This is a genomic window from Pseudomonas sp. BN102, from assembly GCF_029871245.1.
Classification (GTDB): Bacteria; Pseudomonadota; Gammaproteobacteria; order Pseudomonadales; family Pseudomonadaceae; genus Metapseudomonas.
Window position 1 is genome coordinate 167,342 of record NZ_SSON01000072.1, and the last position, 57,671, is coordinate 225,012.

The window sequence follows — 57,671 nt, forward strand, 5'->3', positions numbered from 1 at the left end:
TGGCCAATGCCTCGACACCCATCGCCGTGCAGGGCATCGCCTTCGACACCATGCTCGAGTCCTATGTGCTGGACGCCACCGCCACCCGTCACGACATGGACAGCTTGGCCCTCAAGTACCTGGGGCACAGCACAATCCGCTTCGAGGACATCGCCGGCAAGGGTGCCAAGCAGTTGACCTTCGACCAGATCGCCCTGGAGCAGGCCGGCCCGTACGCGGCGGAAGACGCCGACGTGACCCTGCGCCTGCACCAGACCCTCTGGCAGAAGCTCGAGGCGATCCCGTCCCTGGCCAAGGTGCTGCGCGCAATCGAGATGCCCCTGGTGCCGGTGCTGGCGCGCATCGAACGCAACGGCGCCTATGTCGACGCCAAACTACTGGGCCAGCAGAGCCTGGAACTGGGCAGCAAGATGGTCGAGCTCGAGCGCCAGGCCTATGACCTCGCCGGGCAGGAATTCAACCTCGGCTCGCCCAAGCAATTGGGCGCCATCCTCTACGAGAAGCTGGGTCTGCCGGTGCTGGCCAAAACCGCCACCGGCCAGCCGTCCACTGCCGAGAATGTCCTCGCCGACCTTGCCGAGCAGGATTTCGAGTTGCCCAAGGTGATCATGCAGTACCGCTCCCTGAGCAAGCTCAAGAGCACCTACACCGATCGCCTGCCGGAGCAGATCAACCCGCGCACCGGGCGCATCCACACCTCCTACCACCAGGCGGTGGCGGCTACCGGGCGACTGTCGTCCACCGACCCGAACCTGCAGAACATCCCGATCCGCACCGCCGAGGGCCGGCGCATCCGCCAGGCCTTCGTCGCGCCCAAGGGCTACAAGCTGCTGGCGGCCGACTACTCGCAGATCGAATTGCGCATCATGGCCCACCTGGCCAAGGACGAAGGCCTGCTGGACGCCTTCCGCCACGACCGCGACGTGCACCGGGCCACCGCGTCCGAGGTGTTCGGCGTGCCGGTGGAGGAAGTCAGCAACAACCAGCGGCGCAGCGCCAAGGCGATCAACTTCGGCCTGATCTATGGCATGAGCGCCTTCGGCCTGGCCAAGCAGATCGGCGTCGAGCGCAAGGAAGCCCAGGCCTATATCGACCGCTACTTCGCCCGCTACCCCGGCGTGCTGGCCTATATGGAATCCACCCGCGCCAAGGCCGCCGAGCAGGGCTTCGTCGAAACCCTGTTCGGCCGCCGCCTGTACCTGCCGGAAATCCACTCGAAGAACCAGGCCATGCGCAAGGGCGCCGAGCGCACGGCGATCAACGCGCCCATGCAGGGCACCGCGGCAGACATCATGAAGCGCGCCATGGTGGCGGTGGACGACTGGCTGCAGGATAGCGGGCTGGACGCCAAGGTCATTCTCCAGGTGCACGACGAACTGGTCCTGGAGGTGCGCGAGGACCTGGTCGAGCAGGTCAGCGAGCAGATCCGCCCGCTGATGAGCGGCGCCGCCGAGCTGGACGTGCCGCTGGTGGTGGAAGTGGGCGTGGGTGACAACTGGGACGAGGCGCACTGAGTGCGCCTTTCCGGCGGCGTCTGTATCAGGGCTGAAACATGCGTTATGCAAAAAAAGAATAAGCAGATTAATTAAGATAACTAACTGATTTTAAAATTAATCTGAACTTTCGCCGTGGCAGGGGAGTCACACAACTGAATGGCTGGTGAAGCCTTTCGATGCTCCTTTTGCTGTGTTTAGTGTTGGCAGATATCTGAACCCCGCCCTAGCGGTTCAGACTTAGACCCCGAACTTCCCCCTCCCCATACGAAGTCCGGGGTTTTTTTTGCCCGGAACTCAGGCTTCTTCCTGTTCTTCCGGCAGGTCCAGCTGCAGCCATTGCGCGAGCACCGCGTGCGCTTCCTCGATGCCCTGGCGCTTGGGCGCCGAGAACAGTTGGATGCTCACGCCTTCGCCCCAACCCTTGCGGATTTCCTGGCGCACCTTGAGGAGCGCGTTCTTCGCCGCCCCGAAGGCCAGCTTGTCTGCCTTGGTCAGGAGGATGTGCAGCGGCATGCCGCCGGCGCTGGACCAGTCCAGCATCAAGCGGTCGAAGTCGGTCAGCGGGTGACGGATATCCATCATCAGCACCAGGCCCACCAGGCTTTCCCGGCTACTGAGGTAGGCCTCCAGGTGATGCTGCCAGTGCTGCTTGAGCGGGATCGGCACCTTGGCGTAGCCGTAGCCCGGCAGGTCGACCAGGCGGCGTTCTTCATCCAGGGAGAAGAAGTTCAGCAGCTGGGTGCGCCCCGGAGTCTTCGAGGTGCGTGCCAGGTTGGCGTGGGTCAGGGTATTCAGCGCACTCGACTTGCCGGCGTTGGAACGCCCGGCGAAAGCCACTTCCAGGCCGGCATCCGGCGGGCACTGGTCGACCTTGGCGGCACTGATGAGGAAGCGGGCCTGTTGGCACAGGCCGAGGATCGGATTCTTGAGTGACATGCGGTGTCCAGGGGTGCGACGCGGTGTCGCAGGGGGCGGTTTCGTTTCCGTTTAAGCATCGCCAGTATATAATGCCGCAGATTTAGTGTGCGCTTTATCCCCCAGGGTCTAGTGTCCACGGCAGTGACCGACGCACTGAAGAACGCGCGGCAGTGCCCTTCCGATGAGGTTGATAATGAAGAAATTGTTGCTCGTCGCTAGCCTTGCGGCGGTGTCCTTCGTTGCGCAAGCAGCCCAGGATCCGGAAGCGGTTTTCAACCGGGCCTGCGGTGCCTGCCACTCGGGCCAGCTGCCAATGGCGCCGAAGAAAGGCGACACGGCTGCCTGGGAACCGCGCCTGGCCAAGGGCATGGACACTCTGGTGCAGAGCGTCACCAACGGTTTGAACGCCATGCCGCCGAAAGGCCTGTGCATGGATTGCAGTGCCGAGGACTATCAAGCGGTCATCCAGTGGATGAGCAAATAAAGTAGCCCGGTACAAAACACCTTTACCCTTTAGCCGTAGTTGGATTAGCTGATGAACAAAGTAATCGTGAGTCTGCTGTTGACCCTGGGCATCACCGGCATGGCCCACGCCGCCGGCGACGCCAAGGCTGGCCAGGCCAAAGCCGCAGTATGCGGTGCCTGCCACGGTCCGGATGGCAATAGTGCCGCCCCGAACTTCCCGAAACTGGCTGGCCAGGGCGAACGCTACCTGCTCAAACAGATGAACGACATCAAGGCCGGTAACCGCACCGTGCTGGAAATGACCGGCCTGCTGAACAACGTCAGCGACCAGGACATGGCCGATATCGCCGCCTACTTCGCCAGCCAGAAGGGCAGCGTCGGCGCCGCCGACCCGAAAGTGGTCGCCCGTGGCGAGGCGCTGTTCCGCGGCGGCAAACTGGAGCAGGGCATGCCCGCCTGCACCGGCTGCCACGCGCCCGATGGTTCCGGCAACGCAGCTGCCGGCTTCCCGCACCTGGGCGGCCAGCATGCCCAGTACGTGGCCAAGCAGCTGACCGATTTCCGCGAAGGCAACCGCACCAACGATGGCGACAGCATGATCATGCGCGGCATTGCGGCCAAGCTGAGCAACAAGGACATCGAAGCGGTTTCCAGCTACATCCAGGGCCTGCACTGAGGTCCGTTGTCCGGAAGCTGAACAAGGGTGGCCCAGGCCACCCTTTTTCGTTCCCAGGCCCGCTACAATGGCCGGAACCCGCCGCACCGCCGCAGGTCGAATCATCGCCCTCGTGGCCCTATTTCCCGTCAAGGAGTGAAGCATGCGTAACCTGATACTTTCCGCCGTTCTCGCCGGTGCCAGCCTGTTGGGCATGGGCGCCGTCCAGGCTGAAGACATCGAGGCCGGCAAGCAGTACGTCGAGCTGAGCAGCCCGGTTCCGGTGTCCGTCCCCGGCAAGATCGAGGTGGTGGAGCTGTTCTGGTACGGCTGCCCGCATTGCTACCAGTTCGAACCGACCCTGAACCCCTGGGCGGAGAAGCTGCCGGCCGACGTCAACTTCGTGCGTATCCCGGCCATGTTCGGCGGCTTGTGGAACGTCCACGGCCAGCTGTTCATCACCCTCGAGAGCATGAAGGTCGAGCAGCAGGTGCACAAAGCCGTGTTCGAAGCCATCCACAAGGACGGCAAGAAGCTCGCCACCCCGGATGAAATGGCCGAGTTCCTCGCCGGCCAGGGCGTGGACAAGGACGCCTTCCTCAAGGCCTACAACTCCTTCGGCGTGAAGGGCCAGATGGAAAAAGCCAAGAAGCTGGCCATGGCCTACCAGATCACCGGCGTGCCGACGCTGGTGGTCAACGGCAAGTATCGCTTCGACATCAGCTCCTCGGGTGGCCCGGAGCAGACCCTCAAGGTCGCCGAGCACCTGATCGACAAGGAGCGCGCCGCGCAGTAAGCGGCGCATTCGCCCGATGCTGCGACGCTGGGTGGGTGAGCGGGCGGCGAGCCTGTGCGATGCACAGGTCAACCCCCATTGCGACAGGGGTAGCCTGCCCGCCGACGGTCGCCTGCGCCTGCTCAGCTTCAACATCCAGGTCGGCATCAGTACCGAGCGTTACCACCACTACCTGACCCGTGGCTGGCAGCACCTGCTGCCGCACACGGGCCGCGCCGGAAACCTCCAGCGCATCGGCGACCTGCTCGGCGACTACGACCTCGTCGCCCTGCAGGAGGTCGACGGCGGCAGCCTCCGCTCCGGCTTCATCAATCAGGTCGAGCACCTCGCCCAACTGGGCGACTTCCCGTACTGGTACCAGCAACTCAACCGCAACCTCGGGCGCCTCGCCCAGCACAGCAACGGCCTGCTCAGCCGCCTGCAGCCCAACCTGCTGGAAGACCATCCCCTTCCCGGCCCGCCCGGCCGCGGGGCTATCCTGATGCGCTTCGGCAAGGGGCGCGAAGCGCTGGCCGTGGTGATGATGCACCTCTCCCTCGGCGCCCGTACGCGCACCCGGCAGCTGGCCTATATCCGCGAGCTGGTGGGCAATTACCGCCACCTGGTGCTGATGGGCGACATGAACACCCACGCCAACGACTTGTTGCAGCACTCGCCGCTGCGCGACCTCGGTCTCCTGGCGCCCCAGGTCGAGGCGACCTTCCCCAGCTGGCGACCGCAGCGCTGCCTGGACCACATCCTGCTCAGCCCGAGCCTGACCCTGGAGCGGGTTGCGGTGCTCAGCCAGCCGATTTCCGATCACCTGCCGGTGGCGGTGGATATCCGCCTGCCCGACGAGTTGCGGGCCGACCTGCCCCTGGCGCTGAGCGAACCCGAGCACGGAACCCCTGCATGAGCGACGACCCCCAGCGTTGGAAGGCCAAGTACCTGGAAAGCCTCGAGCAGCAGGAGAAGCTCGAGAAACGCTGGGACGCCCGCCTCGACCTGCTGCGGCGTGGCCTGGTGCGCAGTTCCCTGGCGGCTGAAGGCTCCGACAAGGCCGTCGACCAGTGCATGCAGGAGCTGCGCGAGATCATCCGCGGCGAGCAGATGGATGCCGGCCTCTCGGCACTGATTCCGCGCCTGGAGAAGGCAGTGTTGGACTCCGAGCAGCGCCGCCAGCAGCGCGTGGAGCAGAGCGTCAGCGCCCTCACCAGCTTCGCCAACCGCCTGCTCGACCTGGAGCTGCCGCGGGACGTGCGCAAGGGCCTCAAGCAGTTCGCCAAGCGCATCGATGAGCGTATCCGCCAGCCCCGTGAGTTGCCGGCCCTGCTGGCCGAGCTCGGCATGCTCCAGGGGCAGGCCCTGCAGGCCCTCGCCAGCGACGCAACGGCTGTCGCCAGGCCCGGGTTGCTGCAGCGGCTGTTCGGCGGTCGGGACGAAAGCCTCGGAGAAGTCGAACCTGTTCCAGCCCCAGCTCCCTCCCACGCCCCTGCTGCGACGATTGCGGCGCAAGCCAAGGCGGTTCCGCTGGCACCGACCGAAGCAGAACTGATCATCGTTGCCGAGCCCGAGCCCGAGCCCGAGCCCGAGCCCGAGCTGGCGCACGCCCCTCGGGCCGAATCGGTCCTGTCGGCCAGCAGCGCCCTCGACAGCCTGCCCCTGGCGGCCTCCCTGATCACTGGCGAAGGTGACCCCGCCTACGCCCTGCCCGCGATGCCCGAGCCCGGCTACAGCGCGGTGGCGCCCCATGTGGCCGACAGCCTCCGCTCATTGCTCGATGAACTGGACCTACCCGAATTCCACCAACTCCAGGCAGAAGCCCTGCGCCAGCGTCTGGTCGGCGGGCTCAACTGGTACGAACTGGTGCCGGTGCTGGACGACCTGGGCGTGCTGGTGCTGGCGGTGACCGACAACGGCCAGCGCGAGTTCGCCGGCTATCTCAAGCAGCTCAACCAGCGACTGGCGCTGTTCCTCGAACACCTCAGCGCCGCCCAGGAGGGTTATGCCGAGTCGGTGCACTGCGCTCGCACCTTGGGCGACCAGCTGCGCGAGCACGTCAGCGGGCTGCAGGCCAGCATGCAGGATGCCACCGACCTCCACCATCTCAAGCAGAACCTGGAACAGCACCTCGACGGCCTGCTCGACACTGTGAACTGCTACCAGCACCAGCGTTCGGCCCGTGAGCAGGAAGTGAGCGAGCGGCTGCAGGCGCTGATGGCGCGGGTGGCAGCCATGGAAGAGGAAGCCAAGGGCTTTCAGGACAACCTCGAAGCCCAGCGCCAGAAGTCCCTGCAGGATCCACTCACCGGGCTGCCCAATCGAGCTGCCTGGAACGAGCGCCTGGCGATCGAAGTGGCCCGGCAGCAACGTTATGGTGGAGAGCTGCTGCTGGCGGTGATCGATATCGACCACTTCAAGCGGGTCAACGACGGCTACGGCCATCTGGCCGGCGACAAGGTACTGAAGATCATCGCCGGCGAACTCGGCCGGCGCCTGCGCCAGACCGATTTCATCGCCCGCTTCGGCGGCGAGGAGTTCGTCCTGTTGCTGCCGTCCACGCCGCCAGAGGGCGGTCAGCAATTGTTGGAAAGCCTGCGCGCCGCCATCGCGGCCTGCCCCTTCCACTTCAAGGGCGAGCGGGTCTCGATCACCCTCTCCGCCGGTCTTGCCGCGCTGAAGGCCGGCGAGCCCACCGATGCTGCCTTCCAGCGTGCCGACCAGGCGCTCTACCGCGCCAAGCACCAGGGCCGCGACCGGATCGAGCTGGCGCCAGCCCAGCTGGCGACGGGGCCGGGCGAATCCGCTCCGCAGGGCATGCCGCAGCCGGGTTGAAGCGGATCAGGCCGCGCTCGGGATGTAGGGCTTCCAGTTGTCCGGGATATGTTCCAGCCGTGGGTAATCCAGGCCGGCGAACTGCGGTTCGCTGAGCATGAAGGGCGTGTGCCGCTGCTCCACCGGCAACCCGCGCAGCTCCGGCAGCCAGAGGCTGACGTAGGCGGCGTCCGGATCGTACTGGCGGGCCTGGCGCAGGGCGTTGAAGGCCCTTGCGCGACGCGGGTCGCTGGCCACCCCGGCAAGGTAGGCCCAGTTGCCCCAGTTGCTCGCCGGGTCGTAGTCCAGCAGGTGCTCCTCGAACCAGGCCGCGCCATAGCGCCAGTCCTGCTGCAGGTCGTTCACCAGGTAGCTCGCCACTACCTGGCGGCCGCGGCTGGACATCCAGCCGGTCATCACCAGCTCGCGCATGTTGGCGTCCACCAGCGGCATCCCGGTACGCCCGTTGCACCAGCGCAGGTAGCGTTCGTCGAGGTTGCGCGGCGCCCTTGCGGTGGCCTTCAGGCCGTCCGCGCGAAACAGCGCACCGCCGTAGCGCAGCAGGGTCCAGCGGAAGAACTCGCGCCACAGCAGCTCCATCCACAGCTGCTGGGTGGATTCGCTGCGGCCATGTTGCGCCTCCAGCCGGTGCAGCTCGGCGGCGACCCGGCGTGGCGACAGGCTGCCATTGGCCAGCCAGGGCGAAAGCTTGGAAGAGTACTCGCTGCCGATCAGGCCGTTGCGGCTGTCCTGGTATTGATGGACGCCCTGGGATTCCCAGAGGTAGTCGCGCATCCGCGCCAGGGCCGCCGGCTCGCCGCCGGAAAAGGGAAAGGCGGTGGCCGGTACCCCCAGGGGCTCGCCGAAGCCCAGGCGGGACAAGGTCGGCAATGGCTCCATCAGGCTGGCCGCGCCGCTCGGCAGAGGGGGCAAGGCATAGGACATGGCGCGGGGCTGGAAGACGATGGGGCGCTCCTCCAGCAGGGCGCGGAACTGGTTGAAGACCGAAGGCAGATCGTTCAGCGGCGTGGGCAGCTCCTCTTCGCGCAGCAGGCTGTTGCCCCGCAGCTCGGACAGCGGCACCCCCAGGGCATGGCGCACCCGGCGGATCTCGGCGCGCTCGTGCGGCGCCACCTCCTCCAGGGTCAGCACCTCGTCTATGCCCAGGCGCTCCACCAGGGTGGGGATCACCAGTTCGGCATGGTCCTGCACCACCAGCAGGCGCGAGCCATGCTGGCGCAGGCCGGCGTCGAGGGCGGCGAGGCTTTCCAGCAGGAAGCGCGCGCGGTGCACGCCCAGCCGGCGCGGGCCGAGGGGCGAAGGCCGGAGCATTGCCGGGTCGAAGACATACAAGGGCAACAGGCGATCCGCCTGCAGTGCCGCCTGCAGCGCCGGGTGGTCATCGAGTCTGAGGTCCTGCTTCAACCAAAGCAGCGCGCGGCGCATGGCGGTTTCCCTCGGCTGGGGTATCCCCTCCCTACAACATTACCTGCAGGCTGAAAACTCCACGTCGCCGTTCATCCCGGCTTGTAGGCCCCATGTCCGATTGCGTGCTGGCCCCGCGCAATCACGCACCGCGTATAATCCGCGCCCTTTTCCCGCCGGGCAGCCCTGGGAAGAATCCGTAACAGGTTCGCCGCCGGGCTTTGAGCCTTCGCGCAGACGCCAGCGCCGCCGGCCATTACACTTTCGCCCATTGGTTGAGGGGAACCCCCATGGAAATCCTAGGCATCGCCGTCCTGATCTTTCTGGTCACCGACCCGTTCGGCAACATCGCCATCTTCATCGCCGCCCTCAAGGGCGTCGCCCCCGAGCGGCGCCTGCGGGTAGCCCTGCGCGAGCTGCTGTTCGCCCTGGCGCTGCTGATGCTGTTTCTCACCTTCGGCGACAAGATCCTCAGCGGCCTCGGCCTGTCCCGCGAGTCCATCGCCATCGCCGGCGGCATCATCCTCTTCATCATCGCCCTGCGGCTGATCTTCCCGCGGCCGGAGGGCGTGCTCGGCGACCTGCCCGGCGGCGAGCCGATGCTGGTGCCCCTGGCCACCCCGGCGGTGGCCGGCCCTTCGGCCCTGGCGGTGCTGATGACCCTGCGCAACACCCACCAGGGTGCGCTCTGGGAACTCTATGTCGCGGTACTGCTGGCTTGGGCCTGCACCGCGCTGATCCTGTTGCAGGCCGCCTTCCTGCAGCGCTTCCTCGGCGACCGTGGCCTGATGGCCGTGGAGCGCCTGACCGGTATGCTGCTAATCATGCTCAGCATCGACATGCTGCTCGATAACCTGCAAAGCATCCTCCACCTGAACCCATGAAGACCCTATTCCTCAGCCTCGCCCTGCTTTTGCTCGGCGGCTGCGCCGGTGGGCTGCGCATCGACGACAGCCACACCTCCGTGAGCCAGAGCAGCCGCGTGCAGTACGTGGTGCTGCACTACACCTCCACTGACTTGGACGGCTCCTTGCGCGTGCTGACCCGCGATGGCGTCAGCAGCCACTACCTGATCGGCGACCACCCGGCGAAGATCTACCGTCTGGTGGATGAGAACCGCCGTGCCTGGCATGCCGGAGAAAGCGAATGGCAGGGCCGTACCTGGCTGAACGCCAGCACCCTCGGCATCGAACTGGTCAACGAGGGCTATCGCGAAACCGCCAACGGCCGGGTCTACCAGCCGTTCAGCGAGGAGCAGATCGACGCCCTGATCCTGCTCCTCAAGGACATCGTCCAGCGCCACAGCCTGCCGCCCGGCAGCATCATCGGCCACAGCGACATCGCCCCCCAGCGGAAGGTCGATCCGGGTCCGCTCTTCCCCTGGAAGCGCCTCGCCGACGCCGGCCTGGTCCCCTGGCCGGATGTCCGCGCGGTAGCCCGCGAGCAGGCACGCTTCGCCTTGGCCCTGCCCACCATCGGCTGGTTCCAGCAGCAGCTGGCGCGCCAGGGCTATACCACCCCGCAGACGGGCGTGCTGGACAAGGCCACGCGCAGCGTCATCGCCGCCTTCCAGATGAAATACCGCCAGCGCCTCTACGATGGACAGCCGGACGCCGAGACTGCAGCCCTGCTGCTGGTGCTCAACGGGATGCCCCACTGAGGGCCGAGAGAAGAACTTCCACGTTGCAGGATCTTCTTTTCTGTAGGGGCGAATTCATTCGCCCCTACAAGGAAAGCTGCAGCCCCTACCTACACCGGCAACGTCATATAGAACTGCGCCCCCTGCCCCGGCCGTGAATAGAGGCCGATGCGCCCGCCGTGCAGCTGCACGATCTCCTTGCACAGGGCCAGCCCGAGGCCGGCGCCGCCCTTGCGGTGGCCAATCTGCACGAAGGGCTCGAAGATCCTCGCCTGCTGGCTGTAGGGCACGCCCTCGCCCTCGTCGGCGACGCTGAGCAGCACCCGCTCGCCATGACGCCTGGCCTGCAGGCGGATATGGCCGCCCTCCGGGCTGTGGCGGATGGCGTTGCCCACCAGGTTGTCCAGCACCCGCTCGATCTGCAGGCGGTCCAGGTTCACCCGTGGCAACGGTGGTTGCAGTTCCAGCTCGATCTCGATGGACCGTTCGCCGGCATGGGCGGAGTAGCGCTGGCGCAGCTGCGCCAGCATTTCCTCGAGGTCGCAGGGTTGGCGCTCCAGCACCTGTACGCCGCTCTGGTAGCGGGAGAAGTCCAGCAGGTCGTTGATCAGTCGCACCAGCCGATGCATCTCCTCGTCCACTGTCTGCAAGAGGTCTGCCTCGCGGGATTCCGGTTCGAAGCGCAGACGCTCGTTGAGCAGGCCGAAGGCCATCTGCATGCCGGTCACCGGGGTGCGCAGTTCGTGGGAGGCGCGCAGTACGAACTCGTTGCGCACCCGCTCGAAGGCGCGCTCCTCGGTCACGTCGCGCAGGACCATGACGCCGCCCAGGCGACGCTCCTCGTCCAGTACCACCGGCGCCAGTCGCCAGCTCAGCACGCGTTGCTCGCCATCGGCGTCTACCACCAGATCCTCCGGCACCTCTTCCAGGGGGTCGCCACGCAATACCCGCTGAGCCAGCTCGTCCAGCTCCGGGTGGCCCAGGGCCCCCGCCAGCGACTGGCCGCTGGGCTGCTCCTCCCAGGACAACTGGCGTTGAGCCACGGGGTTGGCGTGCTCTACTCGTCCATGGCGGTCGAGGATCAGCAGGCCGTCGTCGATGCTGTCGAGCACCGCCTTCAAGCGTTGCTGCTCGGCCAGCAGCTTCTCGATGTTGCTCGCCTTGAGAACGCGCAGTGCCTCGGCCATCAGGCCGAAACGGCGGATCAGCGCGGCGATCTCGTTCACCGGCGACAGCGGCAGGGTGACCTGGAAATCCCCCTGGCCGATCTGGTCGGCCGCCTTGGCCAGGGCGTCTATGGGTTCGCCGAAGCGCCGGGCTATGCCCTGGGCGGTGACGACGCCGCTCAGCAGCACCGCCACGCCGAGCAGGCCGATCAAGCTGGCGATCAGCACGGCGCGGTCGCGGGCGGTACCCTCGGCACCGTCCACCACCGCCAGGGAGTGGCGTTGCAGTGCCACCATGTTGTTGCGCAGCAGGTCCAGGGAATGGCTGAAGTCATTGTCGTCCAACAAGCCCCTACGCAGGTCGGCAGGCTGGTGCACCACCTCGAGGAAGGTCTGGTAAGACGCAGCGATCTTCTGGAATTGCTCGTGAGTCTCGGCATCTCCCGCCGACTTCAGGCCTTCCTCCAGGGCAGCGAGGAACTTGCGCTGGGATTCCTCCAGCGCGGGTACGTCCAGTTCCTTGCCCATCAGGTTGACCAACTGGTCGCCCAGGTGCTGGCGCAGCTCCAGGCTGATGTTGATGGTGGCGAAGGCCCGATTGATCAGGTGTTCGTGGGAGCCGGCCAGCTGCATCACGCTGAACAGACCCAGCAGCAGACCCACCAGGGCCACCGTGATCAGCGCGGAGATGCTCAGGAACAGCTGCGTGCGCAGTCTCATGCCAGCGGGCCGGATCACAGGCCGTAGAGCTTGCGTTTGCGGTACAGGGTCGAGGCGTCGATGCCGAGGGTGCGGGCTGCCTGGTCCAGGGTCTCGCTGCTGGCCAGGACCCCGGCGATATGCGCCCGCTCCAGCGCTTCCAGGCTCAGTGGGCCGCCCACCCGCGGCGAGCTGTCGGTGGAGGTGTCACCCAGACCCAGGTGGCCGACATCGATCAGTTCCTGGTTGCAGATGATGCTGGCGCGCTCGATCACATTGCGCAGCTCGCGCACGTTGCCCGGCCAGCGGTAGCCCTGCAGCGCCGCCAACGCCTCCTCGCTGAAACCGCGGGCGGGACGCGCGTAGTCGTTGATGAAGTGGGCGAGGAAGCGGTCGGCGAGGCCGAGTATGTCCTCGTGCCGTTCACGCAGCGGCGGCAGGCTCAAGGCGATCACATTGACGCGGTAAAGCAGGTCTTCGCGGAAGCGGCCATCGCGGACCATCTCATCGAGGTCGAGGTTGGTGGCGGCGAGGATGCGCACATCCGCGCGCCGGGTCACCGGGTCCCCCACCCGCTCGTATTCCTTGTCCTGGATGAAGCGCAGCAGCTTGGGCTGCAGGCTGATGGGGAAGTCGCCGATCTCGTCGAGGAAGAGGGTACCGCCGTCGGCCTGGCTGACCCGGCCCAGGGTGCTTTCGCTGGCACCGGTGAAGGCGCCGCGACTATGTCCGAACAGTTCGCTCTCCATCAGTTCGGCCGAGAGCGACGGGCAGTTGATGGTGATGAAGGATTTCTTCGCCCGTTTGCTCCATCCATGAATGGCGCGGGCCAGCTCGCCCTTGCCGGTGCCGGACTCGCCGAGGAGGAGGATATTGGCGTCGGTGCCGGCCACCTGGCGGGCGGTTTCCAGCACCGCCATCATCGCCGGGCTCTGAGATTCGAGGACGTCGCCGGCGCGGCGCATCTCGCCCTCCAGCGCCTCCAGGCGCGCGGTGAGCTGGCGCATCTCCAGTTGCTTGGCCGCGGCCATGCGCAGCTGGTCCGGACTGCAGGGCTTGACCAGGTAATCGGCGGCACCGGCCTGCATGGCGTCTACCGCGGTGTCCACCGCCGAGTGCGCGGTAACTATCACCACCCGCATCCAGGGTGCCTGGACGCGCATCTGCGCCAGCACGTCGAGGCCGTTGTCTTCGCCCAGACGCAGGTCGAGGAAGCAGAGATCGAATACCTGCCGTTGCAGCAGCGCCTCGGCCTGGGGGGCGCTGGCGGCGGTGGCCACGCTGTAGCCCTGGTCCTCCAGGCAGTAGCGGAAGGTGCGCAGAATGGCGGCTTCGTCATCCACCAGCAGTATGCGTCCCTGGTTCTCGGTTACCGGTTCCATGCTCTCACTCCATTTCCGAGTCATAGAAAGTTAGTCCAAGAAATATCGTGCAAGTTGCAATCGTATTTCTTACATGCGTTGCAGCATGCACGCGTAGGAACACCCAGCTAAAAAAGCAACTTGCTGACTAATAAGAGAATTCAACTTCAAGAAGGAATGGCACAGGCCTTGCGACGTTTCCCGTACCTGAAGTCGCACCGGTCTTTCTACCTCTTGTGACCCCTGCGCACCCCAGGTGCACTCCGCCTGGAACAGGGAGGTTCCAGGTCTTTTCGAGAAGTGCAATTTGCCCGAACGGAGAACCCGCGATCATGCAAATTGCCGCCAGGCCAGATCGGATGCTTGGTGTAACAGACTGAATTAACGAGGTTTTTATCCGGGTCCTGAGTGGCATGTGCCGTGCACTTGAAGATCCAGAGCCGGCCAGGCCGGCAAATCCGCCCGAGGGAGGATTCGAGGATGAAAGGCTTCCAATCGCGCACGTCCAGATTATTCATGGCCCTGTTCATCGGACTGGTCGTACTGCTTGGGCTACTCGCCGAACAGCAGTTTCGCGAACGCATCCAACCCAAGCCGTTGCAGGTGCCGGCCGCGGAACAGAGCAGTTCCATCGCGCCGGTCCGTGCCGACGGCCCGCTCCATGAAGTCCGCCAGCGCGGCTGGGCCGAAATCAGCGTCCAGCCGCGCTGGACATTCTGAATGGAGCAAGGAGTCGTGCCATGTGGAGCTTCGTCCTGATCACCGCGCTGTGCTGCATCGGCATGCTGCACAGCGTCCTCGAGCAATTCGCAGCATCCGCTGGCTCGGCGTACGTCGCGGTGTCGGTGGTTCGAGTGCAGCCAGGCTGCAAGCCGCTGCGCTGAATAACCAAAGCAGAAGGAGAAAGCCATGTTGAGCTGGGCACTTACATTCCTGGTCATCGCCATAGTCGCCGCCGTGCTGGGTTTCGGTGGCATTGCCGGGACCGCCGCGGGCATCGCGAAGATTCTCTTCATCATCTTCCTGGTGCTGTTCGTGGTGTCCTTCATCATGGGTCGCCGAGCGCCCTGAGGAGGTTCGATGGATAGCTGAAACAAGGAAGATGCCTGGGCACTTTATGGGCAGGTGCTTGACGACAAGTCGCCCAGTCGCCTCGCCAGTTACCGCTGGCGAGGCGAGCCGGATGAGGAGGTCCGACACATTCTCGACGAGCAGTTGAACGCGAATCCGAACGGGTACTGAGGATTCCAGGGATGGCCCGGCAACGGGCCGTTGGACCAAGGGGTCGGGTTGTTCCGCGTCGTCAGGAGCGGCGTGACCCAGGGGTAAAGGGGGAGCCTCCGCGCAGGCGGGCCGGGTCAGGCAAGCTGCTGCCGGGAGCTGGACGGGTGCCAGCTCCCGGTGGGCAGCGGGAATCAATTCTGGAGCAACGTCCTGTAGGGGCGATTTCAATCGCCAAGCAGGCCGAAGGTCTGCCCCTTGAGACCATGGGGATGCTTCGCATCCCTTGGCGAATGAATTCGCCCCTACAGAGCACTTATCCCGCCTCACTGCATCCTGCTGACCAGTTTCGCCACATGCTCCCCCTGGAACTTCGCCAGGGCCAGTTCCTTCTCGCTCGGCTTGCGCGAACCGTCGGCCCCGGCCATCGTGGCCGCGCCATAGGGCGAGCCGCCGCGAAGTTCGCTGATGTCGCTGAGTTCGGGCGCCGAATAGGGCAGCCCGGCGATCAGCATCCCGTGGTGCGCCAGGGTGTGCCAGAAGGAGGTGATGGTGGTCTCGGAGCCACCGCCGGTACCGGTGGACGTGAAGACGCTGGCCACCTTGCCGATCAGTGTCCCTTTCACCCAGAGTCCGCCGGTCTGGTCGAGGAAATTGCGCATCTGCGCGCACATATTGCCGAAGCGGGTCGGCGTGCCGAACAGGATGGCATCGTAGTCCGCCAGTTCCTGCGGGCTGGCCACGGGCGCGGCCTGGTCCAGCTTGGCGCCGGCCTTTCGGGCCACGTCCTCGGGCATGGTTTCCGGCACCCGCTTCAGGGTCACCTCCACCCCCGGCACATTGCGCGCACCCTCGGCGACCGATTCCGCCATGCGTTCGATATGACCGTACATCGAGTAATAGAGCACCAGCACCTTCTTCATTTCCGCTCTCCAGGTTTCCATGGGCAGGCGGCCGGAAACCGCCGGACCCAGTCAGCCTAGATGGCGTCCACACACTTCGCCGCCTTGCCTTTCGGGACGTCGGGCATGCCGGAACTGCTATCCGGCAACCTCTGGAACCATCGTCCTATCTGGTTTTCATTATGCCGATTCGGCATGGGGTAGACGGTTACGGCATTAGACGATCATTAGCACCCTATGAATCATGGCGCCCCTTTGCGGTTCGCCCGGCCATCCCGGACGCTGCCGTACTCCCGACTTCCATAAGAAATCAGAGGGTGACGACTATGACCAAGGCCAGACTGAGCCTCGCGTGGCAGATTCTCATCGGGCTGGTGCTGGGTATCGCCATTGGCGCCCTGCTCAACCACTTCAGTGCCGAGAAAGCCTGGTGGATCGCCAACGTCCTGCAACCGGCCGGTGACATCTTCATCCGCCTCATCAAGATGATCGTCATCCCGATCGTCATCGCCTCGCTGATCGTCGGCATCGCCGGCGTGGGTGACGCCAAGAAGCTCGGCCGCATTGGCTTCAAGACCATCGTCTACTTCGAGATCATCACCACGGTGGCCATCGTGGTCGGCCTGTTGCTGGCGAACTTCTTCCAGCCTGGCACCGGCATCGACATGAGCACCCTGGGCACCGTGGACATCTCCAAGTACCAGCAGACCGCCCAGGAAGTGCAGCACGACCATGCCCTGATCTCGACCCTGCTCAACCTGATCCCCTCCAACATCTTCGCTGCGGTGGCCCGTGGCGAAATGCTGCCGATCATCTTCTTCTCGGTGCTCTTCGGCCTGGGCCTGTCGAGCCTGCCGGGCGAAACCCGCGAGCCCCTGGTGAAGATATTCCAGGGCGTCTCGGAAACCATGTTCAAGGTCACCCACATGATCATGGCCTACGCCCCCGTCGGCGTGTTCGCGCTGATCGCGGTGACAGTCGCCAACTTCGGCTTCGCCTCCCTGCTGCCGCTGGCCAAGCTGGTGCTGCTGGTCTACTTCGCCATCGCTTTCTTCGCCTTCATGGTGCTGGGCCTGGTGGCGCGCCTGTTCGGCTTCTCCATCGTCAAGCTGATGCGCATCTTCAAGGACGAGTTGATCCTCGCCTATTCCACCGCGAGTTCGGAAACCGTGCTGCCACGCATCATCGAGAAGATGGAAGCCTACGGCGCGCCGCGGGCCATCAGCAGCTTCGTGGTGCCCACTGGCTACTCCTTCAACCTCGATGGCTCGACCCTCTACCAGAGCATCGCCGCCATCTTCATCGCCCAGCTCTACGGCATCGACCTGTCCATCAGCCAGCAACTGCTGCTGGTGCTGACACTGATGGTGACCTCCAAGGGCATCGCCGGCGTGCCGGGCGTCTCCTTCGTGGTGCTGCTGGCCACCCTCGGCAGCGTCGGCATCCCCCTGGAGGGCCTGGCCTTCATCGCCGGTGTCGACCGCATCATGGACATGGCCCGCACCGCCCTGAACGTGATCGGCAATGCCCTGGCTGTACTGGTGATCGCCAGGTGGGAAGGCATGTACGACGCCGAGAAGGGCGAGCGCTACTGGAACTCCCTGCCCCACTGGCGCAGCGCCGAGGCGCAGCCCAAGGGCCGCGCGGTGATTGACTGATCCGAGTGATAAAAAAGCCCCGACCGAGTCGGGGCTTTTTTATGGCCGTTTGGCGGACAGGTGCTCCGGCGCCAGACTCGGCTTCCCAGAGATTGCATTCGCCGCCACGGCTGCCGCCCCGCTAGAATCCGCGTCACTGATTTTTGGGGGACTGCACATGCTCAATGGCCTGTGGCTGAGCTTTTTCCTGGTGGCGGCGGTGGCCGCAGTGGGGCGTTGGATAGGTGGGGACCCGGGCGTCTGGGCGGCGATGGTGGAAAGCCTGTTCGCCATGGCCAAGCTCTCGGTCGACGTGATGATCCTGCTGTTCGGCACCCTCACCCTCTGGCTCGGCTTCCTGCGCATTGCCGAGAAGGCCGGGTTGGTGGATATCCTCGCGCGTCTGCTTGGCCCGCTGTTCGCCCGCCTGATGCCGGAGGTGCCGCGCGGTCACCCTGCCCTTGGCCTGGTCACCCTGAGCTTCACCGCCAACGGCCTGGGCCTCGACAACGCCGCCACGCCCATCGGCCTCAAGGCGATGAAGGCCCTGCAGGAACTGAACCCAAGCAGCACCTCGGCGAGTAACGCCCAGGTTTTGTTCATGGTCATGAACGCCTCCTCTTTCGTGCTGCTGCCGGTGTCCATCTTCATGTATCGCGCCCAGGCCGGCGCCAGCGACCCGGCCCTGGTGTTCCTGCCCATCCTCCTGGCCAACGCCATTTCCACCATGACCGCGCTGCTCTCGGTGGCCTTCATGCAGCGGATCAAACTGACCGACCCGGTGCTGCTCGCCTGGTTCGGCGGCGGCGCGCTGTTGCTCGGGGGCTTCATGGCGGTGCTGGCCGGCCTCTCGGCGACCGCGCTGACGGCGCTGTCCTCGCTGCTCGGCAACCTCACCCTGTTCGCCCTGATCCTCGCCTTCCTGGTGATGGGCGCGCTGAAGAAGGTGCCGGTCTACGAGAGCTTCATCGAGGGGGCCAAGGAAGGGTTCGACGTCGCGAAGAACCTGCTGCCCTACCTGGTGGCCATGCTCTGCGCCGTCGGTGCATTGCGCGCCTCGGGTGCCCTGGACCTGGTGCTGGATGGCATCCGCTGGACGGTGGAGGGCCTGGGGCTGGACAGCCGCTTCGTCGAGGCGCTGCCCACCGGCCTGGTCAAACCGTTCTCCGGCAGTGCGGCCCGGGCCATGCTGCTCGAGACCATCCAGAGCCAGGGCGTCGACAGCTTCCCTGCGCTGGTGGCCGCCACCATGCAGGGCAGCACTGAAACCACCTTCTATGTGCTGGCGGTCTACTTCGGCTCGGTGGGCATCCAGCGCGCGCGCCACGCCGTGGGCTGCGCCCTGCTCGCGGACCTGGCCGGGGTGCTGGCCTCCATTGGCGTCTGCTACTGGTTCTTCGGCTGAACTAACAGCCCCCTCTCCCGCTTGCGGGGTGAAGAGGCACATTTTCGGAAGCAGCGCTTCCAGTGCCGATGAACGACTGAGCGCGAAGCGATCAGGCCGGGGCGCAGGGCGGGGTTGGGGTGAGGGGCTTTTGTCTGTTGGGCTTCGCATGGCTCAGCCACAACCTACGACACCAGTCGAGATCAGTGCGGTTTGGGCGGCAGCTCGGACGGGGTAACGCGGAAGCGCAGGGTGCCGATCATCTGCCCGGCCTCGGTGAGTACCTGCACCTGCCAACGGCCCGCCGGGTTGCCGGGGAAGTTCTGCTTGTGGGTCCAGGCGCGGTAGCCCGCCTCGCGGCCGCCGTGGATATCCAGGGCGATGCGGTCCACCTCGCGGCCATTGAAACGCCACACGTGGTAGATGCGCTCGTTCAGCCCGCGCGGCGCGTTGATCGCGGTATAGGCGTAGAGCCCCTTGCTGCGCAGTTCCGCCGCGCTGACCTCTTTCACCCCATTGCCTGGCGTCCGCTTGTGGTTGTCCAGGTCGGGTGTCACGGCCACCTCGGTGAGCCAGAGGGTCGCCGGCGGCACCCATACCCGCGTCACCCAGCCCAGTCCGCCCAACGCCAGAGTCAGCCCCACCAGGCCCACGCCGCGCCACCAGTGCTGCACGCGGAACGTGCCGAACAGACTGACGAAGGACAGCGCCACGGCGGTGCCAAGGGCCCAGCGGTAACTCTGCGCGGTGGTCAGCTGGAGGATCAGCGGCAGCGCCGCCAGCAGCACGGCGAACAGCGTCAGGGTGTGATAGGCGAGGAACAGCCAGCGGCGCGGCGCCAGGTGGCGGTTGTAGACCGGGTCGGTGATCGAGCAGAGCGCCGCCACGCCCAGCAGGCCGGTGAACAGGGCCTGGCCACTGTTCCAGCTGGTGGTGATGGCAAAGAACGGCAGCACGAAGAACAGGCTTTCCTGGTGGATCAGCTGGGTCAGGAAGCGCATCAGCGGTGGCGGCAACTCGATGCCGAAGAGCCGTTCGATGCTGCGCCGGAACAGGTTTTCCAGCATCAACCAGACCCAGCTCACCAGCAGCAGGATGGCGATCACCTTGGCCACCCGCGCGCCACGCTCCACCAGGAAGAAGCTCGCCATGCCCGAGCAGAAGCCATAGAGGGCGATCAGCCGCGGATGCCGCTGCAGCAGCTCGATCAGCTTGAGTACCTGGGGCTTGAAAGTGGACAGCAACATCGGGCGCGACTGGGCTCGGGGCAAAGCGCGCAGGATACTGCCGCCCGGCGACCCTGAGAAGGCGCGATGCCGCCGGGCTGACGGCGTGCGGTTCAGCCCAGCAGCAGGCGCATCGTCTGCGGCTGGTCGGGTCGGCCGTTGGGCAGGGTGCAGGGCGGCAGATCCGCCACCCAGCGGAAGGCGAAATGCTCGTAGAGGCGGATGGCCGGGCCGTTGGATTTCAGCACCACCAGGTCCACCCTGCGCATGCCCAGCTGCCGGCAGCGATCCAGCGCCGCTTCCATCAGCTGTCCGCCCAGGCCCTTGCCGCGATGGGCCTTCAACACCTGCATGCCGAGCAGGCCGAAGTCCTCCCCCGAGCCGTCATACACCCGGCAGAAACTGGCCGGGAAGATCTCGATCGAGCCCACCAGCTCATCCCGGATGTCGGCGACGAACTGCGGCAGGCCCAGGGGCAGCGTCCGCAGCAACTGGGCACGCATCTGCTCGATGGGCGGGGCTTCGGCGCGCAGGAGGAACTCGCCCTCGGCGCTGACTTCGACGAAGAGCCGGTGCAAGGCTTCGATATCGCTGATGCGCAGCTTCCTGATCGACATGGGCATCCCGCTCGTGGGTGACTGCAGGCACTCTGGCCCAGGGCGCGTGGCCTGGCAACCGCGCTGCGTGGCTGTCGACTGGGCGAACCTTGTAGCGGTAAAGGCTCGCTCAGCGGTGCGATTGGACCTCCGGCCCGAAGTAACGCTGGGCCTCCGGCTGGGCGACGTCCTCGTCCACCGCTTCCGGCGCGTCGGGGTTATCCAGTACCGCATAGGCGATGGCGCAGAACAGCGAGTTGAGGCGCTTCATGTCGCTGATCAGGCCCAGGTGAAGGGCGCTGGTCTCAATGCTTTGCACCACCTGCTGGTGCAGCCGCGAAACGTGGGCATGGGCGTAACGCCGTTCGAGGATGCGGAAGCGCTGTTTGGCCCGGCGCAGGCGTTTGGCGTTTTCCTGGTCGCCGTTGAGGAACACCGAGAGGGCGAGGCGCAGGTTTTCCACCAGCTGGTCGTGGAGGCTGACGATCTCCGCCAGCCCTTCATCGGAGAAGGCGCGGCCCTGGGCGTTCTTCTTGCTCTGCACGTCGTCGAGCATGCGCTCGATGATGTCGCCGGCCTGCTCCAGGTTGATGGTCAGTTCGATGATCTCGGCCCAGCGCCGACTGTCGCGTTCGCCCAGGTCCTCGTGCGGCATGCGCGCCAGGTAGAGCTTGATGGCGGTGTAGAGGGCGTCGATATCGTCGTCGAGGCGGTGGATGTCCTTGCCCAGCATCGGGTCGCCGCCGCGCAACAGATGCAGCAGGTTGTTCAGCATCTGCTCGACGATGTCGCCCATGCGCAGGGTCTCGCGCACCGCGTTGGCCAGGGCCAGGCTCGGCGTCTCCAGGGCGGCGGGGTCGAGGTGGCGCGGCTTGACCACATCGTCGGGCTGCGGGCGGTCCGGCAGCAGCCAATCGCAGAAGCGCGCCATGGGCACCGTCAGCGGCAGGCAGAGGGCGCAGCGCACGCTGTTGTAAAGGACGTGGAAGGCAATCACCAGCTCGGCATTGGAGATGGGCCAGCCGTCGATCCAGTTGGCCAGCGGCCCCACCAGCGGCAGCACCAGGGCGCAACCGGCCAGCTTGAACAGCAGGCTGCCCAGGGCCACCCGGCGCCCGGCGGCGTTCTGCAGGCCGCTGCTGAGCAGGGCGAGGACGCCGCTGCCGAGGTTGGCACCAATCACCAGGCAGAGCGCCACCTTGAGGGAGATCACCTTGGACGCGGCGAGGGTCGCGGTGAGCAGCACGGCAGCCAGGCTGGAGTAGGAAACCATTGCGAACAGGGCGCCGGTCAGGGCATCCAGCAGCACGTCGCCGGTGAGCGAAGAGAACAGCACCTTCACCCCCTTTGCGGTGGTGATGGGCTCGGCGGCGGCGATGATCAGCTGCAGGGCGAGGATGATCAGCCCGAGGCCGATGCCCACGCGGCCGAGCTGGCCGAGGCGGGTCTGCTTGCGGGAGAGAAACAAGATCACGCCGAAGAAAATCAGCAGTGGCGACAGCCAGGACAGGTCCAGGGTCAGCACCCGCGCCATCAGCGCCGTGCCGACGTCCGCGCCGAGCATGATGGCGAGTGCCGGGGCCAGCAGCATCAGGCCCTGGGCGACGAAGGAACTGACCAGCAGCGCGGTGGCATTGCTGCTCTGCACCAGGGCGGTCACCCCGATGCCGGCAGCAAAGGCCAGGGGACGGCGGCGCACGCTGCGGCTGAGCAGGCGGCGCAGGTTGGCGCCGTACACACGGAGGATCCCGGTTCGCACGATGTGCGTGCCCCAGATGAGCAAGGCGACGGCCGAGAGCAGATTGAGCAGCGTCAGCATGGTGGCCCTCCTGGCGATCGCGAAGGCCGCTGTGTCCATGCGCGGGGAAACAGCGGCGCAGTCAGGCGAGTGGTAATGAAATTGTCATCTTTAGACCTTCATGGTCTTGCGTGATTTCCGGGATTCGCCTGACTTTCTGGCACCTGCTGACAAGTAAAGCTCGCCGCGCCGGATTCTGCTCGTTATCGATCAAGGGCTTGGGGAAAAAAGTTGAGGTGATTTCCGCGAGGTGCCCATAGCCAGGATTACATCCGTATATGGGGACAGCGGTAGGGTGCGCCATGCGCACCGGGCGGAGGCGACGCTGGCGCGGACCATGGCCCGGCCGCAGGCGTTGGTGCGCACGGCGCACCCTGCGGCCGATGATCCGCAATGGCGCTCAGCCCACCTGCCGCCTCGCCCAGAACGGTTCCTGGGCAAAGCGCCCCTCGGCGCCGTAGTAGCCGCGCTTGAGCGTGAGGTACTCATCGACATGGCGGCGGATATCGTCGCCATAGGTCCGGCGCAGGGCCTGCTCGTCGGCCCGGTCGGTGAAATGCGCGGCCGCCAGGCGGGCGGCTTCGATACCGGTGCTGAGGGCGTAGCCGATGCCCATGGACGACAGCGGATCGAACGCCGCCGCGGCATCGCCCGCCGCTGCCCAGCCCTCGCCGCTGCCGGGCTCCAGCGATTGCGAATGGGCCGGCCAGACGCGCAGTGGCTCCAGTGCTTCGAGCTGGCCGATACGTGCGCGAGTGTGGGGTGCCCGGTCCAGAGCGGCTTGCCAGAAGGCGGTACGGCTGGCGTGGCATTCCTGCAGCAGGTCGGAATCGGTCATCAGCACCGACACCACGCGACCGTCCGGCACCGGCGCGCTGTACCACCAGCCCATGGGCACCGACTCCACCAGGGAGCAGGCTTCCACCGTCGCGCTGGCGGCGTCGTGGTAAGTGGCCATCCCCACCAGGTGGTCGTGACGCTGCTTCTTCGCCCCCAGCGCACGGGCCAGCCAGGCACTGCGCCCGGTGGCGTCGATCAGGTAGCCGCAGCGCAGCGGAACCTCGGCGTCTTCCAGGCTGACGGTGAGGCTCCAGCCGTCCTCCTCGCGTATCACCTGCTGCAGCCGCGCCTTCAGCAGCAGCTGCGCACCGAAGGCGCGGGCGGCGCTGGCCAGGCCCGCGTCGAAGCGGCGCCGGTCCAGGTGCCAGCCGTAGCCACGGCCGGTGAAGAGGAAATCCCGCGCGCGCAACTGGTCGTCACCCCAGGCCGCGGTGAAGGCGTAGGACGGGCTGAAATTGGCCGCGCGGAAGGCCTCGCCCACGCCGAGATAGTCCAGCAGGGGCAGCACGCCGGGGGAGAGGGTTTCGCCCACCTTGTCGCCGTCGTAGCCCGAGCGTTCCACCAGAATCACCGAGAGACCGGTGTAGCGCCGCAGGGTGAGGGCGGCCGCGCATGCGGCCGGCCCTCCCCCGGCGATCACTACGTCGAGGGTCCCCGGCCCCTCAGTGTGCAAGGTGCCCCCGCTTGGGAATGGCGCGACGAGTGTCCACCTTCGGCCGTTGCGGGTCGGGCGCCAGGTACCAGGTGTTGAAGAAATTGGCGTCGGCCCCGGTCACCGCGTTGCCGGCGCCCGCCACCGCGACGCTGGCGGCGACGAAGCGATCGTTGTTGCGTTCAGTCTCCACGAAGTAGGGGAACAGGTTGCGGTACGGCCCGGTGGCCTCGTTGGTGATGAAGCCCAGGTAATGCCAGGCCTGGATCATCTCCGAGAAGCTGTTGATGCCCCGGCTGTAGATCGACTGCAGCGCGGAGGGGATGCCGGACTGGTACTGCGAGGCTTCGCTGACGTCACCGGGCAGCACGTTCCACGGACTTTGCGGCGGCCACCAGTAGGCATAGTAGGTGGGCGCCTTGGGCACGCCGTCCTGCTTGTTCACTTCCGGGTCGGTGAAGTTGACGTACTGCACCGTGCACTGGAAGAAGTCCGCCTGCCAGGGAATGGCCATGCGCTTGGTCAGGTCGCCTGGCTCGCAGCCCTGGAACGCCAGGCCCGGTACGGTTTCGTTCTCTCGCGGGTCCAGGCCGTACTGGTAGTAGTAGGACTCGTCATGCCGGTGGCGGATGCGGAAGGGCGCTTCGTAAAGTTCCGGGCTGTAGAGGCTCCAGGTCACCTCGATGCCGGGGCACAGCGGGCCACCCACACAGTTGCCGACGCTGGCGCGGTCCAGCGCGGTGACGCCTGGCAGCGACGCCGGCGCGTCCAGGCTGAACTTGCCGGCAGCCCACTGGCCGAGCAGGAAGTACTGGGTGCGGGTGAGGGTGAGGAACTTCGCCAGCACCGCGTTGCTCACCGAGTTGGAGCCCGAGTTCAGCGGCATCAGTGGAATGCCCGAATCGCCGTCGAAGAGCTGGCCTTGCTGGCCGTCGGTGAAGCCGTTGTCCCCCGGGTTGCGGAACAGCCGGAAGTAGGCCTGGCGGTACTCGGCGGCGCGTTCGCTGGCATCCGTGGCGTCGAAGGGCGGCGGCGAGAAGCTGTTCAGCGCCGGTACCGAGGCCACCCAGCGGTAGCCTCCGGGACGCTTGAGGATGGGTTCGATATCGCGGCTGTAGTTGGCGATGTAGTCGGGGTTGTAGCGGCCGTTGGAGAACAGCGCCGGGAGCAGGCCGAGGTCGCGCACCGCGACGTCAAAGACCAGGTCGTCGAGGGTGACGATGTTCTCCAGTTCCGGGGCGAACTTCGGCGAGCCGACGATGCACCAGGCATTGAGGGTGAGCACCTGGCCGTTTTTGAAGGTCAGGGTGCAGGTCACCGGGCCATCGGCGATATCGTCATGCCAGCCGTCGGCGCCGGCGAAGCTGGTGATCGGCTGGTTGCCGCCGGCATGGCCGTAGCCGCCGAGCACCAGCAGGCGGCCCTCCTGGTCGGTGCGCATCTCGCCCAGGGTGTTTATCGGCAGGCCCTGGGAAGGCGGTAGCGGGAAGGAGCCGTAGCGGTAGTCCGGCGGGATGCTGTCGCGGGAGAAGTCGGCCACGCCGCCGCGGCCGTCGAGGGTGCGCGGGCCCGGGTCGATGATCAATTGCTGGCGCTGCTGCTCGTTAGTCACGTTGGCGTTGCGCAGCGGCACGCCGACCTTCTCGTAGCTGTTGTCCGGGCCCAGCAGCAGGTTGCCCTGCAGTTCCTGGAAGTTGTACCAGGCGGCCTTCTTGTTCGCGACGTGCACCGTCCATTGCAGGTTGGCCACCTGCGGGTCGTCCAGGGTGATTTCACGGGTGGAGCCGTCGGCCGCCACGGCGTATACGCAGAAGCGCGCGGCCTGGCGCTTGATGCGGCCTTCCGGGTCCTTGTACTGCTCGACGTAGATGGGCTGTCCGCGGTCGAACAGCTGCTGGCCCTGGGCGTCGCAGGCCAGCGGGCGTCCGCCGATGGCGTCCGGCGCCAGGTAGAAGGCGTCAGGGCTGTTGCCGACCCTGGCGATGCCGATGCTCGGGCCTATGACGTATTGGTCCATCTCCTTTCCTCCTCTGTATCGCGGTCTTCCATTTCCACGACGGGCCGCGCCCGCCGCGGGCCTCAACGCTCTAGTCGAAATAGCCGGAGCAGCCGGCGAAGAACTGGCTGGCGGGCATGGGCTCGCGTTGCTCGGGCGCCACCGTCTCGATCAGCAGGCCCTGCGCGCCGGGCGGCCCGCACAGGGCCACCACGCCGTCGGGTGTGCCCAGCAGGCGGCCGGGCGTGCCGCGATAGTCCCGTGGCGCCGGTGCCGCCTTGAGCAGTTCGATGCGCTGGCCGCGGAAATGACTGAAAGCGCCCGGATAGGGCGGCGACTGGGCGCGGATCAGGTTGTGGATATCGCGGGCGGGAAGCGACCAGTCGATGCGCATCTCGCGCTCGCCGCGCTTGTGGAAGAAGGTCGCCTGGCTGCGGTCCTGGGGGGTGAACTGCGCGCTGCCGCGCGCCAGGGCGTCCACCGCGGCCAGGGCCAGGCTGGAGAACAGCGGCAGGGTGCGCTGGAAGAGATCGGTGGCGGTGTCCTGGGGCCGGATGGGCACGACTTCCTGGAGCAGGATGTCGCCCAGGTCCAGCTCGTCCTCCACGCGGTGCACGGTCACGCCTGTCTGGGACTCGCCATTGGCGACCGCCCAGTTGATCGGGGCGAAGCCGCCGTAGCGTGGCAACAGCGCATCGTGCAGGTTGATGCCGCCGTGGCGGGCCAGGGCGCAGACCTTGGGCGAAAGCCAGGTACGCCAGTTGGAGAGCACCAGCAGCTCGGGCTCCAGCGCCGCCAGTTGCTCGGCCAGGGCCGGCGAGTTGGCATAGCGGCACTCGACCAGGGGGATGCCGGCGGCGGCAGCCAGGTCGGCCACCGAGGCGGCCCAGAGATTGTCGGCGGGGTTGCGGCTGGGCGCGTGGGTCACCACCAGCGGCACCTCATGGCCGTTGGCGAGCAGGGCCTCGAGGGTCTCGGTCCCCCAGCGCTGAAAACCGAAGAAAACGATGCGCATCCATTCGCCCGTCCATGGTTCTTCCCTGGTGGATTGGACACTAGTCCCGCGAAGTCAGAAGTCAAATGACGTTCATCGGCAAATCGCCTGGCCCTCCAGCACCCGTTCGGCGTCCCCGCGCTGGCGCAGCAGCCACGCATCGCCTGCCTCCAGCGCCACCTCGGCGGGCGTCGGGTGCAGGCCGAAATGCAGCAGGCTGTGATGCAGGGCATAGGCGCCGCAGTTGGGCAGGGCCAGCAGGTCGCCGGGCTCGGGCCGAGGCAGCATGAGGTCTTCCACCAGCACATCCTGGGGCGTCGGCAGGCAACCGGCGACGCTGACCTGGCGCAGTGGCCGGCCCTTCCCGCCGACCAGTCGCAGCAGCCGGTTGGCCTTGCCGTTGTAGCCCCGCAACAGGTTGTGGATGCCGCCGTCGACTATCACCCAGGTGCGCCCACGGGATTCGCGCACATCCAGCACCCGGGTGAGGTAGCAACCGCTTTCGGCCACCAGGTAGCGGCCGACCTCCAGCAGCAGGCGCAGCGGCGTCGAGGCGCTGGCCTGCAGGTCGCGCAGGCCCTGGGCAAAGTGGTCGAGGTCGAAGGCCGCCTCGCCCGAGGCACAGGGCACACCGAGGCCGCCGCCGATATCCAGGCAGTCCAGGCTGGGCCGGCCTTCGCGGCGCAACGTTTCCAATAAGCCCAGCAGCCACTGGGCCGGACGTAGCAGGCGGTCCGCATCCAGCACATTGCTCGCCACGTAGCAGTGCAAGCCACGCAGGCGCAGGCCGGGCAATGCGTCCAGTGCCGGCAGCGCCTCGGCCAGGTGGCCGGCGTCGACGCCGAATTTGCTGCTCGTCTCGGCCACCTGGATGCCGTCGCGGGCGGCCTCCTCCAGCAACGCGGCCGGTGGATGCAGGCGCAGCAACACGTCCTGGCGATAGCCCAGGCGGCATGCCAGGGCATCCAGCCGGTGGGCCTCGGTCAGGGATTCCAGCACCACCAGGGCCGGGCGCGCGGCGCCAAGGCGTTCCAGCAGGGCCGGGTACTTGGCCGGGCCGGTGAACAGCAGGCGCTCGGGCGGGTAGGCCGCGGCCAGGGCCGTCACCAGCTCGCCTTCGGAGCTGATGTCGGCGCCCAGCCCAGCTTCCCGCAACAGGCGGCAGATGCCCAGAGACGGGTTGGCCTTGAAGGCGTAATGCGCCATCGCGCCCGCCGGCAAGGCAGCCAGCAGCTTGGTGGCCTGCTGGCGGATGCGCGCCAGGTCGTAGGTGAACAGCGGGGTACCGAAGCGCTCGGCGACCCTGGCCAGGGTGGTATCAGCGGGATGATCTAGCATGAGGTTCTTCCATGAGCGTTCAGTGATCCAGGGAGGGAGCACCCATGAAGATAGTCCTGGCCTATTCCGGTGGACTCGACACCTCGGTCGCCTTGCGCTGGCTGAAGGAGCATTACCAGGCGGAGGTCATCGCCTTCTGCGCCGACCTCGGCCAGCCCGAGGATTTACCGGCGATCCGTGCCAAGGCCCTGGCCAGCGGCGCCAGCAAGGTGTTCATCGAGGACCTGCGCGAGGAGTACCTGCGCGACTTCGTCTTCCCCGCCCTGCGCGCCGGCGCCCTCTACGAGCGGCGCTACACCATGGCCGCGCCCCTGGGCCGGCCGCTGATCGCCCGGCACCTGGTGCGCATCGCCCATGCCGAGGGCGCCCAGGCGGTGGCCCATGGCTCCACCGGCAAGGGCAACGACCAGGTGCGCTTCTATGCCGGCGTGGTGGCCCATGACCCGACCCTGCGGGTGCTGGCGCCCTGTGCCGAATGGGAGCTGAAATCCCGCGACGAGGAGTTGGCCTACGCCCAGCGCTTCGGCATACCCGTCAGCGCCACGGCCGACAGCCCCTTCAGCATGGATGGCAGCCTCTGGGGTGCCAGTACGGAATGCGGCATCATCGACGACTTTCGCACCCGATTGCCGGTCAATGCCTTCCAGTTGACTACAGACCCCCAACAGGCGCCGGACGCGCCGGCGCGCCTGGTGATCGGCTTCGAGCGGGGCGTTCCGGTGAGCCTCGATGGCCAGCGCCTGGCCCCAGTGGAGCTGGTGCGACACCTTACCGAGCTGGGCGGCCGGCATGGCGTGGGGCGTGTCGACATGGTGGAAAACAGCCTGATGGGCATCAAGAACCGCGCCCTCTACGAAAGTCCGGCCGGCGCCATCCTGCACTTCGCCCACCGCGAGCTGGAGGACCTGACCATCGACTGTGACACCCTGCACTGCAAGGCCGAGCTGGCGCTCAAATATGCCGAACTGGTGTATCGCGGCCAGTGGTGGTCGCCGTTGCGCCAGGCGCTGGACGCTTTCGTCGAGGCCAGCCAGGCCCACGTCAACGGCAGCATCGGCCTGTGCCTGTACAAGGGCGGGATCTGGGTGGAAGGCCGGGAAACCTTTGACGCGCTGTTCGACTACAGCCTCACCGCCCAGGACAGCGCCGACCGCTTCAACCATCCGGCGGGCATCGGCTTCTCCTATGTCTGGTCGCTGCCCCAGCGCATCCGCGCCAAATTGCGCGGGCCGGCCTCTGAGCTCTGATCCGAAGCGAAAGCCCAGCGGGGGCGACCGCCAGCGGGCCGGCTGGTAACCTGTGCCGACCCCAAGGATGCGATGCCCCCATGCTCAACCTCTACCACGCCAACGACCTGGAAAGCCTCGGCGAGCTGGCCTGCACCCTGCTCGCACAACCCCAGCGGGACCCGCTGGCGCCCGCCCGGGTAGTGGTGCCGAGCCAGGGCATGGGCCGCTGGCTGACCCTGCAGCTGGCGCGCAAGCAGGGCATCGCCATGCACCTGGATATCCAGTTGCCGGCGCGCTTCGTCTGGGATGTCACCCGCCTGGTGCTCGGCGAGCTGCCGCCGCAGTCGGCCTTCAACCCGGTCACCCTCGGCTGGCGCCTCTACGACTGGCTCTGCGAGCCGGCCAACCTCGAGCGCGCGCCGCGCCTGGCCCAATACCTCAGCGGTGGCGACGAGCGCCGCCGATTGACCCTGGCCGCGCGCATCGCCGACGTCTTCGACCAATACCTGCTCTACCGCGACGACTGGCTGGATGCCTGGGAGCGCGGCGAACTGCTGGGACTGGGCGCCGACGAGGAGTGGCAGGCCCTGCTCTGGCGCGAACTCACCGCCGACGGCCACCCCCACCGCGCGCGCCTGCTGGGCGACCTGCTGGCGAAGCTGCATGCCGGCGAGGCCATCGACGGATTGCCCGAGCGCCTGCTGGTGTTCGGCATCAGCAGCCTGCCGCCGCACCATATGCGGGTGCTGGAAGGCCTGGCGCGGCATTGCGAAGTGATCCTCTTCGCCCTCAACCCCTGTCGCGAGGCCTGGGGCGATATCCGCGACATCCGCGAGCTGGCCAGGTTGCCCGAGCCTGGGATCGACGACTGGTACCTGGATGTCGGCCACCCGCTGTTGGCCAGCCTCGGCAAGCAGGGCCGTGACTTCTTCGACGCCCTCTTCACCCTGGGTGGCCAGGAAATCGGCGTCTACGCCGAGGATGAAGACCTCGCCGACAGCAGCCTGCTTCGCGCTGTGCAGAACGATATCCTGCGCCTGCGCACCCGCCGTCCCGCGGAGCGCATGGCCCTGCGCGAGGACGATCGCTCTCTGGAAGTGCACCTCTGCCATTCGCCCCTGCGTGAAGTGGAAGTGCTGCACGACCAGCTGCTGGCCCGCTTCAAGGCTGACCCCACGCTGAGCCCGGACCAGGTCGTGGTACTGACCCCGGACATCGAGCGCTACGCCCCCTATATCGAGGCCGTGTTCGCCCCGCGCGAGGGCGTGCCGCGCATCCCCTTCAGCCTGGCCGACCGCAGCCTACGCGCCGAACTGCCGCTGGTGGAGGCCTTCCTCGCCCTGCTGGAGCTGCCGCAGAGCCGCTTCGCTGCCGAAGAGCTGCTGGCCTGGCTGGAGCAGCCGGCCCTGGCCGCTCGCGCCGGCATCGAGCACGAAGATCTGCCGCTGCTGCGCGACTGGCTGCGGGATGCCGGCGTGCGCTGGGGCCGCGATGCGACCCACCGGGCGCGCCTGGGCCTGCCGGAAGAAGGCGCCTTCAGCTGGCGTCAGGGCCTCGACCGCCTGCTGCTGGGCTTCGCCGCGCCGCCGCAACTGGCCGGCGACGCCCCGCCCTTGTTGGGCGACAGCTGGCCGTTGGACGCCCTGGAAGGCGCCCGCGCCCAGTTGCTCGGGCGCCTCGCCGCCTTCGTCCAGCGCCTCGGCGCCCTGGCCGACGACATGGCCCGGCCGCGCCCGCTGGCAGAGTGGGCGGAAACCCTGCAGGGCCTGATCGACCAGCTTTTCGACGAGCGCGAGGCGGGCGACACCCTGCTGCTGCTGTCCCAGGCCTGTGGCGCCCTGCGCGACCAGGCCGAGGCCGCCGGCATCCAGCGCCCGCTGGAACTGGCGCTGGTGCGCCAGCACCTGGTGGCCGCCCTGGACCAGGGCAGCGGCGCTTCGGGCTTTCTCACCGGCGCCGTTACCTTCTGCACCATGGTGCCCATGCGCAGCCTGCCCTTCCGCCAGGTCTGCCTGCTGGGCCTGGACGACGGCGCCTTCCCGCGCCGCACCCCGGCCGCCGGCTTCGACCTGATCACCCGCAAGCCCCGTCGCGGCGACCGTGCCCGGCGCCTGGATGACCGCTACCTGTTGCTGGAAACCCTGCAGTCCGCGCGCGACGGCCTCTACCTCAGCTTCGTCGGCCGCGACCCGCGGGATAACGCCCACCTGCCGCCCTCGGTGCTGGTCAGCGAACTGCTGGAAACCATCGACCTCACTGCCACGGCTGCCAATGGCAAGGCCAGCGAGCGCGTGCTGGTGGCCCATCCGCTGCAACCCTTCGCCTCGGCCAACTTCGCCGACGGCCAGCAGGCCGGTTTCGCCGCGCCCTGGTTCCGTGCGGCCCAGCGCCTGGCCGAAGTGCCCCAGGCGGCTGCCGCGCCCTTTGCCCTGCCGTTGCCGGAGCCGGATGCCGACTGGCTGACCCTGGAGCCTTCGCAGCTGATCCAGTGCTTCCGCCACCCGGCGCGCTTCCTCCTCGAACAGCGCCTGGGCCTGCGTTTGGCGGAGGCCGAGGAAGCCCTCGCCAGCGACGAACCGTTCAGCCTCGAAGGCCCCGCTTGGCGCGGCCTGCGCCAGTTGGCGCTGGACGCCGTGGAGCGCGGCTGGTCCGAGGTGGACGAGAAACGCATCGCCCGCGCCGCTGGCTGGCTGCCGGTCGGTGAGGTGGGCCACGCCCTCTGGGGCCAACTGCGCGGCCCGGTGCGCGCCTTCGCTCCGCGCTTGTTCGAGGCGCGCCCCGAGGCCGTGCCGCAACCCCTGCTGGTGGATATTGAACTGGCCGGCGTGCGCATCCACGGCTGGCTGGACGGCGTCACCCCGGAAGGGCTGTTCGGCTGGCGCCTGTATCGCCTCGGCGAGTGGGAGCTGGCGCCCTTCTGGCTGCGCCACCTGCTGCTCAACCTGTCCGCCACGCCCGGCATCGCCCGCGACAGCCGCCTGCTCTCCCCGGCCGGAGACTGGCAGGCCGGCCCGCTGGCCAACGCTCGCGACCTGCTGGAACCCTGGCTGCATGCCTACCGCGAAGCCCTGAGCAGCCCCCTGCCCTTGCTCACCAAGGCCAGCCACGGCTTCGCCCATGGCCTGCGCAAACCCGGCCGCAAGGAACCCCTCGACGCCGCCCGGGACAAGGCCCGCCTGGCCTGGGAGGGCCTCGACTTCGGCCCCGTCGGCGAATGCCAGGACCCCTGGTACGCCCTCGCCTTCCGCGACCGCGAACCCCTGGGCGAACGCTTCGAGCAACTGGCCGAAACCCTGCTCGGCCCGGCCCTGGATGCCCTGGCGGGAGTTGGAGATGAGGATTGATGCAATGCTCCTTGTGGGGGCGAATTCATTCGCGAAGCAGGCCGCAGGCCTGCCCTGCCGCCTGCTGACTGAGGGCCGTTCATGAGCCTCGACCTCCTCAACGACCCCTTCACCGGCCGCAGCCTGATCGAGGCCAGCGCCGGCACGGGCAAGACCTGGACCCTCACCGCGCTCTATGCCCGGCTGTTGCTGGAGCGGCAGCTGAACGTCGGGCAGATCCTGGTGGTGACCTACACCACCGCCGCCACCGCCGAACTGCGCGAGCGCATCCGCGCGCGGCTGGCGGCGCTGCTGGCCATGTACGAAGGCGCGCCGGCGCCGGACCCAGTGCTGGCCGGGCTGCATGCCCAGTACCCGGGCGAGGACGCCCACCGGCGCCTGCTGCTGGCGGTGCATGGCTTCGACGAGGCGGCCATCTTCACCATCCACGGCTTCTGCCAGCGCGCCCTGCAGGACGCCGCCTTCGAGGCTGGTGGTGACTTCGACAGCGAACTGGCCACCGACGACCGCGAAGTGCTGGATGCGCTGCTCGCCGATCTCTGGCGCCGCGAGCTGGCCGAGGCCGAGCCGGCCTGGGCGCGCTTCCTCGCACAGAAGCGCATCACGCCGATCTGGCTGCGCCAGCGCCTGCGCTCGCACCTGGGCAAGCCCTACCTGCGCATCGAGCCCAGCGAGCTGGAGCTGGGCGACCTGTCCGGCGCCAGCGATGCCTGGACTCACGCCCAGGGCTTCTGGCAGCGTCTGGGCACCGAGTGCGTGGCCCAGCTGGCGCAACTCGACAGCCTCAACAAGCGCAGCTACGACGCGGCGAAGTTCGCCCTCTGGCAGACCGAGCTGGACGCCTACTTCGCCGATCCGGCCGCCCTCTTCGCCCCACCCACCGGCCTGGAGAAGCTTGGCGCCGAGGCCCTGGCCAAGGCCACCAAGAAAGGCTTCGACGCCCCGGATCATCCCGTCTGCGCCGCCCTGCAACGGCTCTTCGATGCGCTTGAGGAAGCCAGGCCGGCTGGCGATGCGCGCCTGATCGCCATGCAAGTGCACCTGCTGGAAGCGCTCGACCGGGAGCTGCCGGCGCGCAAGGCAGCCCAGCGCCTGCTGGCCTTCGACGACCTGCTCAACCGCCTCGACGACGCCCTGCGTGGCCCGGCCGGGGAGGCCCTCGGCGAGGCCCTGCGCGAGCGCTACCCGGTGGCGCTGATCGACGAGTTCCAGGACACCGACCCGGTGCAGTACGCCATCTTCCACCGGGTCTACGAAAACCAGGGCGACCTCTGCTTCGTCGGCGACCCCAAGCAGGCCATCTATGCCTTCCGTGGCGCCGACCTCGCCACCTACCTCAAGGCTCGCGAGGAGGCCGCGCGGCAATACAGCCTCGACACCAACCACCGCTCCACGCCACAGCTGATCGCCGCGCTCAACCGGGTGTTCGCTCGCCCCCTGCCCTTCGCCGAGCCGGGCCTGGACTATCCGCCGGTAGGCGCCAGCAGCAAGGCCCGCGCGCAGCTGGTGCTGCCCGAGCCTGGCGCGCCGCTGGAGCTGGTCTGGCTGGGTGACGAGTCCCTGGGTAAGGGCGAGGCCGGCAGCGCCGTGGCCGTCGACACGGCCCGACGCATCGCCGGCTTGCTGGCCGCAAGCAGCAGGGGTGAGGCCTATTTTGACGAAGATGGCCGGCGTTCGCCGGTCAAGGGGGGTGATATCGCCGTGTTGGTGGCCAGCCATCGCCAGGCTGGCGACGTTGCCGCAGAGCTGGCCGCCCGTGGCGTGCCCAGCGTGCGCCGGGGCCGTGACAGCGTCTGGCACAGCGAGGAAGCCGAGGAACTGGCGGCGGTGCTCGCCGCCTATGCCGAACCGGGCCGCGAAGGTGTGCTGCGCTATGCCCTGTCCACCCGCCTGCTGGGCCGCGACGCCCAGCAGCTGGCGCGCTGCCAGGACGATGAACATGCCTGGGACGAGGAGCGCGAGAACGCTGAACGCTACCACCAGCTCTGGCAGCAGCAGGGCTTCATGCGCGCCTTCCGTGCCTGGCTCGACGAGCAGGGCGTAGCCGAACGCCTGATCGCCCTGCCCGACGGTGAGCGGCGCCTCACCAACCTCCTCCACCTGGCCGAACTGCTGCAGAGCGAAAGCCTCCAGCGCCCCGGCCTGGAGCCCCTGCTGGCCTGGTTCAACGCCCAGCGCGCGGCCGAAAGCCACGGTGATGACGCCCTGCTGCGCCTGGAGAGCGATGCCGAACGGGTGCAGATAGTCACGGTGCACACCAGCAAGGGCCTGGAATATCCCCTGGTGTTTTGCCCCTACCTCTGGGACGGCGCCTTGCTGCGCCGCGACGAAGACATCACCTGCCATGCCGAGGACGGCACGCCGCTGCTGGACCTGGGCGGCGAGCGCTTCGACGAGCACCGCGCCGCGGCACGCCGCGAACGCTTCGCCGAGCGCCTGCGCCTGGCCTACGTGGCCCTGACCCGTGCCCGCGACCGCCTCTGGCTGCACTGGGGCCCGGTGGCCCTGCCCAAGGCGAAGAAGGACGGCGAGCTGCCGGAAGACGGGCTCCACAGCTGCGCCCTCGCCTGGCTGCTGCATGGCCGCGAACTGGATGACGCGGACGTGCTGGGCGCCCTCGCCCGCCACCTGGCTGCCGGCGACGGCGCGGCCTTGCGCGCCGAGCTGGAGGTCCTGGCCGGCGCCAGCGGCGGCCATATCGCCCTGGTCGCACCGCAAGCCGAAGAAGCCAGCGCCCAGGGCGAGTCCCGTGCCCTGACCCCGGCCGGCTTGTCGACCCTGGACCGTGGCCTGTCCAGCGCCTGGCGGGTGGGCAGCTTCTCCGGCCTCGCCGCCGGCCTGCACATGGAGGCGCCGGACCGCGACACCCTGGCGGTGCCGCCTGCCAGCGAGCCGGGCAGCGGTTTCTTCGCCTTCCCCCGTGGCGCCCGCGCAGGTACCTGCCTGCACGCGATGCTGGAGGACTGGGTGCGCGGCGAGGGCGAACTGCCCGCGCTGGTGCAGAAGCACCTGCAGGGCCATGGCCTGCCGGACACCTGGGCGGAGATCGCCAGCGCCCACCTGCAACTGGTGCTGGATACCGACCTGGACGGCCAGGGCCTGCGCCTGTCGGCCCTGGCGGCGAATCGCCGGCTGCCGGAACTGGGCTTCACCTTCCCCGTGGCCGAGCTGGACGTAACTCGCCTGCGCGCGCTGCTGGCCGACCCCGCCCATGGCCTGCCTGAGCCCATGCGCGCCGCCGCCGAGCGCCTGGAGTTCGACACCCTCAAGGGCTTCATGAAGGGCTTCATCGACCTTACCTTCGAGCATGCCGGGCGCTGGTACATCGCCGACTACAAGTCCAACTGGCTCGGCCCGGATGCCAGCTACTACGGCGGCGAACGCCTGGAGCAGGCGATCGCCGCCGAGCATTACCACCTGCAGTACCTGATCTACCTGGTGGCGCTGCGGCGCTTCCTGCGCCAGCGCCTGGATGGTTTCTCCAGCGAGCAGCTGGGCGGCGCTTACTATCTGTTCCTGCGCGGCATGCCGGACGCCGGGGTGTTCTTCCATCGTCCCGCCGACAGCCTGCTGGATGCGCTGGACCTGTTGTTCGCGGAGGGCCGCTGATGAGCCTCGCCGAATGGCCCCTGGGCCCGCTGGAGCGGCATTTCGCCGAAACCCTGCAACGCCTCGACCCGCAGGCGCCGGAGCCGGTCCTGGCCGCGGCCGCCCTGTGCTGCCAGGCCCTGGGGGCAGGGGACGTCTGCCTGCCCCTGGCGCGGGTGGCCGGGCAGCTGCTGTTCGCCGAAAGCAGTCCCGGTGTCCAGGCACCCGCCCTGCCCGCCTGGATCGATGCCCTCCAGGCCTCGCCCCTGGTGGCTCCGCCCGGCGGTTATGCACCCCTGACCCTGGACGGCGCGCGCCTCTACCTCAGCCGCTACCACGCCTACGAGGCACGCCTGGCCGACAGCCTGCTGCAACGTGCGGCGGCGCGGCCGGAGGTGGACGAAGCGCAGCTCGGCGAATCCCTGGCGCGGCTCTTCGCCCGCAACACCCAGCAGCCGGACTGGCAACGCCTCGCCGCCGCCCAGGCCGTGAGGCGCAACCTGGCGGTGATCTCCGGCGGCCCCGGCACCGGCAAGACCACTACCGTGGTGCGCCTGCTCGCGGCTCTTTTGGAGCAGCCCGACGGCCAGCGCCTGGCCATCGGCCTCGCGGCGCCCACCGGCAAGGCCGCCGCACGCATGGCCGAGGCCATTCGCAACGCCAAGGCCGAGCTGCCGGTGAGCGACGCTATCAAGGCCGCGTTGCCCGAGGAGGCCCGCACCCTGCACCGCCTGCTGGGCAGCCGTGGCGACAGCCCGCAGGTACGTCACCATGCCGATAATCCGCTGCCACTGGATGTGCTGGTGGTGGACGAGGCCTCCATGGTCGACCTGGCGCTGATGGCCAAGCTGCTCGACGCGCTGCCGCCCAATGCGCGGCTGATCCTGCTGGGCGACAAGGACCAGTTGGCGGCGGTGGAAGCCGGCGCGGTGTTCGCCGAACTCTGCGAAGGACGCGGCCTGGATGCCACGGCGGCAGCTGACCTGACGCGCATCACCGGCCAGCGGGTGCCGGTGGAGAGCCCGCGTTCGCGACTGGGCGATGCCGTGGTGCTGCTGACCCACAGCCACCGCTTCGCCGGCGACAGCGGCATCGGCGAGTTGGCGCGCCGGATCAATACCGGCGACGCGCGCGGCACCCTGGATCTGCTGCGCGGCGCCCATCCGGACCTGGCCTGGAACGCCGGGCCCACTCCGGCCGCCTTGCTGGAACGGCTGGAAAAGGGCTATGCGCCCTACTTCGCCGCCGTGCGCCTGGCCGATCCCGCCTCGGCCTTCGCCGCCTTCAATGGCTTCCGTGCCCTCACTGCCCAGCGCGACGGCCCCTGGGGCGTGGGTGGCATCAACGAAGCACTGGAGGCACGGATCAAGCGCCGCCTGGGCATCCCCGCCCGTGAACGCTGGTATCCCGGTCGCGCGGTGATGGTGCGGCAGAACGACTACGCCCTTGGCCTGTTCAATGGCGATATCGGCCTCTGCCTGGCCACGCCCCACGGCCTGCGAGTCTTCTTCGAAGGCGACGAGGGCTACCGCCCCTTCGCCCCGGCACGCCTGCCCAGCCACGACAGCGCCTTCGCCATGACGGTGCACAAGAGCCAGGGCTCGGAGTTCGCCGAGGTGCTGCTGGCGCTGCCGGAGCAACCTAGCCCACTGCTCAGCCGCGCGCTGTTCTATACAGGCATCACGCGGGCCAAGCGGAAGGTGGAAATCTGGGGCCTGCCGGCACGGTTGTCGGAGGCGGTCTCGACCAAGGCCGAACGCGCCGCCGGCCTGGCCGAACGCCTGGGGGTGACGGCCCTGATGCCCAACCCTCCTCCGCCCGCATCGCCGCCTGCACAGGATCAGCTGAGCCTGTTCTGATCCTGGATTCGGATGGTTCCTGTAGGGGCGAATTCATCCGCCAAGGGCTGCGCAGCAGCCCCGACCTGGAGCCAGGGGCAGACTTTCGGCCTGCTGGGCGAATGAATTCGCCCCCACAAGAGGGAGAGCGCCCCTGCACCATTCGTCAGCAATCCCGCCTGGTCACTAAAAGCGGTCAATCCTTGCCTATGTCGCCCGGACCCGGACAGGGAGGTCAACATGGCCAAGCGCCCCGCCCCAGCCAAACCCCGCAGCAAGGCCACCGCCAAGCGGCTGGATGTTCGCCGCGACTCCATGGACTTCCGCGACCTCACCTACTCCGCTTCCCTGGCGCCGTTGCCGGATGAGCTCTACCCGGACTGGCAGTTGCTGCACATCCTCGACCAGGGTGAGGAAGGCGCCTGCACCGGCTTCGGCCTGGCGGCGGCGGTCAACTACCTGCGCAGCCGGCGCGGACTGGCTGGCCAGGTCAGCCCGGCGATGCTTTTCGCCATGGCCCGCCGCTATGACCAGTGGCCCGGCGAGAACTACGACTTCAGCAGCGCCCGTGGCGCCATGAAGGGCTGGCACAAGCATGGGGTCTGCCTGGAGGGTAGCTGGCCGCTGGGACGCAAGGTCGCGCTGACCCCGGAGATCCAGCAGGAGGCCCTGGATATTCCCCTGGGCGCCTATTTCCGGGTCTTCTCGCGGATCAATGACGTGCAGGCGGCGCTGCGCGATGTCGGTGTGCTCTTCGCCTCGGCCCGGACCCACGAGGGCTGGCGCGCGCCGCGGCGCGGGGTGATCGACTGGAAGCCGGATGCCCTGGATGTCGGCGGTGGGCACGCCTTCGCCATCATCGGCTACACCCGTGACGGCTTCCTGGTGCAGAACTCCTGGGGGCCCGACTGGGGCGGCTATGGTCGCGACAAGCGGGCCCATGCCGGAGTGGCGCTGTGGAGCTACGCAGATTTCGAGGCCAACGTCTGGGACGTGTGGGTGGCGCAGCTGGGGGTCAGCGTCAACCACGGGGTTACCGATACCGCGACCCGCTACGTCTCCGACGGCGGCACCGCCCGCCTGGCGCTGGTTGGCCCGCCGCAGGAGGCCATTTACCTGCACTACCTGCACATCGACAACGGCCAGTTCGACGGCCTGGGCCAATATGCCTCCGACCTGGCCCAGGTCGAGGCCATCATCGAGGAACTGCAACACAGCAGGCCCAAACACCTGCTGCTCTACGCCCATGGCGGGCTGAACAGCGTCAATGGCTCGGCTATGCGCACCTTCAAGTGGCGGCCGGCGTTCCGCGACAACGGTGTGCACGAGCTGCATTTCATCTGGGAAACCGGCCTGCTCGCGGAGCTGGGCGACATTCTGCTGAGCAAGCTGCCCCTGGTGGGCGAGCGGGTCGGCTCGGTCAGTTCCTGGTGGGACAACCAGGTGGAAAACCTGGTCCAGCCCCTGGGCTTCGCCCTCTGGCAGGAAATGAAGCTGGACGCCGAACGCGCCTTCCAGAAGAAGGCCGCCGGCATGCTGGTGCTGCAACGCCTGCTCGGCTGGCTGGCAGCCCAGGGGGCGCAGGCGCCCAAGGTCCACCTGGTGGGACACAGCGCCGGCTCCATCTGGCATGCGCGGCTGCTGCAGGCCTGGCAGGGGCTGGGCGGGCCGGTTATCCACAACCTGGTGCTGTTCGCCCCGGCCTGCACCCTGGAGCTGTACCAGGCGACCTTCCTCAAGGCGCTGGGCCACGGCATCCGCCAGCAGACGGTATTCGTGCTCTCGGACCAGGCCGAGCAGGAGGACAACGTTGCCGGTGCCTACCGCAAGTCGTTGCTCTACCTGGTTTCCAACGCCCTGGAAGACAAGCGGAGGCGAGTGCCGCTGCTGGGCATGCAGAAATTCCTGCCGCCCCAGCAGCCGACGGGCAGCGCGCTGGTGGTGGCCGCCACCAGCAGCCCGGCCAGCCGCAGCACTTGCCACGGCGGTTTCGACAACGACCTGCAGACCATGGACAGCCTGCTCCAGCTGGTGCTGGGCAGTGGCAGTTTCCGTGGCTTCAGGGCGGAGGAGTTGAAGGGGTATTGAGGTGAGGACCTTGCAGGGGCGCAATAAAAAACGGGGCCATCTGGCCCCGTTTTCATTGCGTCGGCTTACTCGCCAATGATGTCCCGGCGCAGTTTCACCGGGTCTTCCTTGCGGCCGCGGGCGACGCGCGCGCGGATGTTGAGCGCCTCCACGGCCAGAGAGAAGGCCATGGCGAAGTAGACGTAGCCCTTCGGTACGTGGACTTCGAAGGATTCGGCGATCAGCACGGTACCCACCACGACCAGGAAGGACAGCGCCAGCATCTTCAGGCTCGGGTGGCGGTCGATGAAGCTGCTGATGGTGCCGGCGGCCAGCATCATCACCAGCACGGCGACGACGATCGCGGCGACCATCACCGGCACGTTGGAGACCATGCCGACGGCGGTGATCACCGAGTCCAGGGAGAACACGATGTCGATGATGGCGATCTGGATGATGGTACCGACGAAGCCGCCGGCCATGCTTTTGGGCTCGCCTTCGGTTTCGTCCTCGCCTTCCAGGCCTTGGTACATCTCGGAGCTGCTCTTCCACAGCAGGAACAGGCCGCCGAAGAAGAGGATCAGGTCACGGCCGGAGATGCCCTGGCCGAACAGCTCGAACAGGTCGGTGGTAAGCCGCATGATCCAAGTGATGGACAGCAGCAGCAGGATGCGGGTGACCATCGCCAGCGCCAGGCCGAAGAACCGGGTGCGCGCCTGCAGGTGCGGCGGCATGCGCCCCACGAGGATGGCGATCATGATGATGTTGTCGATGCCGAGGACGATTTCCAGGGCGGTCAGGGTGAAGAAGGCGACCCAGATTTCCGGGCTGGTCAGCCATTCCATGATGCGTTGATCCTCGTGAGTTTCTTGGTCTAGGGATGGGCACTAACAAGCCGGAAGGAGCTTACGCAGTTTCCGGCTTGTTCGGGGGTGTCATTCGGCGGCTGTCAGTGCGATCCGAAGAGCGGGAACACACCCAGCAGCAAGGCGGCGACGAGGATACACAGACAAATCATCACCGCCCACTTCAATGTGAAGCGCTGGTGGTCGCCGAACTCCACCTTGGCCAGGCCCACGAGCAGGTAGGTCGAAGGTACCAGCGGGCTCAGCAGATGCACCGGCTGGCCTACGATAGAGGCCCGCGCCATCTCCACCGGGCTGATGCCGTAATGGCCCGCCGCTTCCGCCAGAACCGGTAACACCCCGTAATAAAATGCGTCGTTGGACATGAAGAAGGTGAACGGCATGCTCACCACCGCGGTGATCACCGCCATGTAGGGGCCCATCGACGGCGGGATGATCGCCAGCAGGCTCTTGGACATGGCTTCCACCATCCCGGTGCCGGAGAGGATGCCGGTGAAGATGCCGGCGGCGAAGATCAGACCCACCACCGCCAGGACGTTGCCGGCATGGGCAGCGACCCGTTCCTTCTGCTGCTGCAGGCAGGGGTAGTTGATGATCATGGCCAGGCTGAAGGCGATCATGAACAGCACCGGCAGCGGCAGCAGGCCGGCAACCAGGGTCACCATCAGGGCGGCGGTCAGCGCGGCGTTCACCCACAGCAGCTTGGGACGGCGGGCTTCCGGGAACTGCGAAACGCTGATCTCGTCATGGTTGATCTGGTCGTCCGGCAGGTGCAGCACGCCGAGGCGCGCGCGCTCGCGCTTGCCATAGGCCCAGGCGAGGCCGAACAGGGCGATGGCGCCGGCGATCATGGCCGGGATCATCGGCACGAAGATATCCGACGGGTCCACGTGCAGCGCGCTGGCGGCGCGGGCGGTGGGGCCGCCCCAGGGGGTCATGTTCATGATGCCGCCGGCGAGGATGATCAGGCCGGCCATGATCAGCGGGCTCATGCCCAGGCGGCTGTACAGCGGCAGCAGGGCGGCGACGCAGATCATGTAGGTGGTGGCGCCGTCGCCATCCATGGAAACGATCAGGGCCAGGGCGGCCGTGCCCATGGAGACCTTCAGCGGGTCGCCCTTGACCAGCTTGAGGATCTTGCGCACGGCCGGGTCGAACAGGCCGGAGTCGATCATCAGGGCGAAGTAGAGGATGGCGAACATCAGCATCACCCCGGTGGGGGCGAGCTTGCCGATGCCTTCGAGCATCATCGGGCCGATGCCCGCGGCGAAGCCGCCGATCAGGGCGAAGGCGATGGGAACGATGATCAGGGCGATCAGGGCGGACAGGCGCTTGGTCATGATCAGGTACATGAAGCAGATGACCATGGCGAAGCCGAGCAGAGTCAGCATGGCGATTCTCCGGACGTGGTTCGGGCGGGACGGGGGCGGGTCAGCGCGTGGCCGAAGGCGTGCGGAGAGCGGGCGGAGGAGTGCCGGGACGGCAGCAGGAATGGAACATGGCGATCACCAATCTTGTTGTTGTCGGAATGCCGGTCTCTTGCCGGCAATGGGGCGGATGCTAAGCCCGCAACCTTTCAGCCAGCTTTCGGCGGTGATCGGAGCCGATTGCGTGGGGATTTATCGACGAACGGCGGCCAGGCCGCCTGGACGCCTCAGGTGGACACGGCGCGCATGACCAGCAGCAGGCTGCCGGCGGCGAGCAGGGTCTGCAGGGTGATGATGCCGGCCATCAGGTGGCTGTCGCCGCCCAGTTGGCGGGTCAGCACGTAGGCCGTGGGGGCGGTGGGCAGGGCGAAGAAGAGCACCAGGATGTTGCTTTCCATCGCCGGCAGGCCCAGCACGCGGGCCACCGCGAAGGCCAGGGCGGGCATGGCCAGGAGGCGCAGCGCGCAGTTCCAGGCCAGGGCCGGCACTTCGCCGGCGAGCTCCTGTGGGCGCAGGGCGGCGCCGACGCAGAGCAGGCCCAGGGGCAGGCTGGCCACGGCCAGCAGGTTGAGCAGGCGGTCGGTGCCGCCGGGCAGGCCGAATCCCGCCAGATTGACCAGTGCGCCGGCCAGGCAGGCGAGGATCAATGGGTTCTTCGCCACCGGCAGCAGCAGGCCGTGCAGGCTGACGCCGCGCTCGGCGGTCAATGCCCAGACCGACATCAGGTTCACCAATGGCACCATCAGCGCCAGCATCAGCGCCGCCATGGCCAGGCCGTCCTTGCCGTAGAGGCTGCCGATGGCGGCCAGGCCCAGGTAGGTGTTGAAGCGCAGGATGCCCTGGGTGATGGCGCCGAAGCGCGCCGCCGGCCAGCCCAGCAGGCGCTGGGCGAGCAGCAGGGCGACCCAGCCGATGCCGAGGCCGAGGAATACCGCCAGCGCCAGCCGCGGCAGCGCCGGGTTGTCCAGCGGCGCGGTGGCCAGGCTGCTGAAGAGCAGGGCGGGGAACAGGATGAAGTAGTTGAGGCGTTCGGCGGCGGGCCAGAAGGCGTCGCCGGGGAAGTCCAAGCGGCGCAGCAGGTAGCCGCCGACTATCAGGGCGAAGAGGGGCCAAAGGGCTTGCAGGAGGGTGATCACGGTGACATCCAGTCAGGCATGAGAGGGCAATCTTCGGCATCCCCGCCCCGATGCGCAACCGCCTGCTAGGGTGAAAGGCAGCCCCGCTCGCGGAGACCACCATGGCCGAACTGCACACCGGCGGCTGCCATTGCGGGCAGCTGCGCTACGCCGTCGAGGCGCCCATGGACGATATCGCCCACTGTCATTGCTCCATTTGCCGGCGGTCCACCGGCGGCATCGTCACCACCTGGGCCACCGTGCCCCTGGCGAGTTTCCGCTGGACCGCCGGCACCCCCGCTGAATACGCCTCGTCGAGCAACGCCGTGCGCTATTTCTGTCCCCATTGCGGCAGCCAACTGGCGTTTTTCACCCAGCTTGCGCCGGACAGCCTGGATATCACCGTGGCGACCCTGGACCAGCCGGAGAAGGCACCTGCGGACCGGCATATCTGGGTGAAGAACCGTCTGCCCTGGCTGAGCCTGGACCCGCAGTTGCCGGAAGAGGATGAGGAGCAGTTGTGAATTGGAGCTGCCTGCGTAGGGTGCGCTGCGCGCACCGGGACTTCTGCACGGCGGGCGCGGTGCGCACGGCGCACCCTACGGGCGTCAGCCCCGCAGGATCGGTGGAGCCCCGCGATACCCATATGCGGCGGGTCAGGGCAGGACGAGCCCGCCGGCATCCTTGTGCAGTTGGCGCAGGTGCGCACCGATTGCCTTGAGGTTGGCTTCCGTAGCGTTGAGTTCGGCCATGCGCTGCGGCTCCAGCAGGCTGCGCACTTCGTGGTCGAGGTCGTCGCTGAGCTTGCGCATGGTCTGCTGGCGGCTACTGCTTTCGGCTTCGAGATTTTTCCATTCGGCGCTTTGCGGCAGGCCATAGCCGCCTTGCAGCATCTCCGCCGGGCGGCTGAGGAAGCCGCTGTTGGCGAGCATCTGCTCCAGGGTGCCGCCGGCCTTGGCGAAGCGGGTCTGTCCGGCCTGTTCACGGGAACTGAGGTAGTTGCGCTTGAGCTCGTCCTGGGCCAGCAGCAGTTGGCGGCGCTGGGCGGCTTGCTCCAGCAGGAGCAGGGCGGCGCTGGCGCGCAGGTCGGCCTGGGCGAACCATGGGCGGCGCTGTTCGGCGGTCAGTTCCAGCCAGTCTTCCACCTCTTCCTGGGGCACCTTCAGGCGCTCGCGGATGACCTTGAACATGGCCTGGTAGCGGTCGCGGAAGGAATCGAAGCGGTAGCCCAGGCGCAAGGCTTCCTTGGGATCTTCCAGGGGGGCGCGGTCCGCCACGCCGCGGCCTTCGAGAAGCTTGAGCAGGCCGTTGGGCATGATGCTGTCGAGGTCGCGCAGGGCCGGGTGGTCGGTGCCGCTGCGCAGCAGCTTGAGGGTTTCCACCGCGCAGTTGTTGGAGAGGAACCAGTAGTCGCCGTCGTAGCTCCAGTGCATCTCGGCGGCGTGCTCGACCAGGGCTTCGGTTTCCTCGCGGTTGAGCTTGAGGGGCACCGAGGCCAGGCTGCGCAGTTCCACTTTGGTGTACTCCTCGATTACCTGGTGCAGTGGCAGTACGAAGAGCCGCGAGGGATAGGCGCCGGTGAGGCCGTCCCAGCTGGATAGCTGCACGTCGCCGACGAAGGCGCGGTAGGAGAGCACCAGGTGCTGGTCGAGGTCGAGACGGCAGTCCGGCCCGCGCGGGCGGCCCGGGGCGCAGATCACCAGGCGCAGCATGCTGTGGCCCCAACGGCTGACCCAGTTCTGGTTGGCCTCGGCGAACAGGTAATCCACTTCATAGACCCGCTCGGGGTCGAGCTTGCCCAGGGGCTGCTTGCCGAAGTCGCGGCCGGCATTCAGGTAGGCGTAGCCGCTTGCGCAGTCGGCGCGATCCGCCGGAGCCCAGCCGAAGTGTTCGCGGTAATAGCGATAGAGCGCCGGGCGGCGGCAGGCATAGGACGGATCGAGGAGGAAGTACTCCATGTTCACCGCGACGAACTCGCGCGAATTCTTCAGTTCGTAGATGTCCGGGCTGCGCGCCACCTGGTGGTTTTCCGCTTCGCGCTGGCCGCGCCTACCGACGTACTGGGGCCAGCCGGCAAGGTCCAGCAGGCGCGGGTCGTCGCTGAAAGAGAAGCGGCGCTCGGTCTGGCCCCGGCAGTCTCCGGGGAGCCCGACCAGGCCATTGCTCCCGGCCTGGGCGCGGCAGCGGAACTGTTGCGTCCTGTCGGCGGAGGACCAGAGCCGGGCGCGGTCGTAGAGGTGGGTCAGCTCGTGGAGCACGGTGGCGATCATCTCGCGGCGCACCGTACCGTGGACGCGATTGGTCGTCTGCCTGTCCGCACTGCCGTCGGTGAGGCCGGGCAGCAGGCGCCGGTTGAGCACCAGGGCGTCGAAGCGGGTGGCGCGGCCGTAGCCGTTTTCCGGCAGGTCTTCGCTCCAGCTGACTTCCACTTTGCGATCCAGGCGCTCGGCGAAGGCCGGCGGCAGCGCGGCGCGGGCCTCATCCAGGAGTCGCTGGCTGGCCTGGCGCTGGGGCGGGGTGAGGCCCTCGGCGTCCAGTACCAGGCGCAAGTCGGCTTGGGCCGTGGCCGCAACCAGCAGGCCGCCCAGGCAGAGGAGGCGCAACAAGGTGTTCAGGGTTCGATTCTCGAAGGGTCAGAGGGCAAGGATGGTCTCGGCCAGGACCTGGTCGCTGGCTTCGCGGGCTTGGGGGAACTTCTCGCGCAGGGCGCCGAATGCGGCTTCCAGCTGGGCGCTACGGATATCTCCGGCACTGGCGACGAAGCTGGCGGCGTCGTCGCGGGCGGCCATCACCACTTTCATGTCGCGGATCGAGGTGGTGGTGTCGGAGGTGAAATCGAGTGTACGGTCCAGCGCACGAACAATGATGTTACTGGTAGCCACCAAGGTCTGGGCCTGGGCGGCGCCGGCAACGAGGAAAAGGGCGATGGCTGCGACAGACAGCGAGCGGCGCATGGAAGCTCTCCGTGAAGTATCTAAGGTATTGGACGGAAATCCCCGTCGGCGGTTCTCGGCCACGGGCGTAGGGCGCGAAGGTTAGCGGAAATGAGCTGGTGAGGGCCAGGCAGCGCGGGGCGTGCAGCCGGGTGGGCCGCGCAGGGTGCGCGGCCCGGAGGGAGCCATTAGAGGGCGAGGATCGCCTGGGCCAGTTGCAGGTCGCTGGCGGCCAGTTGCGGCTGCAGGTTGCGGATGTGCTTGAACGCGGCTTCCAGTTGGGCTCCACGGATGTCGCCGGCGCTGGCAACGAAGCTGGCGGCGTCGTCGCGGGCGGCGAGAACGATCTTGTCGTCATCGAACGACGAAGTGACGTCCGAAGTGGCATCCGAGGTTGCCGCGACGGCGTTGACCACGGCATCGGTGGTAACCACGAAGCTGGTGGCCGAGGCGCTGGTGGCGAGCGTCAGCAGTGCTGCGGCGCTGAGCAGGCGAATAGAGGTCATGGGGGACTCCTTTGACTGACCGGAGCGACAGCGCGAGAAGTGCTGTCGACTGGATGGAAAGCCTAGTCAAAATGGGCCTTCCGGGCCAGTGCTGGCTCAACGCCAGAAGGGTTTCTCCAGCTCCTGGTAGCGCTCGCTCGGACTGATGCCGACATCCGCCAGGGCTCGCGGGTCCAGTTTTGCGAGCTGGTGCCGGGTGCGTGCATTGCGTTGCCATTGGGTGACGATGGCGAACAGGCGGAGGTACCAGGACGTGCGGGGCAGGCTGGACTGGAGTTGGGCAGGGGCAGTCAGGGTGCGGTCCATGGCGCTTTTCCTTCCCGCGGCGCGGCGGGGATTGGTTATGGAGGGCCATGATCTCGTTCTGCGACAAGGCTGTGCAGCCACAGTGGCGTGGAATTGTGCTGTAGCAGATCAATTTGATTGGTAACTGTACTGGTATGAATTGGCGCAGCTGTGCCGAAGTACTTGATCCTGGCCGGATCTGAGCCACCGTGGGGTGCGCTGCGCGCACCAGAACTACCGTGCAGCCTGCCTGGTGCGCACGGCTCACCCTACAGGAGAGCCGGGAATGCATATTTGGGGGGCCGGAAACGACGAAACCCGTCGCTTGCGGCGACGGGTCTCTGGGTGTTGCTTGCGGGCCGCGTGGCCCGGCGAACTGTTTAGCGCCAGAAGGGCTTGTTCAGTTCGGCTTCGCGCTGCGCTTCGCTGATACCGGCGTCGGCCAGCAGGCGGTGGTCCAGCATGGCCAGTTGATGACGGCTGGCGATGCGACGCTGCCACAGCAGCAGGGTGGAAACGGTGCGCAGGGCCCACGAGGCTTTCGGGGATTGTTCGGCGCTTTCGAAAATCAGGTCGGAACTGAGGGTACGTTCCATGGCGGCAGGTCCTTCCCGCTTTTGACGGGGCTTGGTTATCAACTGGAGCCTATGATCCTCCTGGAACACTCGCGACTGTAGTCACAGTTGCTCGAAATTGTGTTGGTCTTTATTAGCATGCTTATCAACTGTTTTGCTGAAATAGAGCGAAACTGTATGGGTGTCCCGTTGAATCACTCGTGAATCAACGGGAAACCACAGTTTTTCCTGTGCAACGAATAATCAGCAGGGCTTTTGAACAGTACAGTTCTGTATTTTCAGAAACTGTTTTTAGATTCGCTTGTCAGAATCAATGGTTACAAGTCCATAACTGTTTCGGTCAGTTGGTTCAGTTGGCGAGCATTGTTCCGGTTTCTTCCAGATTGATATGCCAGGCCATGGCTTCGCGCAGCAGGTGCGGGGTGTGGCCGCCCTTGGCGCAGGCCGCGCTGAAGTAGTTCTGTAACGCCTGGCGATACCCCGGGTGCACACAGTTGTCGATGATCGCCCGGGCTCGCTCGCGGGGCGCCAGGCCACGCAGGTCGGCAAGGCCCTGTTCGGTGACCAGGATGTCGACGTCGTGCTCGGTATGGTCCACGTGGCTGACCATGGGCACCACGCTGGAGATGGCACCGCCCTTGGCGATGGATTTGGTCACGAAGATGGCCAGGTGGGCGTTGCGGGCGAAGTCACCGGAGCCGCCGATGCCGTTCATCATTTTCGTGCCGCCCACGTGGGTGGAGTTGACGTTGCCGTAGATGTCGAACTCCAGCGCGGTGTTGATGCCGATGATGCCCAGGCGCCGCACCACCTCGGGGTGGTTGGAGATCTCCTGCGGGCGCAGCACCAGCTTGTCCTTGTAACGTTCCAGGTTGTCGAACACGTCGGCGTTGCGGCGGCCGGAGAGGGTGATGGAGCTGCCGGAGGCGAAGCTCAGCTTGCCGGCGTCGATCAGGTCGAAGGTGGAGTCCTGCAGCACCTCGGAGTACATGGTGAGGTTCTCGAAGGGCGACTCGATCAGGCCGCACATCACCGCGTTGGCGATGCTGCCGATGCCGGCCTGCAGCGGCGCCAGGTTGTTGCTCAGGCGCCCGGCGTCCACCTCCCGCTTAAAGAAGTCGATCAGGTGGTCGGCAATGGCCTGGGTCTCGTGGTCCGGCGGCAGCACGGTGGAGAGGGAGTCCGCCTGGTCGGTAATGACGATGGCGGCGATCTTGGCCGGGTCGATCGGGATCGCGGTGCTGCCGATGCGGTCGTCCACCTTGACCAGCGGAATGGGGGTGCGGGTCGGCCGGTAGGTGGGGATATAGATGTCGTGCAGGCCTTCCAGGTTGGGGTTGTGGGCCAGGTTGATCTCGACGATCACGCGCTTGGCGAAGATCGCGAAGCTGGCGGAGTTGCCCACCGAGGTGGTCGGCACTATGTGGCCCTGCTCGGTGATGGCCACGGCCTCGATCACGGCAATATCGGGAAGCTTGAGCTGGTGGTTGCGCAGCAGCTCGACGGTTTCCGACAGGTGCTGGTCGATGAACATCACCTCGCCCGCGTTGATCGCCTTGCGCAGGGTGCTGTCCACCTGGAAGGGCATGCGCCGGGCCAGCACGCCGGCCTCGGTCAGCTGCTTGTCGAGGTCGTTGCCCAGGCTCGCACCGGTCATCAGGCTGATCTGCAGTGGCTGCTCCTTGGCTCGCACGGCCAGGGCCTGGGGAACGGCCTTGGCTTCGCCGGCGCGGGTGAAACCGCTCATGCCGACGGTCATACCGTCTTCGATCAGGGCAGCGGCCTCGGCCGCACTCTTCACCTTGTCCAACAGGGAGGGCAGGCGAACGCGATCAGGGAACATGGATGAAACCTCGGACAACGGGTAGGAGCCGCGCAGTCTAGGGGCTGGTGGGGTGTCCGGCTTCTATACCAAGGTCGAAGAAATGGCTCTATTCAGGGCATTCCGTCGGTAAATGAGCGGGCCGAGGACGATTAACCAGTAGGGGCGAATTCATTCGCCAAGGGCAGCGCAGCTGCCCTCTGGAACTCCGATGGCAGGCCTGCGGCCTGCTTGGCGAATGAATTCGCCCCTACAATCCGTTGCCCCATGAAAGCCGCTTCCCTAACGAAAAACCCCGGCACCAGGCCGGGGTTTTCGCTGTAGCGTGACGGGGAATATCAGTCCACCGCCTTGACCATGTCCTCAATCACCTTCTTGGCGTCGCCGAACACCATCATGGTCTTGTCCATGTAGAACAGTTCGTTGTCCAGGCCGGCGTAGCCGCTGGCCATGGAGCGCTTGTTGACGATGATGGTCTTGGCCTTGAAGGCTTCCAGGATCGGCATGCCGGCGATGGGCGACTTGGGATCGTTCTTCGCCGCCGGGTTGACCACGTCGTTGGCGCCGAGCACCAGCACCACGTCGGCCTGGCCGAACTCGGAGTTGATATCTTCCATCTCGAACACCTGCTCGTAAGGCACTTCGGCCTCGGCCAGCAGGACGTTCATGTGACCGGGCATACGGCCCGCCACCGGGTGGATCGCATACTTCACGTTGACGCCACGGTGGCTCAGCTTCTCCGACAGTTCCATCAGCGCGTGCTGGGCACGAGCCACCGCCAGGCCGTAGCCGGGGACGATGATCACGCTGTCGGCGTTGGTCAGCAGGAAGGCGGCGTCGTCGCTGGAACCGGACTTCACCGGACGCTGTTCCTTGCTACCCGCTGCGGCACCCGCGTCGGCTTCGGCGCCGAAGCCACCGAGGATGACGTTGAAGAAGGAGCGGTTCATCGCCTTGCACATGATGTAGGAGAGGATCGCACCCGAGGAACCTACCAGGGAGCCCGCAATGATCAGCATCGAGTTGTTCAGCGAGAAGCCGATACCGGCCGCCGCCCAGCCCGAGTAGCTGTTCAGCATGGACACCACCACCGGCATGTCGGCGCCGCCGATCGGGATGATGATCAGCACGCCGATGACGAAGGCCAGGGCCACCAGCAGGGCGAAGGCGCCGAAGTCGCCGGTGAAGGTGAAGTACAGGCCCAGGCCGATGATGGCCAGGCCCACCAGCAGGTTCAGCTTGTGCTGGCCGGCGAACTGCACCGGGGCACCCTGGAACAGGCGGAACTTGTACTTGCCCGACAGTTTGCCAAAGGCGATCACCGAACCGGAGAAGGTGATGGCGCCGATGGCCGCGCCGAGGAACAGCTCCAGGCGGTTACCGGAAGGGATGGCGTCGCCCAGGTTGGCAACGATGCCCAGGGACTGCGGCTCGACCACCGCGGCGATGGCGATGAACACCGCGGCCAGACCGATCATGCTGTGCATGAAGGCCACCAGCTCCGGCATCTTGGTCATTTCGACGCGCTTGGCCATGATCGAACCGGCGGTGCCGCCGACCAGCAGGCCGACGATTACGTAGCCGATGCCCTGGGTGGCGAGGTCCGCGCCGAGCTTATAGATGAGGCCGACAGTGGTGACCACGGCAATGGCCATGCCGACCATGCCGAACAGGTTGCCGCGACGGGACGAAGTCGGGTGCGACAGACCCTTGAGCGCCTGGATGAAGCAGATCGAGGCGACGAGGTAGAGAACAGTGATCAGGTTCATGCTCATGGTCAGTGTTTCTCCGCAGCCGCTTTCGGCGCTTTCTTCTTGAACATTTCCAGCATGCGGCGGGTGACGAGGAAGCCACCGAAGACGTTCACCGCGGCCAGGGCTACGGCCAGGGTGCCCATGGTCTTGCCCAGCGGGGTGACGGTGAGGGCGGCGGCCAGCATGGCGCCGACGATCACGATGGCCGAGATGGCGTTGGTCACGGCCATCAGCGGGGTGTGCAGGGCCGGGGTGACGTTCCACACCACGTGGTAGCCGACGTAGATGGCCAGCACGAAGATGATCAGGTTGTAGATGCCGTCGGAAATCAGGTCCATGGTCTCTATCCTTATGCGTTCACTTTTTGCGGAGCAGCGGTCGCGGCGGGAGCACCGTTGCTACGCACGACGTTGCCGTCGCGGCACATCAGGCATGCGGCGACGATGTCGTCTTCGAGGTTGATGGTGAGCTGGCCGTCCTTGTCGATGATCAGCTTGAGGAAATCCAGCAGGTTGCGCGCATAGAGGGCGGAGGCGTCTGCCGGCACCTGGGCCGCCAGGTTGCTGTGGCCGACGATGGTCACGCCGTGCTTGATCACCACCTGCTCGGCTTCGGTCAGCGGGCAGTTGCCGCCCTGGGCCGCAGCCAGGTCGATGACCACGGAGCCCGGCTTCATCTCGGCAACGGTGGCCTCGTGCAGCAGGGTCGGCGCCTTGCGGCCCGGGATCAGCGCGGTGGTGATGACGATGTCGGCCTGCTTGGCGCGCTCGTGCACCGCCTTGGCCTGGCGCTCCATCCAGGAAGCCGGCATCGGGCGGGCGTAGCCGCCGACGCCCTGGGCGCATTCGCGTTCTTCATCGGTCTCGAAGGGCACGTCGACGAACTTGGCGCCGAGGGATTCGATCTGCTCTTTCACGGCAGGACGCACATCAGAGGCCTCGATCACGGCACCCAGGCGCTTGGCCGTGGCGATGGCCTGCAGGCCGGCGACGCCGGCGCCGAGGATCAGCACGCGGGCGGCCTTCACGGTGCCGGCGGCGGTCATCAGCATCGGCATGAAGCGCGGGTAGTGGTTGGCCGCCAGCATCACCGCCTTGTAGCCGGCGATGTTGGCCTGGGAGGACAGCACGTCGAGGCTCTGGGCGCGGGAGGTGCGCGGCGCCGCTTCGAGGGCGAAGGCGGTGATGCCGCGGGCGTTCATGCGCGCGATGGTCTCGTTGCTGAAGGGGTTGAGCATGCCGACCAGTACGGCACCGGCGCGCATGTGCGCCAGCTCGCCCTCGGTCGGGGCAACCACTTTCAGCACTAGGTCGGCGCCGAAGGCAGCAGCGTCGTTGCCGATGGTGGCGCCAACGGCCTCATAGGCACTGTCCGGGATGCTGGCGCTGACGCCGGCCCCGCTTTGCACCGTCACCTGGTGGCCTTGGCTCACCAGCTTCTTGATGGTTTCGGGCGTCGCGGCAACCCGCGTCTCCCCGGCGTGGCTTTCGAGAGGAACACCGATGTGCACTTCAAATCTCCTGCGTGATCGATCTGGTGAACCAGTGCACTACGGGTGGTGCTCTGGTAGGGCGAGTCCGCCTTTCAACAGCCTGGTACTGCACCACCTGAACCTAGGGGCGCGGCATTCTGCAGTCGGAACCGCGAATGCTTCAAGAAGTTCTGAAGCTAAACGCCATGATAACTACAAGTCACGTTTCGACCACTAAACTCCGCTTTCCGTTTGAAGCCCCGCCATCACTGGTGTGGGGCCCTTTAGCCGGTCCAACCGGAGCTGTGCCGCATCCCGGCGCTGAATGCCTTTCCATCAGAGCAGCGCCGGTACGAGCTTGCAGCCCGCGACATCCTGCCGTTAATGGCTGGAGCACTGTTAATCAGACTTTTTAATAGTTGCCATAAGGCTGCGGAAAATGGGCGTTCTGTAGCTTTTGAAAATGCCTGACTACAGGGTCAGGATTTGTTTTTGGACGGGTTTATCAAGCAAGCGTAGCTCAGCAGCGCCGCGGGCTGCGCCAGATTGTCGCGGATGCGGAGTCCCATCGTAGGTTGGTGCGGGCCACGCTGGTCTGAGCGAAGCGAAGCCCAACGAGAGGCGTGCAGGATTTCCTGCGCCTGCCGGGTCGAGCTACCGAGAGGGCGCGGCGCTGCGGGGAATCACACCAGCAGCCCCAGGGTCTTGGCGCGCATCACCGCCTGGGTGCGGCGCTTGACGCCGAGCTTGCTGTTGATCTTCTTGGTGTGGGTTTTCACCGTGTTGACCGAGATGAACAAGTAGCCGCCGATCTCCTGGTTGGAGAAACCCTCCGCCAGCAGCTGCAGCACGGCGCGTTCGCGCTGGCTGAGCAGGCTGGCCTGGTCGCTCTCGCTCTGGAGCGGGCTGTCGCTGCGCGGGTGGTCCCGCAGCAGGCATTGCATGCCCAGGCGCTCGGCATGCTCCAGAGCCTGGCGTTCGAGCTGCCCTGCGTCGGCGTGGCCCTGGGCGCGCCAGGTGGCGGCCAGGGCCAGGCGCACCTCGCAGCCCAATGGCACGAACTGCAGGGCCTGGCAGCGCTCCAGCAGGGCCTGCAACGTGGCTTCGGCCTGTTCGGCGCAGCCGGCCTCGAGCTGCGCCCGCGCCAGCAGCAGTTGATTGCGCAAGGGCAGGGTGGGGTAGTCCAGCGGCGCCATCCAGGCCCGCTCGCCGACGAAATAGCGCTGGATGCGCAGGGCCACCGGCTCGATGCGTTCCCAGCGCCCCTGACGGGCCAGCACGCGCATGCCCTGCAGGTGCAGCACGCCGCTGTAGGCATAGCGCCAGACCTGGCGGCAATGCATCTGCCGCTCGGCCTCGCGCAACTCCTGGAAGGCCTGGTCGAAATTACCGCGGCGGGCGTGCAGTTCGGCCAGGCCGAGGAATCCATGCAGGGCGAAGGGGTCGGCGCAGCCCTGGGCTTGCTCCAGCCCGGACTGCAGCGCGCGCTCGGCATCCTCCTGGCGGTCGGCGATCAGGTGCAGTTCGGCCTGGATCAGGTGCAGGCGACCGAGCAGCAGGCTGTCCACCAGTTTGCGCTGGCCGATCAGGGCGAAACTCTGTTCCAACAGGGTCTGGGCCCGGCCGAACTCGCCGCGCAACAGGAGCAGGCGGATGCGGTCAAGGTTGATCAGCACCTCGAACAGCAGGCTGCCCTGGCGGCGGGCGATCTCCAGGGCCTTGTGCAGGTGCGGTGGTGCCTGCTCGGGGGCGCCGCTGGCCATGGCCACCCGGGCCAGGCTGGAGCAGCAGAACAGGATGGGCATCCAGTCGTGCTCGGGCAGTTGCTCCAGGGCCTCGCGGCAATGCTGTTCGGCCGTGGTCGCGGACTGGCCGCGCAGTGCCGTGAGCACTCCGTGCAGGGCCTGCCAGTTGGCCAGCAGCTTGCGGTTGCGCTGGGCGCTGGGTTGCGGCAGGAAGTGGCTGAGCTTGTCGATGCAGGCCTCGGCCTCGTCCAGGCGCCAGGAGATGAGCAGGCCCCAGGCGTTCAGGCTGAGCAGGCGCGGGGTGCTTTCCAGCAGGGCGGCAGGCAGCCGCGCGCGCCAGGCCAGCAGGTGTGCCAGGTGCTGTTCGCCGGTGATCCACTCCTGGCCCAGGCGTTCCAGGTAGTTGGCCGCCGCTTCCTGCTGGCCGGCGCACAGGGCCTGTTCGATGGCGTCTTCAACCTGCCCGGCGGCGATGAACATGCGGCAGGCGGTGAGGTGCAGGCGGGTGGCGGCGGCTTCGCTGATGCGGTGGCGCAGCGCCCGCGCTACCGCGGGCAGCACCCGGTACACGGTGCCGTGCTCGTCCAGGGGCATGCAGAAGGCCTGGCGCGCCAGCAGGCGCTCAAAGAGTTCGGCGCCGTCGATGTCTTCCCAGAGGTGCTGGCAGAGGCTGGCGGAGACCTTCGGCAGGTGCGCCAGGGCGAACAGGCAGTTGGCTTCTTCCGGACTCAGGCGATTGAGCAATTCGTGGTCGAGGTACTCCTTCAGCCAGCAATGGCCGCCGCCGGCGGTGGCCGGTGCCTTGCCGGAGAGGTGCAGGCGCACCCCGGCACACCAGCCCTCGGTCTCCTTCCAGAGTTCTTCGCGCAGGGCGGCGCCGGTCTGCGGCGCCAACAGGTCCACCAGTTGTTCGTGTTGCCGGCGATCGAGGGCCAGCTGGGTGGCATCCAGTTCCAGCAGCTCGCCGGCCAGCAGCAGGCGGGGGAGGTTCCAGGTCGGGCGCTGGCGCACGCTGACCAGCAGCCGTAGTTCGGGCAGGGCGCGGGCGAGGAGTTGGTCGATGCAGTGGTCGAGACCCGCCGGTGGATGGCCTGGGTAGTCGTCCAGGACCAGCGAGACCCGCTCGCCGCGATGTCCCAGCAGCTGCTGCATGGCCAGGGCGGCGGGTAAGGGCGGGATGTCCTGCTGCAGTTCGTGGGCGAGTTGGGCGACCAGCTGTTCGGGCGTCAGCGGCTGGCCGGCGAGGGTGAGCCAGATGACCAGGCCGGGCTCGGCCTGGGCGCGGAGGAACTCATTGAGCAGCACGCTTTTGCCGAAACCGGCTGGCGCGCAGAGCAAACGCAGGCGCGCGTCCTGGGCCGCGAGGCGCTCGACCAGCAATGGGCGGGGGACATGGGCCGGCGGGAGGCGCGGCAGGCGCGACGATAGGGCGTGCGAAGTCTGGCCAGGGCGTGGCATGGGGCGGTTCTCACGGAGTTGTAGTTATGGATGAACCGGACGTCCGCAGACTAGATGGCCCCATGGCGGGCTTGAAGCAGCATGGACGGCGCTGATGGTGCGCCATAAGGAAGAGGGAAACGGAGGGAGCGGCGCCCTGCAAGCAGGGCGCCTGGTGGAATCAGCGGATGCCGGCGTTGCGCAGGGCCGCGGGGGTGTAGTCGGCGCCAGTGGCGGCGAAGCCGAACTCGATGCCGTGCTTCTCTTCGTTCTTCAGGCCGAGGGCGATATAGCGCCCGGCGATGATGTCGTAGAGGGCCTCCACCGAATAGGTGCTGACCTGCCGCTGGTAGTGATAGCTGGCATGGCCTTCGCCGACGCGCCAGAGCTGGCCGCGGCCGTCGTAGTGGTCGGCATAGGCGATCTGCCAGCTGTCTTCGTCGATGAAGTAGTGGCGCTTGGCGTAGATGTGCCGCTCGTTGGGCTTGAGGGTGGCGACCACCTCCCAGACGCGGTGCAATTCGTAGCGGGTCAGGTCCTGGTTGAGGTGGCCCGGCTGGATGATCTCCTTGTACTTGAGCTGTGGCGATTCCAGCTTGTAGCTGTTGTAGGGGATGTACATCTCTTTCTTGCCGACCAGCTTCCAGTCGTAGCGGTCCGGGGCGCCGGAGAACATGTCGAAGTTGTCGGCGGTACGCATGCCGTCGGCGGCGGTGCCGGGACCGTCATAGGCGACCTGGGGCGCACGGCGCACGCGGCGTTGGCCGGCGTTGTAGAGCCAGGCCAGGCGCGGTTCCTTGACCTGGTCGATGGTCTCGTGAACCAGCAGCACGTTACCCGCCAGGCGCGAGGGCGCCAGGACCCGCTGTTTGAAGTAGAGCAGCACGTTGGCCGACTTGCCCGTGTCCAGTTCGCGCATGTCGGCCGGGAAGGCGACTTCGTCCTCGAACTGCACCGGAGTGAAGGAGCCGCCGGTCTGCGGCGTGGCCTGGACCACCAGGCGTCGGGCGTTGCCTCCGCGGTAACGAGTGATGTGGTTCCACAGGACCTGGACGCCGTCCTTGGGAATCGGAAATGCGTAGTAGTGGCTCTCGGCGAAGTCCGACAGGCCGTTGCCGCCGTCCACGGGCTGGGTTTTGAGCGCGCTCTGCTTGGCCGCGTCATAGATGGCCTGGGGCGCGGCGGCAGTGCGGTGGCTGGGGTAGACCGGGATCTTGTAGGTGCTGGCGTAGCGCTTGAACATCGCCATCTGCCCGGGCGAAAGCTTGTCCTTGTACTGCTCGGCGTTGGCCGCGGTGATGGTGAACAGCGGCTGTTCGCTGGCGAAGGGGTTGCCGAGGAAGCCGTTGGAATCGACCACGGCAGCGTTGGTTGGCAGGCCACCGGTCCAGGCTGGGATACTGCCATCGGCGCTGCCGAGCTTCTCCGCCCCCAGCGGGGTGAGGCTGGCACCGAGCTGCGCGGCCTCCTCCTGGGAGACGGCGGCCATGACGTTGGCGGCCAGCAGGCTGAGTGCCAGCACGCCGCTTTGCAGGATTCTTCTCTTGATCATTCTTTGAGTCCTTGCTGTCAGAAGTTGAGGCCAAAGCTGAGGGCGACGAAGTCGCGGTCAGTGGTCACGTTGTAGTGGCCGCCAAAGAAGTCGGTGTAGCTGAGGCTGGCGGTGTAGGTG

45 protein-coding genes and 1 pseudogene (2 of these 46 running past the window's edge) are annotated in these 57,671 nt (G+C 66.9%); 19 read left to right on the forward strand and 27 right to left on the reverse strand.

Going from position 1 to position 57,671, the window contains the following annotated elements:
* On the forward strand, positions 1-1,514 hold the 3' portion of the coding sequence (gene polA, locus E8F12_RS19165; protein WP_280326781.1) for a DNA polymerase I. 1,234 nt of this gene lie to the left of the window's left edge; the window shows 1,514 of its 2,748 coding nt (coding positions 1,235-2,748); the start codon falls outside the window, past its left edge; its stop codon occupies positions 1,512-1,514.
* A 276-nt stretch (positions 1,515-1,790) separates the two neighbouring features.
* On the opposite strand, the gene yihA is transcribed toward polA, so the two are convergent.
* Positions 1,791-2,432, reverse strand: coding sequence for a ribosome biogenesis GTP-binding protein YihA/YsxC (gene yihA, locus E8F12_RS19170; RefSeq protein WP_280326782.1), 642 nt, complete (start codon positions 2,430-2,432; stop codon positions 1,791-1,793).
* A 175-nt stretch (positions 2,433-2,607) separates the two neighbouring features.
* Between yihA and E8F12_RS19175 the strand changes: the two genes are divergently transcribed.
* The 5 genes from E8F12_RS19175 (at position 2,608) to E8F12_RS19195 (ending at position 7,144) form a co-directional block, all read left to right on the forward strand.
* Positions 2,608-2,898, forward strand: coding sequence for a c-type cytochrome (locus E8F12_RS19175; protein ID WP_280292152.1), 291 nt, complete (start codon positions 2,608-2,610; stop codon positions 2,896-2,898).
* Between the two features lie 51 nt (positions 2,899-2,949).
* Positions 2,950-3,555: a c-type cytochrome gene (locus tag E8F12_RS19180; protein WP_280326783.1), complete on the forward strand. Its 606-nt coding sequence runs from the start codon at positions 2,950-2,952 to the stop codon at positions 3,553-3,555.
* Positions 3,556-3,697: 142 nt separating this feature from the next.
* Entirely contained in the window at positions 3,698-4,330 is a 633-nt protein-coding gene (locus tag E8F12_RS19185) for a thiol:disulfide interchange protein DsbA/DsbL (RefSeq protein ID WP_280326784.1), read from the forward strand.
* A gap of 16 nt (positions 4,331-4,346) precedes the next feature.
* Positions 4,347-5,225 (forward strand): endonuclease/exonuclease/phosphatase family protein, encoded by an 879-nt coding sequence (locus E8F12_RS19190; RefSeq protein ID WP_280326785.1) that lies wholly within the window; start codon positions 4,347-4,349, stop codon positions 5,223-5,225.
* The gene (locus tag E8F12_RS19195; RefSeq protein WP_280326786.1) at positions 5,222-7,144 is read left to right on the forward strand and encodes a GGDEF domain-containing protein; all 1,923 of its coding nucleotides are present in this window, start codon (positions 5,222-5,224) and stop codon (positions 7,142-7,144) included. Before E8F12_RS19190 ends, E8F12_RS19195 begins: the two co-directional genes overlap by 4 nt.
* A gap of 6 nt (positions 7,145-7,150) precedes the next feature.
* Here the strand turns inward: E8F12_RS19195 and E8F12_RS19200 are convergent, their stop codons facing one another.
* Entirely contained in the window at positions 7,151-8,569 is a 1,419-nt protein-coding gene (locus E8F12_RS19200; protein WP_280326787.1) for a DASH family cryptochrome, read from the reverse strand.
* Positions 8,570-8,838: 269 nt separating this feature from the next.
* On the opposite strand from E8F12_RS19200, the gene E8F12_RS19205 reads away from it, so the two are divergent.
* Together E8F12_RS19205 and E8F12_RS19210 are read left to right on the forward strand one after the other, a co-directional pair.
* Positions 8,839-9,432 (forward strand): MarC family protein, encoded by a 594-nt coding sequence (locus tag E8F12_RS19205; RefSeq protein ID WP_280292158.1) that lies wholly within the window; start codon positions 8,839-8,841, stop codon positions 9,430-9,432.
* Positions 9,429-10,208, forward strand: a complete 780-nt coding sequence (locus tag E8F12_RS19210; protein WP_280326788.1) for an N-acetylmuramoyl-L-alanine amidase — start codon at positions 9,429-9,431, stop codon at positions 10,206-10,208. The genes E8F12_RS19205 and E8F12_RS19210 overlap by 4 nt, the downstream gene beginning before the upstream one ends.
* An 89-nt stretch (positions 10,209-10,297) precedes the next feature.
* Here E8F12_RS19210 and E8F12_RS19215 read toward each other — a convergent pair whose 3' ends face one another.
* Together E8F12_RS19215 and algB are read right to left on the reverse strand one after the other, a co-directional pair.
* The gene (locus E8F12_RS19215; RefSeq protein WP_280326789.1) at positions 10,298-12,073 is read right to left on the reverse strand and encodes a KinB sensor domain-containing domain; all 1,776 of its coding nucleotides are present in this window, start codon (positions 12,071-12,073) and stop codon (positions 10,298-10,300) included.
* A gap of 14 nt (positions 12,074-12,087) precedes the next feature.
* Positions 12,088-13,434 (reverse strand): sigma-54-dependent response regulator transcription factor AlgB, encoded by a 1,347-nt coding sequence (gene algB, locus E8F12_RS19220; RefSeq protein ID WP_280326790.1) that lies wholly within the window; start codon positions 13,432-13,434, stop codon positions 12,088-12,090.
* Between the two features lie 495 nt (positions 13,435-13,929).
* Between algB and E8F12_RS19225 the strand changes: the two genes are divergently transcribed.
* The 3 genes from E8F12_RS19225 to E8F12_RS19235 are packed head-to-tail and all read left to right on the forward strand — an operon-like array spanning position 13,930 to position 14,484.
* Positions 13,930-14,133, forward strand: a complete 204-nt coding sequence (locus tag E8F12_RS19225) for a hypothetical protein (protein WP_280326791.1) — start codon at positions 13,930-13,932, stop codon at positions 14,131-14,133.
* 20 nt (positions 14,134-14,153) lie between these two features.
* On the forward strand, positions 14,154-14,297 hold the full coding sequence (locus E8F12_RS19230; protein ID WP_280326792.1) for a hypothetical protein: 144 nt from the start codon (positions 14,154-14,156) through the stop codon (positions 14,295-14,297).
* 25 nt (positions 14,298-14,322) lie between these two features.
* Positions 14,323-14,484 (forward strand): DUF1328 domain-containing protein, encoded by a 162-nt coding sequence (locus E8F12_RS19235; protein ID WP_280292163.1) that lies wholly within the window; start codon positions 14,323-14,325, stop codon positions 14,482-14,484.
* 476 nt (positions 14,485-14,960) lie between these two features.
* On the opposite strand, the gene wrbA is transcribed toward E8F12_RS19235, so the two are convergent.
* Positions 14,961-15,557, reverse strand: a complete 597-nt coding sequence (gene wrbA / locus E8F12_RS19240) for an NAD(P)H:quinone oxidoreductase (protein WP_280326793.1) — start codon at positions 15,555-15,557, stop codon at positions 14,961-14,963.
* Between the two features lie 305 nt (positions 15,558-15,862).
* Between wrbA and gltP the strand changes: the two genes are divergently transcribed.
* Both gltP and E8F12_RS19250 read left to right on the forward strand, forming a co-directional pair.
* Entirely contained in the window at positions 15,863-17,194 is a 1,332-nt protein-coding gene (gene gltP / locus E8F12_RS19245; protein ID WP_280326794.1) for a glutamate/aspartate:proton symporter GltP, read from the forward strand.
* Positions 17,195-17,351: 157 nt separating this feature from the next.
* The gene (locus E8F12_RS19250; RefSeq protein ID WP_280326795.1) at positions 17,352-18,578 is read left to right on the forward strand and encodes a spore maturation protein; all 1,227 of its coding nucleotides are present in this window, start codon (positions 17,352-17,354) and stop codon (positions 18,576-18,578) included.
* Between the two features lie 182 nt (positions 18,579-18,760).
* Here E8F12_RS19250 and E8F12_RS19255 read toward each other — a convergent pair whose 3' ends face one another.
* From E8F12_RS19255 to E8F12_RS19285, 7 genes and pseudogenes are all read right to left on the reverse strand, one after another.
* Positions 18,761-19,804, reverse strand: coding sequence for a DUF5924 family protein (locus E8F12_RS19255; protein WP_280326796.1), 1,044 nt, complete (start codon positions 19,802-19,804; stop codon positions 18,761-18,763).
* A gap of 92 nt (positions 19,805-19,896) precedes the next feature.
* On the reverse strand, positions 19,897-20,400 hold the full coding sequence (locus tag E8F12_RS19260; RefSeq protein ID WP_280326797.1) for a GNAT family N-acetyltransferase: 504 nt from the start codon (positions 20,398-20,400) through the stop codon (positions 19,897-19,899).
* A 65-nt stretch (positions 20,401-20,465) separates the two neighbouring features.
* Positions 20,466-22,198, reverse strand: a pseudogene (locus tag E8F12_RS19265) (Na/Pi cotransporter family protein); the annotation flags it as partial.
* A gap of 379 nt (positions 22,199-22,577) precedes the next feature.
* Positions 22,578-23,690, reverse strand: a complete 1,113-nt coding sequence (locus tag E8F12_RS19270) for a tryptophan 7-halogenase (protein ID WP_280326798.1) — start codon at positions 23,688-23,690, stop codon at positions 22,578-22,580.
* Positions 23,680-25,686, reverse strand: a complete 2,007-nt coding sequence (gene lodA / locus E8F12_RS19275) for a CTQ-dependent lysine 6-oxidase LodA (protein ID WP_280326799.1) — start codon at positions 25,684-25,686, stop codon at positions 23,680-23,682. Before lodA ends, E8F12_RS19270 begins: the two co-directional genes overlap by 11 nt.
* A 70-nt stretch (positions 25,687-25,756) precedes the next feature.
* A complete protein-coding gene (locus tag E8F12_RS19280; protein WP_280326800.1) occupies positions 25,757-26,680 on the reverse strand; it encodes a methionyl-tRNA formyltransferase in 924 nt (307 codons plus the stop codon).
* A gap of 72 nt (positions 26,681-26,752) precedes the next feature.
* Positions 26,753-27,997: a hypothetical protein gene (locus E8F12_RS19285; protein ID WP_280326801.1), complete on the reverse strand. Its 1,245-nt coding sequence runs from the start codon at positions 27,995-27,997 to the stop codon at positions 26,753-26,755.
* A 44-nt stretch (positions 27,998-28,041) separates the two neighbouring features.
* Between E8F12_RS19285 and E8F12_RS19290 the strand changes: the two genes are divergently transcribed.
* From E8F12_RS19290 to E8F12_RS19310, 5 genes are all read left to right on the forward strand, one after another.
* Entirely contained in the window at positions 28,042-29,244 is a 1,203-nt protein-coding gene (locus tag E8F12_RS19290) for an argininosuccinate synthase (protein WP_280326802.1), read from the forward strand.
* 80 nt (positions 29,245-29,324) lie between these two features.
* Complete coding sequence (gene recC, locus E8F12_RS19295; protein ID WP_280326803.1) at positions 29,325-32,570, forward strand: exodeoxyribonuclease V subunit gamma; 3,246 nt, start codon at positions 29,325-29,327, stop codon at positions 32,568-32,570.
* A gap of 81 nt (positions 32,571-32,651) precedes the next feature.
* A complete protein-coding gene (gene recB / locus E8F12_RS19300; protein ID WP_280326804.1) occupies positions 32,652-36,179 on the forward strand; it encodes an exodeoxyribonuclease V subunit beta in 3,528 nt (1,175 codons plus the stop codon).
* Complete coding sequence (gene recD / locus E8F12_RS19305) at positions 36,179-38,017, forward strand: exodeoxyribonuclease V subunit alpha (RefSeq protein WP_280326805.1); 1,839 nt, start codon at positions 36,179-36,181, stop codon at positions 38,015-38,017. Before recB ends, recD begins: the two co-directional genes overlap by 1 nt.
* Positions 38,018-38,236: 219 nt before the next feature.
* Positions 38,237-40,084: a C1 family peptidase gene (locus tag E8F12_RS19310; protein ID WP_280326806.1), complete on the forward strand. Its 1,848-nt coding sequence runs from the start codon at positions 38,237-38,239 to the stop codon at positions 40,082-40,084.
* A 65-nt stretch (positions 40,085-40,149) separates the two neighbouring features.
* On the opposite strand, the gene E8F12_RS19315 is transcribed toward E8F12_RS19310, so the two are convergent.
* The 3 genes from E8F12_RS19315 to E8F12_RS19325 all read right to left on the reverse strand — a co-directional run bounded on the left by E8F12_RS19315 (position 40,150) and on the right by E8F12_RS19325 (position 43,504).
* Positions 40,150-40,908, reverse strand: coding sequence for a TerC family protein (locus E8F12_RS19315; RefSeq protein ID WP_280326807.1), 759 nt, complete (start codon positions 40,906-40,908; stop codon positions 40,150-40,152).
* 104 nt (positions 40,909-41,012) lie between these two features.
* Entirely contained in the window at positions 41,013-42,320 is a 1,308-nt protein-coding gene (locus E8F12_RS19320) for a CitMHS family transporter (RefSeq protein WP_280326808.1), read from the reverse strand.
* A 263-nt stretch (positions 42,321-42,583) separates the two neighbouring features.
* Positions 42,584-43,504, reverse strand: a complete 921-nt coding sequence (locus E8F12_RS19325; RefSeq protein ID WP_280326827.1) for an AEC family transporter — start codon at positions 43,502-43,504, stop codon at positions 42,584-42,586.
* 89 nt (positions 43,505-43,593) lie between these two features.
* On the opposite strand from E8F12_RS19325, the gene E8F12_RS19330 reads away from it, so the two are divergent.
* Positions 43,594-43,995: a GFA family protein gene (locus tag E8F12_RS19330; protein ID WP_280326809.1), complete on the forward strand. Its 402-nt coding sequence runs from the start codon at positions 43,594-43,596 to the stop codon at positions 43,993-43,995.
* A gap of 132 nt (positions 43,996-44,127) precedes the next feature.
* On the opposite strand, the gene E8F12_RS19335 is transcribed toward E8F12_RS19330, so the two are convergent.
* The 12 genes from E8F12_RS19335 to E8F12_RS19390 form a co-directional block, all read right to left on the reverse strand.
* Positions 44,128-46,059: a DUF4105 domain-containing protein gene (locus E8F12_RS19335; protein ID WP_280326828.1), complete on the reverse strand. Its 1,932-nt coding sequence runs from the start codon at positions 46,057-46,059 to the stop codon at positions 44,128-44,130.
* 45 nt (positions 46,060-46,104) lie between these two features.
* Positions 46,105-46,425 carry a DUF2388 domain-containing protein gene (locus E8F12_RS19340; protein ID WP_280326810.1) on the reverse strand — a complete coding sequence of 107 codons (321 nt, stop codon included), beginning with the start codon at positions 46,423-46,425 and terminating at the stop codon, positions 46,105-46,107.
* Positions 46,426-46,592: 167 nt separating this feature from the next.
* Positions 46,593-46,910 (reverse strand): DUF2388 domain-containing protein, encoded by a 318-nt coding sequence (locus E8F12_RS19345; protein ID WP_280326811.1) that lies wholly within the window; start codon positions 46,908-46,910, stop codon positions 46,593-46,595.
* Between the two features lie 96 nt (positions 46,911-47,006).
* Positions 47,007-47,216 (reverse strand): DUF1127 domain-containing protein, encoded by a 210-nt coding sequence (locus E8F12_RS19350; RefSeq protein WP_280326812.1) that lies wholly within the window; start codon positions 47,214-47,216, stop codon positions 47,007-47,009.
* 359 nt (positions 47,217-47,575) lie between these two features.
* Complete coding sequence (locus E8F12_RS19355; protein WP_280326813.1) at positions 47,576-47,791, reverse strand: DUF1127 domain-containing protein; 216 nt, start codon at positions 47,789-47,791, stop codon at positions 47,576-47,578.
* 328 nt (positions 47,792-48,119) lie between these two features.
* On the reverse strand, positions 48,120-49,613 hold the full coding sequence (locus tag E8F12_RS19360; RefSeq protein ID WP_280326814.1) for an acetyl-CoA hydrolase/transferase family protein: 1,494 nt from the start codon (positions 49,611-49,613) through the stop codon (positions 48,120-48,122).
* Between the two features lie 317 nt (positions 49,614-49,930).
* On the reverse strand, positions 49,931-51,367 hold the full coding sequence (locus E8F12_RS19365; protein ID WP_280326815.1) for an NAD(P)(+) transhydrogenase (Re/Si-specific) subunit beta: 1,437 nt from the start codon (positions 51,365-51,367) through the stop codon (positions 49,931-49,933).
* Between the two features lie 2 nt (positions 51,368-51,369).
* Complete coding sequence (locus E8F12_RS19370; RefSeq protein ID WP_003458205.1) at positions 51,370-51,684, reverse strand: NAD(P) transhydrogenase subunit alpha; 315 nt, start codon at positions 51,682-51,684, stop codon at positions 51,370-51,372.
* Positions 51,685-51,695: 11 nt separating this feature from the next.
* On the reverse strand, positions 51,696-52,856 hold the full coding sequence (locus tag E8F12_RS19375) for a Re/Si-specific NAD(P)(+) transhydrogenase subunit alpha (protein WP_280326816.1): 1,161 nt from the start codon (positions 52,854-52,856) through the stop codon (positions 51,696-51,698).
* A 644-nt stretch (positions 52,857-53,500) separates the two neighbouring features.
* A complete protein-coding gene (locus tag E8F12_RS19380) occupies positions 53,501-56,020 on the reverse strand; it encodes a LuxR C-terminal-related transcriptional regulator (RefSeq protein WP_280326817.1) in 2,520 nt (839 codons plus the stop codon).
* A 160-nt stretch (positions 56,021-56,180) separates the two neighbouring features.
* Entirely contained in the window at positions 56,181-57,548 is a 1,368-nt protein-coding gene (locus tag E8F12_RS19385; RefSeq protein ID WP_280326829.1) for a DUF1329 domain-containing protein, read from the reverse strand.
* A gap of 20 nt (positions 57,549-57,568) precedes the next feature.
* Positions 57,569-57,671: the final stretch of a DUF1302 domain-containing protein gene (locus E8F12_RS19390; RefSeq protein ID WP_280326818.1), read on the reverse strand. It continues 1,664 nt past the right edge of the window; the window shows 103 of its 1,767 coding nt (coding positions 1,665-1,767); the start codon falls outside the window, past its right edge — the gene reads right to left on this strand; its stop codon occupies positions 57,569-57,571.

Excerpts from the sequence above, each read along its gene's own strand:
- E8F12_RS19370 (WP_003458205.1), bottom strand. The coding sequence starts at position 51,684 with ATGGACCTGATTTCCGACGGCATCTACAACCTGATCATCTTCGTGCTG.
- E8F12_RS19230 (WP_280326792.1), top strand. The coding sequence starts at position 14,154 with ATGTGGAGCTTCGTCCTGATCACCGCGCTGTGCTGCATCGGCATGCTG.
- E8F12_RS19380 (WP_280326817.1), bottom strand. The coding sequence starts at position 56,020 with ATGCCACGCCCTGGCCAGACTTCGCACGCCCTATCGTCGCGCCTGCCG.
- algB (WP_280326790.1), bottom strand. The coding sequence starts at position 13,434 with ATGGAACCGGTAACCGAGAACCAGGGACGCATACTGCTGGTGGATGAC.
- E8F12_RS19215 (WP_280326789.1), bottom strand. The coding sequence starts at position 12,073 with ATGAGACTGCGCACGCAGCTGTTCCTGAGCATCTCCGCGCTGATCACG.
- E8F12_RS19360 (WP_280326814.1), bottom strand. The coding sequence starts at position 49,613 with ATGTTCCCTGATCGCGTTCGCCTGCCCTCCCTGTTGGACAAGGTGAAG.
- wrbA (WP_280326793.1), bottom strand. The coding sequence starts at position 15,557 with ATGAAGAAGGTGCTGGTGCTCTATTACTCGATGTACGGTCATATCGAA.
- E8F12_RS19260 (WP_280326797.1), bottom strand. The coding sequence starts at position 20,400 with ATGTCGATCAGGAAGCTGCGCATCAGCGATATCGAAGCCTTGCACCGG.
- E8F12_RS19320 (WP_280326808.1), bottom strand. The coding sequence starts at position 42,320 with ATGCTGACTCTGCTCGGCTTCGCCATGGTCATCTGCTTCATGTACCTG.
- yihA (WP_280326782.1), bottom strand. The coding sequence starts at position 2,432 with ATGTCACTCAAGAATCCGATCCTCGGCCTGTGCCAACAGGCCCGCTTC.
- E8F12_RS19200 (WP_280326787.1), bottom strand. The coding sequence starts at position 8,569 with ATGCGCCGCGCGCTGCTTTGGTTGAAGCAGGACCTCAGACTCGATGAC.
- E8F12_RS19175 (WP_280292152.1), top strand. The coding sequence starts at position 2,608 with ATGAAGAAATTGTTGCTCGTCGCTAGCCTTGCGGCGGTGTCCTTCGTT.
- E8F12_RS19365 (WP_280326815.1), bottom strand. The coding sequence starts at position 51,367 with ATGAGCATGAACCTGATCACTGTTCTCTACCTCGTCGCCTCGATCTGC.
- E8F12_RS19255 (WP_280326796.1), bottom strand. The coding sequence starts at position 19,804 with ATGTTGCTGTCCACTTTCAAGCCCCAGGTACTCAAGCTGATCGAGCTG.
- E8F12_RS19285 (WP_280326801.1), bottom strand. The coding sequence starts at position 27,997 with ATGCTAGATCATCCCGCTGATACCACCCTGGCCAGGGTCGCCGAGCGC.
- E8F12_RS19350 (WP_280326812.1), bottom strand. The coding sequence starts at position 47,216 with ATGGACCGCACCCTGACTGCCCCTGCCCAACTCCAGTCCAGCCTGCCC.
- E8F12_RS19225 (WP_280326791.1), top strand. The coding sequence starts at position 13,930 with ATGGCCCTGTTCATCGGACTGGTCGTACTGCTTGGGCTACTCGCCGAA.
- E8F12_RS19185 (WP_280326784.1), top strand. The coding sequence starts at position 3,698 with ATGCGTAACCTGATACTTTCCGCCGTTCTCGCCGGTGCCAGCCTGTTG.
- E8F12_RS19180 (WP_280326783.1), top strand. The coding sequence starts at position 2,950 with ATGAACAAAGTAATCGTGAGTCTGCTGTTGACCCTGGGCATCACCGGC.
- E8F12_RS19280 (WP_280326800.1), bottom strand. The coding sequence starts at position 26,680 with ATGCGCATCGTTTTCTTCGGTTTTCAGCGCTGGGGGACCGAGACCCTC.
- E8F12_RS19190 (WP_280326785.1), top strand. The coding sequence starts at position 4,347 with ATGCTGCGACGCTGGGTGGGTGAGCGGGCGGCGAGCCTGTGCGATGCA.
- E8F12_RS19345 (WP_280326811.1), bottom strand. The coding sequence starts at position 46,910 with ATGACCTCTATTCGCCTGCTCAGCGCCGCAGCACTGCTGACGCTCGCC.
- E8F12_RS19290 (WP_280326802.1), top strand. The coding sequence starts at position 28,042 with ATGAAGATAGTCCTGGCCTATTCCGGTGGACTCGACACCTCGGTCGCC.
- E8F12_RS19195 (WP_280326786.1), top strand. The coding sequence starts at position 5,222 with ATGAGCGACGACCCCCAGCGTTGGAAGGCCAAGTACCTGGAAAGCCTC.
- E8F12_RS19340 (WP_280326810.1), bottom strand. The coding sequence starts at position 46,425 with ATGCGCCGCTCGCTGTCTGTCGCAGCCATCGCCCTTTTCCTCGTTGCC.
- E8F12_RS19210 (WP_280326788.1), top strand. The coding sequence starts at position 9,429 with ATGAAGACCCTATTCCTCAGCCTCGCCCTGCTTTTGCTCGGCGGCTGC.
- gltP (WP_280326794.1), top strand. The coding sequence starts at position 15,863 with ATGACCAAGGCCAGACTGAGCCTCGCGTGGCAGATTCTCATCGGGCTG.
- E8F12_RS19205 (WP_280292158.1), top strand. The coding sequence starts at position 8,839 with ATGGAAATCCTAGGCATCGCCGTCCTGATCTTTCTGGTCACCGACCCG.
- lodA (WP_280326799.1), bottom strand. The coding sequence starts at position 25,686 with ATGGACCAATACGTCATAGGCCCGAGCATCGGCATCGCCAGGGTCGGC.
- recC (WP_280326803.1), top strand. The coding sequence starts at position 29,325 with ATGCTCAACCTCTACCACGCCAACGACCTGGAAAGCCTCGGCGAGCTG.
- E8F12_RS19310 (WP_280326806.1), top strand. The coding sequence starts at position 38,237 with ATGGCCAAGCGCCCCGCCCCAGCCAAACCCCGCAGCAAGGCCACCGCC.
- E8F12_RS19330 (WP_280326809.1), top strand. The coding sequence starts at position 43,594 with ATGGCCGAACTGCACACCGGCGGCTGCCATTGCGGGCAGCTGCGCTAC.
- E8F12_RS19355 (WP_280326813.1), bottom strand. The coding sequence starts at position 47,791 with ATGGAACGTACCCTCAGTTCCGACCTGATTTTCGAAAGCGCCGAACAA.
- E8F12_RS19315 (WP_280326807.1), bottom strand. The coding sequence starts at position 40,908 with ATGGAATGGCTGACCAGCCCGGAAATCTGGGTCGCCTTCTTCACCCTG.
- recD (WP_280326805.1), top strand. The coding sequence starts at position 36,179 with ATGAGCCTCGCCGAATGGCCCCTGGGCCCGCTGGAGCGGCATTTCGCC.
- recB (WP_280326804.1), top strand. The coding sequence starts at position 32,652 with ATGAGCCTCGACCTCCTCAACGACCCCTTCACCGGCCGCAGCCTGATC.
- E8F12_RS19250 (WP_280326795.1), top strand. The coding sequence starts at position 17,352 with ATGCTCAATGGCCTGTGGCTGAGCTTTTTCCTGGTGGCGGCGGTGGCC.
- E8F12_RS19235 (WP_280292163.1), top strand. The coding sequence starts at position 14,323 with ATGTTGAGCTGGGCACTTACATTCCTGGTCATCGCCATAGTCGCCGCC.